Source organism: Streptomyces sp. NPDC046862, from assembly GCF_040704615.1.
Taxonomy (GTDB): Bacteria; Actinomycetota; Actinomycetes; order Streptomycetales; family Streptomycetaceae; genus Streptomyces.
Map to the genome: position 1 here is coordinate 112,551 of NZ_JBEYXP010000021.1, position 57,671 is coordinate 170,221.

At 70.4% G+C, this 57,671-nt stretch carries 46 protein-coding genes and 1 pseudogene (2 of these 47 cut by a window edge); 21 read left to right on the plus strand and 26 right to left on the minus strand.

From position 1 onward, the window contains the following. Together AB0959_RS23890 and AB0959_RS23895 are read left to right on the plus strand one after the other, a co-directional pair. Positions 1-159: the 3' end of a nucleoside deaminase gene (locus AB0959_RS23890; RefSeq protein ID WP_366828507.1), read on the plus strand. 333 nt of this gene lie to the left of the window's left edge; the window shows 159 of its 492 coding nt (coding positions 334-492); its start codon lies beyond the left edge, outside the window; its stop codon occupies positions 157-159. Positions 160-222: 63 nt separating this feature from the next. Next, positions 223-1,359: an acyltransferase family protein gene (locus AB0959_RS23895; protein ID WP_366828508.1), complete on the plus strand. Its 1,137-nt coding sequence runs from the start codon at positions 223-225 to the stop codon at positions 1,357-1,359. Positions 1,360-1,394: 35 nt separating this feature from the next. Here AB0959_RS23895 and AB0959_RS23900 read toward each other — a convergent pair whose 3' ends face one another. The 4 genes from AB0959_RS23900 to AB0959_RS23915 all read right to left on the minus strand — a co-directional run bounded on the left by AB0959_RS23900 (position 1,395) and on the right by AB0959_RS23915 (position 5,491). Beyond that, on the minus strand, positions 1,395-2,414 hold the full coding sequence (locus tag AB0959_RS23900; RefSeq protein WP_366828509.1) for a Gfo/Idh/MocA family oxidoreductase: 1,020 nt from the start codon (positions 2,412-2,414) through the stop codon (positions 1,395-1,397). A 65-nt stretch (positions 2,415-2,479) separates the two neighbouring features. Then, entirely contained in the window at positions 2,480-3,391 is a 912-nt protein-coding gene (locus tag AB0959_RS23905; RefSeq protein WP_366828510.1) for an ATP-binding cassette domain-containing protein, read from the minus strand. A gap of 7 nt (positions 3,392-3,398) precedes the next feature. After that, positions 3,399-4,475, minus strand: coding sequence for an ABC transporter permease (locus tag AB0959_RS23910; protein WP_366828511.1), 1,077 nt, complete (start codon positions 4,473-4,475; stop codon positions 3,399-3,401). Then, positions 4,475-5,491 carry a sugar ABC transporter substrate-binding protein gene (locus AB0959_RS23915; RefSeq protein ID WP_366828512.1) on the minus strand — a complete coding sequence of 339 codons (1,017 nt, stop codon included), beginning with the start codon at positions 5,489-5,491 and terminating at the stop codon, positions 4,475-4,477. The genes AB0959_RS23910 and AB0959_RS23915 overlap by 1 nt, the downstream gene beginning before the upstream one ends. Positions 5,492-5,822: 331 nt before the next feature. On the opposite strand from AB0959_RS23915, the gene iolC reads away from it, so the two are divergent. The 6 genes from iolC to AB0959_RS23945 all read left to right on the plus strand — a co-directional run bounded on the left by iolC (position 5,823) and on the right by AB0959_RS23945 (position 13,151). Continuing rightward, entirely contained in the window at positions 5,823-6,779 is a 957-nt protein-coding gene (iolC, locus tag AB0959_RS23920) for a 5-dehydro-2-deoxygluconokinase (protein WP_366828513.1), read from the plus strand. 32 nt (positions 6,780-6,811) lie between these two features. Beyond that, entirely contained in the window at positions 6,812-7,690 is an 879-nt protein-coding gene (locus tag AB0959_RS23925; protein ID WP_366828514.1) for a deoxyribose-phosphate aldolase, read from the plus strand. Positions 7,691-7,786: 96 nt separating this feature from the next. Continuing rightward, the gene (gene iolB, locus AB0959_RS23930; protein WP_366828515.1) at positions 7,787-8,692 is read left to right on the plus strand and encodes a 5-deoxy-glucuronate isomerase; all 906 of its coding nucleotides are present in this window, start codon (positions 7,787-7,789) and stop codon (positions 8,690-8,692) included. 64 nt (positions 8,693-8,756) lie between these two features. After that, on the plus strand, positions 8,757-10,649 hold the full coding sequence (iolD, locus tag AB0959_RS23935) for a 3D-(3,5/4)-trihydroxycyclohexane-1,2-dione acylhydrolase (decyclizing) (RefSeq protein ID WP_366828516.1): 1,893 nt from the start codon (positions 8,757-8,759) through the stop codon (positions 10,647-10,649). 58 nt (positions 10,650-10,707) lie between these two features. Continuing rightward, positions 10,708-12,201, plus strand: coding sequence for a CoA-acylating methylmalonate-semialdehyde dehydrogenase (locus tag AB0959_RS23940; RefSeq protein ID WP_366828517.1), 1,494 nt, complete (start codon positions 10,708-10,710; stop codon positions 12,199-12,201). Between the two features lie 194 nt (positions 12,202-12,395). Further along, positions 12,396-13,151 (plus strand): GntR family transcriptional regulator, encoded by a 756-nt coding sequence (locus AB0959_RS23945; RefSeq protein ID WP_366828519.1) that lies wholly within the window; start codon positions 12,396-12,398, stop codon positions 13,149-13,151. A 19-nt stretch (positions 13,152-13,170) separates the two neighbouring features. Here AB0959_RS23945 and AB0959_RS23950 read toward each other — a convergent pair whose 3' ends face one another. The 3 genes from AB0959_RS23950 to AB0959_RS23960 all read right to left on the minus strand — a co-directional run bounded on the left by AB0959_RS23950 (position 13,171) and on the right by AB0959_RS23960 (position 16,702). Next, positions 13,171-14,928, minus strand: a complete 1,758-nt coding sequence (locus tag AB0959_RS23950) for a caspase family protein (RefSeq protein WP_366828520.1) — start codon at positions 14,926-14,928, stop codon at positions 13,171-13,173. Then, the gene (locus tag AB0959_RS23955) at positions 14,904-15,455 is read right to left on the minus strand and encodes a hypothetical protein (RefSeq protein WP_366828521.1); all 552 of its coding nucleotides are present in this window, start codon (positions 15,453-15,455) and stop codon (positions 14,904-14,906) included. Before AB0959_RS23955 ends, AB0959_RS23950 begins: the two co-directional genes overlap by 25 nt. A gap of 92 nt (positions 15,456-15,547) precedes the next feature. Further along, on the minus strand, positions 15,548-16,702 hold the full coding sequence (locus AB0959_RS23960) for a Gfo/Idh/MocA family oxidoreductase (RefSeq protein ID WP_366828522.1): 1,155 nt from the start codon (positions 16,700-16,702) through the stop codon (positions 15,548-15,550). A 154-nt stretch (positions 16,703-16,856) separates the two neighbouring features. Between AB0959_RS23960 and AB0959_RS23965 the strand changes: the two genes are divergently transcribed. Continuing rightward, complete coding sequence (locus tag AB0959_RS23965; protein WP_366828523.1) at positions 16,857-17,873, plus strand: LacI family DNA-binding transcriptional regulator; 1,017 nt, start codon at positions 16,857-16,859, stop codon at positions 17,871-17,873. A 65-nt stretch (positions 17,874-17,938) separates the two neighbouring features. Further along, complete coding sequence (locus AB0959_RS23970; protein WP_366828524.1) at positions 17,939-18,313, plus strand: hypothetical protein; 375 nt, start codon at positions 17,939-17,941, stop codon at positions 18,311-18,313. Positions 18,314-18,317: 4 nt separating this feature from the next. Here AB0959_RS23970 and AB0959_RS23975 read toward each other — a convergent pair whose 3' ends face one another. Both AB0959_RS23975 and AB0959_RS23980 read right to left on the minus strand, forming a co-directional pair. Continuing rightward, on the minus strand, positions 18,318-19,367 hold the full coding sequence (locus tag AB0959_RS23975) for an LLM class flavin-dependent oxidoreductase (protein WP_366828525.1): 1,050 nt from the start codon (positions 19,365-19,367) through the stop codon (positions 18,318-18,320). Positions 19,368-19,446: 79 nt separating this feature from the next. Then, a complete protein-coding gene (locus AB0959_RS23980; protein ID WP_366828526.1) occupies positions 19,447-20,190 on the minus strand; it encodes a class I SAM-dependent methyltransferase in 744 nt (247 codons plus the stop codon). A gap of 143 nt (positions 20,191-20,333) precedes the next feature. Between AB0959_RS23980 and AB0959_RS23985 the strand changes: the two genes are divergently transcribed. The 3 genes from AB0959_RS23985 (at position 20,334) to AB0959_RS23995 (ending at position 23,839) form a co-directional block, all read left to right on the plus strand. Then, on the plus strand, positions 20,334-21,914 hold the full coding sequence (locus AB0959_RS23985) for an alpha/beta hydrolase (RefSeq protein ID WP_366828527.1): 1,581 nt from the start codon (positions 20,334-20,336) through the stop codon (positions 21,912-21,914). A gap of 138 nt (positions 21,915-22,052) precedes the next feature. Next, a complete protein-coding gene (locus AB0959_RS23990; RefSeq protein ID WP_366828529.1) occupies positions 22,053-22,586 on the plus strand; it encodes a DUF4232 domain-containing protein in 534 nt (177 codons plus the stop codon). Between the two features lie 152 nt (positions 22,587-22,738). Then, positions 22,739-23,839: a chemotaxis protein gene (locus AB0959_RS23995; protein WP_366828530.1), complete on the plus strand. Its 1,101-nt coding sequence runs from the start codon at positions 22,739-22,741 to the stop codon at positions 23,837-23,839. Positions 23,840-23,843: 4 nt separating this feature from the next. On the opposite strand, the gene AB0959_RS24000 is transcribed toward AB0959_RS23995, so the two are convergent. Next, entirely contained in the window at positions 23,844-24,257 is a 414-nt protein-coding gene (locus tag AB0959_RS24000) for an SsgA family sporulation/cell division regulator (protein ID WP_366828531.1), read from the minus strand. A gap of 438 nt (positions 24,258-24,695) precedes the next feature. Here AB0959_RS24000 and AB0959_RS24005 point away from each other — a divergent pair, with 438 nt between their 5' ends. Further along, positions 24,696-26,126: a SpoIIE family protein phosphatase gene (locus AB0959_RS24005; RefSeq protein ID WP_366828532.1), complete on the plus strand. Its 1,431-nt coding sequence runs from the start codon at positions 24,696-24,698 to the stop codon at positions 26,124-26,126. 112 nt (positions 26,127-26,238) lie between these two features. Here the strand turns inward: AB0959_RS24005 and AB0959_RS24010 are convergent, their stop codons facing one another. Continuing rightward, positions 26,239-27,738, minus strand: a complete 1,500-nt coding sequence (locus AB0959_RS24010; protein ID WP_366828533.1) for a hypothetical protein — start codon at positions 27,736-27,738, stop codon at positions 26,239-26,241. Positions 27,739-27,982: 244 nt separating this feature from the next. On the opposite strand from AB0959_RS24010, the gene AB0959_RS24015 reads away from it, so the two are divergent. From AB0959_RS24015 to AB0959_RS24025, 3 genes and pseudogenes are all read left to right on the plus strand, one after another. After that, positions 27,983-29,122 (plus strand): aminoglycoside phosphotransferase family protein, encoded by a 1,140-nt coding sequence (locus AB0959_RS24015; protein ID WP_366828534.1) that lies wholly within the window; start codon positions 27,983-27,985, stop codon positions 29,120-29,122. Positions 29,123-29,451: 329 nt separating this feature from the next. Further along, positions 29,452-31,431 (plus strand): N-acetylmuramoyl-L-alanine amidase, encoded by a 1,980-nt coding sequence (locus AB0959_RS24020; protein ID WP_366828535.1) that lies wholly within the window; start codon positions 29,452-29,454, stop codon positions 31,429-31,431. A 111-nt stretch (positions 31,432-31,542) separates the two neighbouring features. After that, positions 31,543-31,938: pseudogene (locus tag AB0959_RS24025) on the plus strand (glycoside hydrolase family 11 protein); the annotation flags it as partial. Here AB0959_RS24025 and AB0959_RS24030 read toward each other — a convergent pair. From AB0959_RS24030 to AB0959_RS24070, 9 genes are all read right to left on the minus strand, one after another. Beyond that, positions 31,938-33,107: an FAD-dependent monooxygenase gene (locus tag AB0959_RS24030; protein WP_366828571.1), complete on the minus strand. Its 1,170-nt coding sequence runs from the start codon at positions 33,105-33,107 to the stop codon at positions 31,938-31,940. The pseudogene AB0959_RS24025 and the gene AB0959_RS24030 sit on opposite strands and share 1 nt — an antisense overlap. Before the next feature lie 109 nt (positions 33,108-33,216). Next, entirely contained in the window at positions 33,217-35,583 is a 2,367-nt protein-coding gene (locus tag AB0959_RS24035; protein WP_366828536.1) for a glycoside hydrolase family 95 protein, read from the minus strand. Between the two features lie 94 nt (positions 35,584-35,677). Then, positions 35,678-36,175: a hypothetical protein gene (locus AB0959_RS24040; RefSeq protein ID WP_366828538.1), complete on the minus strand. Its 498-nt coding sequence runs from the start codon at positions 36,173-36,175 to the stop codon at positions 35,678-35,680. Between the two features lie 214 nt (positions 36,176-36,389). Further along, positions 36,390-37,259, minus strand: a complete 870-nt coding sequence (locus AB0959_RS24045; RefSeq protein ID WP_366828539.1) for a DUF4394 domain-containing protein — start codon at positions 37,257-37,259, stop codon at positions 36,390-36,392. Positions 37,260-37,662: 403 nt separating this feature from the next. Further along, positions 37,663-37,908 (minus strand): DUF397 domain-containing protein, encoded by a 246-nt coding sequence (locus AB0959_RS24050; protein ID WP_366828540.1) that lies wholly within the window; start codon positions 37,906-37,908, stop codon positions 37,663-37,665. 85 nt (positions 37,909-37,993) lie between these two features. Continuing rightward, the gene (locus tag AB0959_RS24055) at positions 37,994-39,157 is read right to left on the minus strand and encodes a thiolase domain-containing protein (RefSeq protein WP_366828541.1); all 1,164 of its coding nucleotides are present in this window, start codon (positions 39,155-39,157) and stop codon (positions 37,994-37,996) included. Positions 39,158-39,162: 5 nt separating this feature from the next. Continuing rightward, the gene (locus AB0959_RS24060; protein WP_366828542.1) at positions 39,163-40,206 is read right to left on the minus strand and encodes a thiolase domain-containing protein; all 1,044 of its coding nucleotides are present in this window, start codon (positions 40,204-40,206) and stop codon (positions 39,163-39,165) included. Then, positions 40,203-41,153, minus strand: coding sequence for an OB-fold domain-containing protein (locus AB0959_RS24065; RefSeq protein WP_366828543.1), 951 nt, complete (start codon positions 41,151-41,153; stop codon positions 40,203-40,205). The genes AB0959_RS24060 and AB0959_RS24065 overlap by 4 nt, the downstream gene beginning before the upstream one ends. A 164-nt stretch (positions 41,154-41,317) precedes the next feature. Further along, complete coding sequence (locus AB0959_RS24070) at positions 41,318-42,118, minus strand: crotonase/enoyl-CoA hydratase family protein (protein ID WP_366828544.1); 801 nt, start codon at positions 42,116-42,118, stop codon at positions 41,318-41,320. Positions 42,119-42,296: 178 nt separating this feature from the next. Here AB0959_RS24070 and AB0959_RS24075 point away from each other — a divergent pair, with 178 nt between their 5' ends. Next, positions 42,297-43,916: an acyl-CoA synthetase gene (locus AB0959_RS24075; RefSeq protein ID WP_366828545.1), complete on the plus strand. Its 1,620-nt coding sequence runs from the start codon at positions 42,297-42,299 to the stop codon at positions 43,914-43,916. 468 nt (positions 43,917-44,384) lie between these two features. Here the strand turns inward: AB0959_RS24075 and AB0959_RS24080 are convergent, their stop codons facing one another. After that, positions 44,385-44,981: a TetR/AcrR family transcriptional regulator gene (locus AB0959_RS24080; protein ID WP_366828572.1), complete on the minus strand. Its 597-nt coding sequence runs from the start codon at positions 44,979-44,981 to the stop codon at positions 44,385-44,387. A 140-nt stretch (positions 44,982-45,121) separates the two neighbouring features. Between AB0959_RS24080 and AB0959_RS24085 the strand changes: the two genes are divergently transcribed. Continuing rightward, positions 45,122-46,162 (plus strand): aldo/keto reductase, encoded by a 1,041-nt coding sequence (locus AB0959_RS24085; RefSeq protein ID WP_366828546.1) that lies wholly within the window; start codon positions 45,122-45,124, stop codon positions 46,160-46,162. Positions 46,163-46,947: 785 nt separating this feature from the next. Here the strand turns inward: AB0959_RS24085 and AB0959_RS24090 are convergent. After that, a complete protein-coding gene (locus AB0959_RS24090; protein WP_366828547.1) occupies positions 46,948-47,796 on the minus strand; it encodes an alpha/beta hydrolase in 849 nt (282 codons plus the stop codon). 225 nt (positions 47,797-48,021) lie between these two features. On the opposite strand from AB0959_RS24090, the gene paaK reads away from it, so the two are divergent. Continuing rightward, complete coding sequence (gene paaK, locus AB0959_RS24095) at positions 48,022-49,317, plus strand: phenylacetate--CoA ligase PaaK (RefSeq protein ID WP_366828548.1); 1,296 nt, start codon at positions 48,022-48,024, stop codon at positions 49,315-49,317. Between the two features lie 175 nt (positions 49,318-49,492). On the opposite strand, the gene AB0959_RS24100 is transcribed toward paaK, so the two are convergent. Both AB0959_RS24100 and AB0959_RS24105 read right to left on the minus strand, forming a co-directional pair. Further along, the gene (locus AB0959_RS24100; RefSeq protein WP_366828549.1) at positions 49,493-50,308 is read right to left on the minus strand and encodes an SAM-dependent methyltransferase; all 816 of its coding nucleotides are present in this window, start codon (positions 50,306-50,308) and stop codon (positions 49,493-49,495) included. Between the two features lie 195 nt (positions 50,309-50,503). After that, the gene (locus tag AB0959_RS24105) at positions 50,504-52,009 is read right to left on the minus strand and encodes an acyl-CoA synthetase (RefSeq protein ID WP_366828573.1); all 1,506 of its coding nucleotides are present in this window, start codon (positions 52,007-52,009) and stop codon (positions 50,504-50,506) included. Positions 52,010-52,217: 208 nt separating this feature from the next. Here AB0959_RS24105 and AB0959_RS24110 point away from each other — a divergent pair, with 208 nt between their 5' ends. Beyond that, on the plus strand, positions 52,218-54,662 hold the full coding sequence (locus tag AB0959_RS24110) for a penicillin acylase family protein (protein WP_366828550.1): 2,445 nt from the start codon (positions 52,218-52,220) through the stop codon (positions 54,660-54,662). A 50-nt stretch (positions 54,663-54,712) separates the two neighbouring features. Here AB0959_RS24110 and AB0959_RS24115 read toward each other — a convergent pair whose 3' ends face one another. Beyond that, positions 54,713-55,981: a DUF418 domain-containing protein gene (locus AB0959_RS24115; protein ID WP_366828551.1), complete on the minus strand. Its 1,269-nt coding sequence runs from the start codon at positions 55,979-55,981 to the stop codon at positions 54,713-54,715. A 150-nt stretch (positions 55,982-56,131) separates the two neighbouring features. Further along, positions 56,132-57,671: the 3' portion of an acyl-CoA synthetase gene (locus AB0959_RS24120; protein WP_366828552.1), read on the minus strand. 11 nt of this gene lie beyond the right edge of the window; 1,540 of the gene's 1,551 nt are visible here — the last part of the coding sequence; its start codon lies off the right edge, out of view; it ends in the stop codon at positions 56,132-56,134.

The following is a 57,671-nucleotide window of genomic DNA, read 5'->3' on the forward strand; positions in this document are numbered from 1 at the left end:
TGGCTGGGTGAGTTGGGGGTGCCCGCGCCTCCGGTGCGGACCCTGCCGGTCAACGAGGTCGCTCCCGGTGTGGCCGTCGAGGGCCCGGTGCCGGAGCTGGCCGAGCAGGTGCGTGCTCTGCACCGCCGGTTCCACCGGGGGAACGACCGGGAGGAGTGAGCCCCGCGGGACGGGGCAGGCGGTCGGGGTCCGTTCCTCGAGATACGGAGGATGTCCGCAAACGTGGCGCAGTACCCCCCGACCCTGACGGCGCCCCCTGCCCGAGGGGCGCCACCCACCCGCAGGCCCTCGTCCCGGGACCCGTACTTCGACAACGCGAAGTACCTGACGATCGTGCTGGTGGCGTGCGGACACGCCTGGGAACCGCTGACGTACGGCAGCCGGACGGCCACGGCCGTGTACCTGACCGTCTACGCCTTCCACATGCCCGCGTTCGCGCTGGTCTCCGGGTACTTCTCGCGGAGCTTCGACATGGCCCCGGGCCGGCTGCGGCGGCTGCTGACGGGGGTGGTCCTGCCGTACCTGGTCTTCGAGACGGCGTACACGCTGTTCTACCGGTGGGCGCAGGACGACTGGGCGTATCCGCTGAGCCTGCTGGATCCCTGGTACGTGATGTGGTTCCTGATGGCGCTGTTCATCTGGCGGATCACCACTCCGATATGGCTGGCGCTGCGGTACCCGCTGCCGGTCGCACTCGGTCTCGCCACGCTGGCCTCGGTGTCACCGGACCTCGGCGGCGACGTCTCGATCCAGCGGACCCTGCAGTTCCTGCCGTTCTTCGTGCTGGGGCTGACGCTTCGGGCCGAGCACTTCGAGTGGCTGCGCACCCGGCGGGTCAGGCTGTGCGCGCTGGCCGTGGGCGCGGTCGCGCTGGTGACGGCGTACTGGGTGGCGCCCTGGTTCGACGCGGCCTGGTTCTACCACCGGGGCGCCGTCACGGGGCAGGGCGTGTCGCCCTGGGTGGGGCTGGTCAGCACGCCGGCGCTGTTCTGTCTGGCGCTGCTGCTGACGGCGTGCTTCCTGGCGTGGGTGCCGAAGCGTCACACGTGGTTCACGGCGCTGGGTGCGGGGACGATGTACGGCTACCTGCTGCACGGCTTCGTCATCAAGTCGTCCCGTTTCTGGGAGTGGTACGCGCCCGCGTGGGTGCACACACCGCTCGGGGAACTCGCGGTGACGGCGATGGCGGTCGGCGGGATCACGCTGCTGTGCTCGCCGCCGGTGCGGGTCGTGTTCCGGTACGTGGTCGAGCCGCGGATGGAGTGGGCGTTCCGCTCCACCGGCACGAGTGCGTCCGAGGACCAGGACAAGGGTGACCAGGACAAGGGTGTGCCCCAGAAGGCCGCGCAGACGCGCTGACGGCCCTCTGGGGCACCGCAGGTCACTCAGAGGTCTCAGAGGTAGAAGGCGGGCCTCTCGATGAGCTCGACTGCGACCCGGCCGCCCTCGGACTGGGCGCGGACGCCCGCCTCGCAGACCGCAGCCGTGGCATAGCCGTCCCACACGCTGGGCCCCGTGACCTCGCCGCGCCGGGTGGCGTCCACCCAGGCCTGGACCTGGCGGTCGTAGGCGTCGGCGAACCGCTCCACGAAGTCCTGGGCGATGGTGCCGCCCCAGCGGCCGGCCATGTCGGTGACGAGCGACTGCTCCTCTCCGATGCGGGCGGTGCCGCGCTCGCAGACCGCCTCGGCCTTCACCTGGTAGCCGAAGCCGCAGTTGACGTTGATCTCGACGTCGACGATCGCGCCGCCGTCGGTCTCGAAGAGGACGAGTTGCGGGTCCCGCACGCCCTCGGGCGCGTTCCCCGAGGGTGTCGGGCGCAGCACGGTGACCGCCGTGATCTCCTGGTCGAGGAGCCAGCGGGTCACGTCCATCTCGTGCACCACCGAGTCGTTGATGAGCATCTCGGTGGTGAATCCGGGCGGGCTGGCGGCGTTGCGGTGCCGGTTGTGCAGCATCAGCGGCCGGCCCAGCTGCCCGCTGTCGAGCAGCGCCTTGAGCTTCATGTACTCGGCGTCGAAGCGCCGCATGAAGCCCACCTGGACCCGGCGTCGGCCCAGCCGCTGCTCGGCCTCCATCACGCGCAGTGCCGAGGCCGCGTCGGGGGTGAGCGGCTTCTCGCACAGCACCGGCAGGTCGTGCTCGAACGCCGTCAGCAGGGCCGCCTCGTGAGCGGGCCCCGGTGAGGCGATGAGCACGGCGTCCACGCCGTCCGCGGCCATGGCGGCGGACGGGTCGGTGTACGCGGTGCAGCCGTCGATACCGTCGGCCAGGTGCTTGGCCCGCTCGGCGTCGATGTCCACGACGGCGGACACGTGCGCCCCGCTGATCACCTGGTCGATACGGCGTACGTGATCGGCGCCCATGCGCCCGGTGCCGATGACGGCGACCCCGAGCGTTCCACGCTGCGTCATGTGGGTGGTGGTCCCTTCGAATGAATCACTTCGAGTGGCGTCAGCGCGCTCTCAGGCCTTTCCCTTCAGGACTTTCCTTCCGGAGCTGCCGCGACGGGTGCCGTGAGGTCCTTCTCCTCGGGGAGCTCCTCCACGTCGACTCCGCTGACCTGGGCCAGCTCGTGCTTGAGCGCGGCGAGTTCGGCGCCACCGGCCATGTGGTTGGTGAGCTCTTCGAGGCTGACGTCGCTGCGGGACGCGGACAGCTCCATGGTGCCCAGGCGCAGCACGCTGAAGTGGTCGCCGACCATGTAGGCGTGGTGCGGGTTGTGGGTGATGAAGATGACGCCCAGACCGCGGTCGCGCGCGGCGGCGATGTACTTGAGCACCACACCCGACTGCTTCACACCCAGGGCGGCCGTGGGCTCGTCCAGGATCAGGACGCGGGCGCCGAAGTAGACGGCACGGGCGATGGCCACGCACTGGCGCTGACCACCGGACAGGGTGCCGATGGGCTGCTCCAGGTCGTCGAGGACGATGCCCATGTTGCGCAGCTCTTCGTCGGCGGTCTTCTTCATCTTCTCGATGTCGAGACGGCGGATCGGCCAGGGGCCCTTCGTCATCTCCGAGCCGAGGAAGAAGTTGCGCCAGACCGGCATCAGCGGCACGGTCGCCAGGTCCTGGTAGACGGTGGCGATCCCCCGGTCCAGAGCCTGGCGGGGGGTGGTGAAGTGCACGGCTTCGCCGTCGACGAGGAACTCGCCCTCGGTGTGCTGGTGCAGCCCCGAGATGATTTTGATCAGGGTGGACTTGCCGGCGCCGTTGTCACCCAGCACACAGGTGACCTGGCCGGGATACACCCTCAGGTCCACGCCGTGCAGGGCGCGGATGTTGCCGTACGCCTTGCCCGCGGCCTTCAGCTCGACGACAGGGGCTTCGTCCTTGGACGGGGCGTCCTTCACGACGGCCCCCGCGGTCCCGGATTCGTTGGTAGCCATGGGTCACTCACCTCCGGGTCGCCGTGCGGCGGACCCACAGATTGATCAGGGTGGCGCCGAGGAGCATCACGCCGAGGAAGGCCTTGAACCAGTCCGGGTTCCAGCCCGCGTAGACGATGCCCTGATTCACCATGCCGAACATGAACGCGCCGAAGACCGGACCGATCGCGGAACCGTAGCCACCGGTCAGCAGACAGCCACCGATCACCGCCGCCGCGATGTAGATCAGCTCCTGGCCCACGCCCTCACCGGACTGAACGGTGCTGAAGGAGAACAGGTTGTGCATCCCGACGAACCAGGCACCGAACCCGACCAGCATGAACAGTGAGATCTTCGTGAACGTCACCGGCACACCCACCGCCCGGGCGCTCTGCTGATTCCCGCCTACGGCGAAGATCCAGTTGCCGTACTTCGTGCGCAGCAGCATCCACGTCGCCAGAGCGGCGAAGATCAGCCAGTACACCACCGTGATCTTGACCGTGACCCCGCCGACCTGGAACGTCGAGGCGAAGACCGCCTTGGCCTGGTCGAAGCCGTCCATGTCACTGATGTTGTCCGTGGCCACGTTCCCGGTGACCAGCTTCGTCACCGCCAGGTTCACACCCTGCAGGATCAGGAAGGTGCCGAGGGTGACCAGGAAGCTGGGCAGGCCGGTCTTGACCAGCATCCACCCGTTGAACGCGCCGATCGCCAAGGAGGCCACCAGCGCGACGATCACACCCACCCACACGTTCATCGTCAGCTGGTAGCTGACCATGCTCGCGGTCAGTGCCGAGGTGATCACCGCGACACCGGAGGACAGGTCGAACTCCCCGCCGATCATCAACAGCGCCACCGGCAGCGCCATCAGACCGATCGTCGAGGACTGGTACAGGATGTTGGCCATCGCGCTGGCCTCACGCACCGGCGGTGCCGCGACCAGGAAGAAGATGTACACCGCGACCGCGCCGAGGAAGACACCCACCTCGGGACGGGCCAGCAGCCGCAGCGCGAGCGGGCGCTGCGCGGTGCGCCCGTCGGTCTGCTTCGGGCCGGAGGCCGGCGGTGTGGTCACCGCCGGCGCAGCCTGTTGCGACATGCTCATCACCGAGTGCCCTTCGCGGCGAACGCGGCGACCTTCTCGACGTTGGACTTGTCCACGAACGCCGGACCGGTCAGCACCGGCTCCTCGCCGCCGCCCATGTAGTTGCCGTTGTTCTTGTACAGCCACAGCGAGTCGATCGACAGGTAACCCTGCAGGTAGGGCTGCTGGTCGACGGCGAACTCGATGTCACCGTCCTTGATCGCGCTGGTCAGGTCCTTGTTGAGGTCGAAGGTGGCGACCTTCGCCTTGCTGCCGGCCTCGTCCACGGACTGGGCCGCGGTCAGCGCGAACGGGGCGCCGAGCGCGACGACCTGGTCGATGGAGGAGTCCTGCTTGAGCTTGGCGGTGATCGTCGACTTCACCGACGGCATGTCGGTGCCGTTGACGTTGAGGTTCTCGGTCTTGCCCTCGAACGTCTTCTTCACGCCCGCGCAACGCTGCTCCAGGCCGACGTTGCCCTGCTCCTGGACGACACAGACGGCGTGCTTGGCGCCCTCCTCGTTGAGCTTCTTGCCCAGAGCCTCACCCGCCACGGTCTCGTCCTGACCGAAGAACTCCAGGAGGTTCAGCGACTTCCAGTCGCTCAGGCCCGAGTTGAGGCCGACGACCGGGATGCCCGCCTTCTCCGCCTTGCCCACGACGTCCTTCAGGGCGTCCGGCTTGGCGAGGGTGACCGCGATGCCGTCGACCTTCTGGTCGATCGCGTTCTGGACCAGGTTGGCCTGGTTGCCCGCGTTCGGGTCGGCCGAGTAGATGAGCTTGACGTTGTCCTTCGCGGCGGCGGCCTCGGCACCCTTGCGGACGATGTCCCAGAACGTGTCACCGGGAGCCTGGTGGGTCACCAGCGCGATCGTCATCCGGGGGGTGTTCGCCTTGCCGGCGGAGGCGTTGTCGCCGCCCTCCTCGGCCTTCTTGCCGCCCGAGCTGCTGGAGCAACCCGCTATGAGCAGCGCGGACGACGCGGCCAGGGCGACGAGCGGCGCGACTCGACGAGAGCGGGGGTGAAAACGAACCATCTTTCCTTGCACCTCACTGTGCGACCGGGGGGAAGGGAACGGGACGGCGTCGGGCGAGCGGCCCGTCGCGGGCCCTGGCATTGAAGCCGGGGTCATTGTGCCGGTGGAGCGGCGGTTTCGATTCGTTGGGACGGGATACAAGTGCCTGCCCTGCCCAGCTGTCAATACTTTGTTAAGACATTATTTCAGTTGCAGGTCCGAATGTCAGTACAAACCCTTGACAGGGGCTCGCCCGGGGACTTAAACCTGGTGTACGTCCGGGCCAGCGTGCCCGCTTCCCCCGCACTCCGGGCCCTCCACGGCCCGCATCCCCGCACGAGGAGTGACGCGCATGCCCGAGTCCGCCGAAACGTTCGACCTCATCACCATGGGCCGCATCGGGGTCGATCTGTACCCACTGCAGACCGGTGTGCCGCTTCCGCAAGTCGAATCCTTCGGCAAGTTCCTGGGGGGATCGGCGGCCAACGTGGCCGTGGCCGCCGCGCGCCTGGGTCACGCTACCGCTGTGATCACCCGGACGGGCAACGACCCCTTCGGTTCGTATCTCCACGACGCACTACGGGAGTTCGGCGTCGACGACCGCTTCGTCACCCCGGTCGACGCCTACCCGACTCCGATCACCTTCTGTGAGATCTTCCCGCCGGACGACTTCCCGCTGTACTTCTACCGCCGGCCGAAGGCTCCGGACCTGGAGATCAACACCGACGAGCTGGACTTCTTCGCCATCCGCGCGGCCCGCATCTTCTGGATCACGGGCACCGGTCTGAGCGAGGAGCCCAGCCGTTCGGCCACCCTCGCAGCTCTCAAGGCGCGCGACAAGTCGGGCATCACCGTCTTCGACCTGGACTGGCGCCCGATGTTCTGGAACGACCCCGATTCCGCCCGCCCGTACTACGCCGAGGCCCTGCGCCACGCCACCGTGGCCGTCGGCAACCTCGACGAGTGCGAGATCGCCACCGGCGTCCGCGAACCGCAGGCGTGCGCCGAGGCGCTGCTGGACGCCGGGGTGGAGCTGGCCGTCGTCAAGCAGGGCCCCAAGGGCGTGCTGGCCGTCCACCGTGACGGCACCACCGCCGAGGTCCCGCCGGTGCCCGTGGAGGTCGTCAACGGGCTCGGTGCCGGGGACGCCTTCGGCGGGTCGCTCTGCCACGGCCTGCTCAGCGGCTGGGAGCTGGAGAAGACCATGCGGCATGCCAACGCGGCCGGCGCGCTCGTCGCCTCCCGGCTCGCCTGCTCCTCCGCGATGCCCACCGAGTCCGAGGTCGACGACCTCCTCGCGCGCGGCTGACCCGACGCCGCCCCCCTCGAACGGAGCCTGACTTGAGCATCAGCATCCCCGACCTCGCCACGGTGCGCGCCCGGCACCCCGAGGCCATCGCCGAAGCCGCCGCCCGCCGCGTCCGCCGTCCGCTGATCGGCGACAGCGGCCGCCTCATGATCGTGGCCGCCGACCACCCGGCGCGCGGCGCCCTCGGTGTGGGCGGCCACCGCCTGGCCATGGCCAACCGGGCCGACCTGCTGGAGCGCCTGTGCCTCGCCCTGTCCAGGCCCGGCGTGGACGGGGTGCTCGCCACCGCGGACATCCTCGAAGATCTGCTGCTCCTTGGCGTCCTCGACGACAAGGTTGTCATGGGCTCCATGAACCGCGGGGGCCTGGCCGGGGCGTCCTTCGAGATGGACGACCGCTTCACCGGCCACCGCGCCGAGGACATCGAGCGGCTCCGCTTCGACGCCGGAAAGCTGCTGGTGCGCATCGACTACGACGACCCCGGCTCCCTGCGGACCCTGGAGACCACCGCCCGGGCCATCGACGACATGGCGGCGCGCCGGCTGCCGCTGTTCGTCGAGCCGTTCATATCGCGCCGCGTGGACGGCGCGGTCCGCAACGACCTGAGCGCCGAGGCCGTCACCCGCTCCATCGCGATCGCCTCGGGCCTCGGCGGCACCTCCGCGTACACCTGGCTGAAGCTGCCCGTCACCGAGGACCCCGACGACATGGCGGCGGCGCTGGAGGCGTCCACGCTGCCCGTCGTCCTGCTCGGCGGCGAGGTCGGCGGGGACCAGGAGGGCGCGTACGAGAAGTGGCGCAAGGCGCTCAGGCTGCCCACCGTGCAGGGCATGGTCGTCGGCCGTTCCCTGCTCTATCCCGCCGAAGGCAGCGTCGAAGCGGCGGTGGACACCGCGGTCGGCCTGCTCTGAGTCCGGGTAGGTCCTGACAGGCGGGTACGGCCCGCATCGCGGGTACGGCCCGAAAGACCCCCACACACGTCGCGGAACGAGCCGAGGAATCACACGATGACCACCACGCACCACCTTCCCGCGGGCAAGGCGACCGGCGACGCCTACGCCGTGAACATCACCCCCGAGTCGGCGGGCTGGGGCTACTCCAGCCTGCGGGTGCTCGAACTGCCGCCGGGCGGCTGGCACTCCTTCGACAGCGGCGACAGCGAGTGGATCGTGCTGCCGCTCGCGGGCTCCTGCACGGTCGCCGTCGACGGTGAGACGTTCCGGCTGGACGGACGCGAGAGCGTCTTCAGCGGGGTCAGCGACTTCGCGTACGTGCCGCGCGACGCGCAGGCCTCGATCGCGTCCCGCGACGGCGGGCGCTTCGCCCTCACCGGCGCCCGCTGCGAGCGGCGGCTGCCCGCCCGCTACGGCCCGGCGTCCTCCGTCCCGGTAGAGCTGCGCGGCACCGGGAACTGCTCGCGCCAGGTCAACAACTTCGGCGCGGCCGCCCCCGCCGGAGGCGGTGATGGATACGGTTTCGAGTGCGACAAGCTCATCGCCGTCGAGGTGATCACACCGGGCGGGAACTGGTCGTCCTTCCCGCCGCACAAGCACGACGAGCACCGGCCCGGCGAGGAGTCGGAGCTGGAGGAGATCTACTACTTCGAGTTCGACGGCCACGACGGCATCCCCGGACTCGGCTACCAGCGGGTCTCCCCCTCCGGCCAGGGCAGCAACACGGACGTGCTGGCCGAGGTGCGCGGCGGCGACGTCGTCCTCATCCCGGACGGCTGGCACGGGCCCTCCATGGCGGTCCCCGGCCACCACATGTACTACCTCAACGTCATGGCGGGCCCCGACCCCGACCGTGCCTGGCTGATCTGCGACCACCCGGAGCACACCTGGATCCGCGGCACGTGGCCTCAGCAGCCGGTCGACCCGCGCCTGCCCCTCTACACCGCCCCCGCCCAGTGAAGCCACCCGCAGCCCCCGCAGCTCCCGCAGCTCCCGCGAAAGCGTCCGTCCCAGTGAGGTCCCGATGAGCCAGCCGAATCAGTCGAACCAGTCGAGGGTCCGCCTGACCGTCGCCCAGGCGCTGGTCAAGTTCCTGTCCGCGCAGTACGCCGAGCGCGACGGTGTACGGCGCCGGCTGATCGCCGGCACCTGGGGGATCTTCGGCCACGGCAACGTCGCCGGGCTCGGCCAGGCGCTGCTGCAGGCCGGCGAGGACACGATGCCGTTCCACCAGGGGCGCAACGAGCAGGCCATGGTGCACGCCGCCGTGGGCTACGCCCGGCAGCTCAACCGGCTCTCCACTCAGGCGGTGACCACCTCCATCGGCCCCGGCGCCACCAACCTGGTCACGGGCGCCGCCCTGGCCACGATCAACCGTCTGCCGGTGCTGCTCCTGCCCGGCGACTACTTCGCCACGCGCCCCGCCGACCCGCTGCTGCAGCAGTTGGAGCACCCGACCGAGGCCGACGTGTCCGTGAACGACACCCTGCGCCCGGTCTCGCGCTACTTCGACCGCATCACCCGCCCGGAGATGCTGATCCCGTCCGCGCTGAACGCCATGCGGGTGCTGACCGACCCGGCCGAGACCGGCGCGGTCACCCTCGCCATGCCGCAGGACGTGCAGGCGGAGGCGTACGACTGGCCGGAGGAGTTCTTCGCCGAGCGTGTGTGGCACGTACGCCGTCCCGCGCCCGACCCGCTGGAGCTCGCCGAGGCAGTCCGCGCCATCCGTGCCGCCGAGCGGCCGCTGATCGTCGCGGGCGGCGGTGTCCATCACAGCGAGGCCGAGGACGCGCTCAAGGTGTTCGTGGACGCCACGGGCATCCCGGTCGCCTCCACCCAGGCGGGCAAGGGCTCCCTGCGCCACGACCACCCGGCCGACCTCGGCGGTATCGGCCACACCGGCACGGCGGTCTGTGACGACATCGCGCGCACCGCGGACCTGATCATCGGCGTCGGCACGCGCTACAGCGACTTCACGACCGCCTCCAACACGCTGTTCCAGAAGCCGGACGTCCGGTTCGTCAACCTCAACATCACCGCCTTCGACGCCCACAAGCTGGCCGCCCACACCTTGGTCGCGGACGCCCGCGCGGGTCTGGAGGCGCTCACGGACGAACTCGTCGGCCACCGCGTCTCCGAGGCGTACGAGGCCGAGTACCGCGCCGGCAAGGAGCGCTGGGAGCAGGTCGTGGACGCCGCCTACCGCGCGGACGACGAGCACGCGGTGCCCACCCAGACCCAAGTACTGGGCGCCCTCGACTCGGTCGTGGGCGACGACGACGTGGTGATCAACGCGGCCGGTTCGCTCCCCGGCGACCTGCACAAGCTGTGGCGGGCGCGAAGCCCTCGCCAGTACCACCTGGAGTACGGCTACTCCTGCATGGGCTACGAGATCCCGGCCGGGATCGGCGTCCAGCAGGCCACGCCTGACACGCCCGTGTGGTCGCTGGTCGGTGACGGCACGTACCTGATGATGCCGACCGAGATCGTCACCGCGGTCCAGGAGGGCCTGCCGGTCAACCTGGTCCTGATCCAGAACCACGGCTACGCGTCCATCGGCGGCCTCTCGGAGGAGACCGGCGGCGAGCGCTTCGGAACCGCCTACCGCTACCGCGTCGCCGACGGCACCTTCACCGGAGCCCCGCTGCCGGTGGACCTCGCCGCGAACGCCGCCAGCCTCGGCATGGACGTGATCCGTGCCAAGACCGTCCGCGAACTGCGGGACGCGCTCGCCTCCGCACGCGCCTCGGACCGGCCGACGTGCGTGTACGTCGAGACCGACCCGGCGCCCACCGCTCCCCCGGCCGAGGCCTGGTGGGACGTGCCCGTGGCCGAGGTCGCCTCCCGCGAGGCCGCCGTGGCCGCGCGCGAGCGGTACGACCACCACGTGGCCGGCCGGCGACGGCACCTCTGACCCCCGACTCCGCCCTCGACCCACCTCACCTCCCCGCTCAGGAAAGGCCCCTCGCACCATGAAGACCATCAGCCACTGGATCGGCGGCAAGCCCGTCGAGGGCACCTCCGGGCGTTTCAGCCCGATCTACAACCCGGCCACCGGCGACCAGGAGAAGCAGCTCACCCTCGCCACGGTCGACGAGGTCGACGCCGCCGTCGCGACCGCGAAGGCCGCCTTCGAGAGCTGGGGCCAGTCCTCGCTCGCCAAGCGCACGGCGATCCTGTTCAAGTTCCGTGAGCTGCTCGACGCGCACCGCGACGAGGTCGCCGAGCTGATCAGCGCCGAGCACGGCAAGGTCCACTCGGACGCGCTCGGCGAGGTCGCGCGCGGCATGGAGATCGTGGAACTGGCCTGCGGGATCAGCGTGCAGCTGAAGGGCGAGCTGTCGACGCAGGTCTCGACCCGGGTGGACGTCGCCTCGATCCGGCAGCCGATCGGTGTGGTCGCCGGCATCACGCCGTTCAACTTCCCGGCCATGGTGCCGATGTGGATGTTCCCGCTCGCGATCGCCTGCGGCAACACGTTCGTGCTGAAGCCCAGCGAGAAGGACCCGTCGGCCTCGTACCGACTCGCCGAGCTGCTGGCGGAGGCCGGTCTGCCGGACGGCGTCTTCAACATCGTGCAGGGTGACAAGGTGGCGGTGGACCGCCTGCTGGAGCACCCGGACGTCGCGGCGGTCTCCTTCGTGGGCTCCACGCCGATCGCCAAGTACATCCAGCTCAAGGCCGTCGAGCACGACAAGCGTGTGCAGGCCCTGGGCGGCGCCAAGAACCACATGCTGGTCCTGCCGGACGCCGACCTGGACTTCGCCGCCGACCAGGCGATCAACGCCGCGTACGGTTCGGCGGGCGAGCGCTGCATGGCGGTCTCCGTCGTGGTCGCGGTCGGCGACACGGGCGACGAGCTCGTCGGCAAGATCGCCGAGCGGGCGAAGAACCTGCGTATCGGCCCCGGAAACGACCCCGCCTCCGACATGGGTCCGCTGATCACCCGCGAGCACCGCGACAAGGTGGCGTCGTACGTGGCGAGCGCGGCCGAGCAGGGCGCCGAGGTCGTGGTCGACGGCACGGGATACACGGTCGAGGGCCACGAGAACGGCTTCTTCCTGGGCGTCTCGCTCCTGGACAAGGTGCCGGTGACGGCGGACGCGTACAAGGACGAGATCTTCGGTCCGGTGCTGTGCGTGGTGCGCGCCGACACGTACGAGGACGCGATCAAGCTGATCAACGGCTCCCGCTGGGGCAACGGCACCGCGATCTTCACGCGGGACGGCGGCGCCGCCCGGCGCTTCCAGTTGGAGGTCCAGGCGGGCATGGTCGGCGTCAACGTGCCGATCCCGGTCCCGGTCGGCTACCACTCGTTCGGTGGCTGGAAGGACTCGCTCTTCGGCGACCTGCACATCTACGGCAACGACGGCGTCGCCTTCTACACCCAAGGCAAGGTGATCACGACCCGCTGGCCCGACCCGGCCGACGGCGGGATCAACCTGGGCTTCCCCAGCAACTCCTGAGCCCCCGAGGTCGCTCAGGGGCGCGGCTGGTGCGGGAACGGATGCGTGACCGTCCCCGCACCAGCCGTTCACACGCCACAGGACGGCCCATGATTCAGGACGCTCCATAGGGAATCCCCTCTTTGCGAGGAGAATGTCAGGACAACACGATGACAAGGATTCCTGTCATCCGGACGGACGGATACGCTCACCCCGTGACCAGCACAGCTCCCGCACAGCTCGACTTCGCCCTCGACCGCAACAGCCCCGTGCCGCTGTACTACCAGCTCGCCCGGCAGCTGGAGTCCGCGATCGAGCACGGCGTGCTGGGCCCCGGCAGCCTGCTCGGCAACGAGATCGAGCTCGCCGGGCGGCTCGGCCTGTCCCGCCCCACGGTGCGCCAGGCCATCCAGTCCCTCGTGGACAAGGGTCTCCTCGTCCGGCGCCGCGGCGTGGGCACGCAGGTGGTGCACAGCCAGGTCAAGCGCCCGCTGGAGCTCAGCAGCCTGTACGACGACCTGGAGGCGGCCGGTCAGAGTCCCACGACCCGGGTGCTCGGCAACGAGGTGGTGCCCGCCTCCGCCGAGGTGGCGGCCGCCCTGGGGATCGCCGAGGGCGCCGCGGTGCGCCATGTGCAGCGACTCCGCCTCGCCCACGGCGAGCCGGTGGCGCACCTGTCCAACTACGTGCCCGAGGGCCTGCTGTCCCTCGACACCGAGAAGCTGGAGGCCAGCGGCCTCTACCGCATGATGCGGGCGGCCGGCATCACCCTGCACAGTGCCCGCCAGTCCGTCGGCGCCCGCCGCGCCACCGCCGAGGAGGCCGAGGGCCTGGGCGAGCCCGAGGGAGCCGCCCTCCTCACCATGCAGCGCACGGCGTACGACGACACGGGCCGCGCGGTCGAGTACGGCACCCACATCTACCGGGCCTCGCGTTACTCGTTCGAGTTCCAGCTCCTCGTGCGGGGCTGACGGGCGGGTCCTGTCGGTCTCAGTCCTCGATCCCGGTCCAGACGAGGAAGGCGACGCCCACGAGCGTGGCGAGGATCAGGGCCGGGACTGCCAGGAGCTTCGCCGCCGAGGTCAGGTGTCTCGCGGCCAACCTGTGCCGTGCCGTGTAGCTGTCGCTACGCGACGCCAGGTCGTGGCGGGCGAATGCACCGGAGATGAGCGCGGCCACCGCTGTGACCAGGCTAGTCACGAGTCGCGAGACCAGACCGGTCCCGTTGACGGCGTCTGCGACACAGCACCCCCAACCCACCCTGGTGTCCACCACGTCCACCGTGTCCGCGGCGGCCAGGACGACCATGACCGCCGAGACGACGGCCAGGGCCGCCGCGGCAGCGGCCGCCCAGAGTGCGCGTGGGGTCTTCGGCAGGGTCCGGCCCGCGACTCCCTCCGCCTTCTCCTTCCCCGGCTTTTCGCGCTCTGCCCGCTCCGTCTCCACTCGCTCCGCCCGTTTCTGCTCCACCCTCTCCCGCTCCGTCTCCGCCCTCTCCTGCGGCTGCACCTCGACCTCGACGTGCAGCACCGCCTCCCCGACGATCCCCTTCAGCACGATGTCACCCCTCCGACGCCCCGCCACCGAGGTGTCGACGTGGACGTCCAGGCCGTCGCCGGACTTCTCGGTCCGCAGCCAGTCGGCGTCGGCGTGCGGCTGGCAACTACGGGCCAGGGGTGGGCCGAGCAGGCGTACGGTCCGGTGCGGCGGGGGTGAGTGCTGGGTCACCGGGCCGAACTCCACACGGGTGGGGTGGGGATCGACGCGGACCTCGCTCACAGCCCGGCTCGCCTCCTCCGCGACGAATCGGATGTCGTGCCGTGCCAGGTCCGTCAACGCCTCACGCGCGCCCAGGGCAATGGAGAGATCGGGGTTCTCCATGCGGGAACGCAGTTCCGCGATGGCTCCGCGGCGCCTGTACGGGTCCGGGCTGCGCATCGCGTCGCGCACCTCGTCCGGGACGTCGGCGGGACGGACGGTGCGACGGTTGCTGTGTGCCAGGTACATGTCCCCTTGCAGATCCACGGACTTGCTCGGGGTCTGGTGGGGGGTCCGCTCCTGTACGTGGTCGAAGACGTAGTCGTACAGCTCGTTGATGGACACCCGTCCATCCTCGTCGCGATCCGCCTCCCCGGTCTCCAGGCCCTCCACCACCGCGTGGGTGAACAGCGACGGCCGTGCGTCGGAGCCCTCGGCGAGTTCGGAGTCCTCGAAGGCGAACTCCATGGCGTCGGAGGCCGTGATCACGGCCCGGCCCCGGCCGCCGCCGAGTTTTCCCGCCTCGAACGACTCGAGGACGTTCACGTCTCCGGAGGCACGGGCGCTCGCCCCCCGGGAGAAGGCGCCGCCGTAGCAGCAGTCGAGGAACAGCACGACGCCGCGTGCCCGGGTGGAGTACATGCACCGGCGCACGAGGTGGGCCGAGACGGCGGTGGTATCCAGTCTGCGGGGCAGGGTGTTCTTGGCGGCGAAGTAGAGTTCGCCGGATTCGTTCTTGAGGCCGTGGCAGGAGAAATGCAGGACCAGCGTGTCGCCGGGTCGGCGGTCGGAGAAGAATTCCTCGATGTGCATCGCGATGACGTGGGCCGGTTTGTTTCTCACCACTTCCACGTCGAAGTCGCCGATCCGGGGATTGCTCAGCACTCGGGCGAGGGCGACGGCGTCGTGCGCGGGCGCCCTCAACTTCTTGAGCCCTGGGTTCTCGTAGCTGTCGTTCGCGATGATCAAGGCGTGCCGGGATTCGGCCATGGCTCGGCCCCCACTGTGGAATGGCGGCTCGCGAAGAGATTGATGGCCTCTGTCACCTGCTCCGGCGTCGCGTCGGAGAGATCCAGGACATCTCCGTCCATGGTCAGGCGCAGTGACGGGTTCGTGTCCCGGCCGCGGCCCCACCAGTCACGTACCACGTGCAGCACCTGGTTCAGCGCGTTGGCGGAACTGCCCAGGCTCACGAGCAGGGAACCGATCGCAGCGACGTCCACGGCCCGCGCGCCGGACGGGACCTCTTCGCCGGGAACGGATGTCACGTCGTCCACGTCGAGTTGGAGCAGTTCCTCGCGCAGATATCCCGTCAGTTCGGCCACGCGCTCGGTTTCCGCTCCTTCCTCGGAGAGGAGGATCTGCAATTGCTTTTCCACCGGGTCAGCCCCTTCGGTCGTACTGGTCGGGGCGGCGCAGAGTCGGACCGTCGGTGGCTCCACGTCTTCGTTTACAGTCTCTGCCGTGCGCTGCGGAGAGGCAAATTCATCGACGCGGCAATGCAATTGACGGTTCAACCGGCTGGTGTCAGGTGTGACCGGCCGTCAGGACCCGTGACCGACAGGGTTCCGGTCTCCAAGGCGCGCCCGGTCGCACCAGGCACGCGGGCTCAGGTCACGTCCACCCACGCGCCCCGCTCCACGGACCGGCTCATCGCGTCCAGGGCGGTCGCGCTGTGCACGGCGTCCTCCAGGGTGGCGCCGTGCGGGGTGCCCTCGGCGATGGAGCGCAGGAAGTTGTGGGCCTCGATGACCTTGAGGTCGTCGTATCCCATGCTGTTGGCCGAGCCCGGCTGGAAGGCGGCGTACTCGCCGTGTTCCGGGCCGACGTAGAGCGTGGTGACGGACTGGTCCTGGTAGGCCGTGCCGCGGCTGACACCGAGTTCGCCCATGCGGCGGAAGTCCCAGAGGACCGCACCCTTGGTGCCGTGCACCTCGAAGCCGTAGTTGTTCTGCTCGCCGACGGAGACCCGGCAGGCCTCCAGGACTCCGCGGGCGCCGGAGGCGAAGCGGAGCAGGCAGTTCACGTAGTCCTCGTTCTCGACCGGGCCCAGCTCGCCGCCCGTGGCGCGGGGGTGGCCCGCGGTGGCACCGGTGGGGCGGGCCCGTTCGGGGATGAAGACGGCGGTGTCGGCGGTCAGCGAGGTGATGTCGCCGAGCAGGAAGCGGGCCAGGTCCACGCCGTGCGAGGCCAGGTCGCCCAGCACGCCGCTACCGCCGCGCTCCCGTTCGTACCGCCAGGTCAGGGCACCCTCGGGATGAGCCGCGTAGTCGCTGAACAGCCGGATGCGGACATGTGTGACGGTGCCGATTGCGCCCGAGGCGATGAGCTCGCGGGCGGCGGCGACGGCGGGCGCGTTGCGGTAGTTATAGCCGACGGTGCCCTGGACACCGGCCTTGGCCACGGCGTCGGCCACGGCCCGGGCGTCCTCCGCTGTGAGGCCGACCGGCTTCTCGATCCAGATGTGCTTGCCCGCCTCGGCCATCGCGACGCCGATCTCGCGATGCAGGAAGTTCGGGGCGGTGATGCTGACCGCCTGGACGCGGGGGTCGGCGGCCACCTCGCGCCAGTCGCGGGCCGTCGCGGTGAAGCCGAACCGTTCGGCGGCCTCCTCGGCCCGGCCCGGCACGTCCTCGGCGACGGTCACCAGCTCGGGGCGCAGAGCCGACTGCGGGAAGTGGTGCGGGACCCGCGCGTACGCCTGGGTGTGCACCCGTCCCATCCAGCCGAACCCCACGACGGCGACGCCGAGCGTACTCACCATTGACTGCCCCTCTGCTGCCCTGCTTCGACCTTCATGAACCTTCTTGGACAGGTTTTTGGACCGGTCCATAATGCTCTCACTTCACCCTGAGTGCCGTAACAGCACCTGTCAAGCCCTTTGACAAGCCTTCCCGCCGTATGGAACGGTCCAGAGCATGAGACCTCCGACGATCCGCGACGTCGCCGAACGAGCCGGCGTGTCGAAGTCGCTGGTCTCCCTGGTGCTGCGTGGCTCCGACCAGGTGCGCCCGGAGAAGCGGCAGGCGGTCCTCGCCGCGGTCGAGGAGCTCGGTTACCGCCCGAACGCCGCCGCGCGCAGCCTCAGCGAGCGCCGCACCCGCACGGTGGGCGTGCTGCTGAACGACATGCGCAACCCCTGGTTCGTCGAGCTGCTCGACGGCCTGGGCTCCCGTCTCCACGACAGCGGTCTGCACATGCTGCTCGCCGACGGCCGCCTCAACCGGCGCCTCGGCGAGGACCTCACCCACACGTTCACGGACCTCCGCGTCGACGGCCTCATCGCCGTAGGCACGCTGCCGCCCTCCGAGGCGCTCCGCACGGCGGCGGGGCAGATCCCGACCGTGGTCGCCGGCGCCCGCGAGCCCGTCCTGCCCCACGTGGACATCGTCGCGGGAGACGACGAGCACGGCGCACGGCTGGCCACCGAGCACCTCATCGGCCTCGGACACCGCCGCATCGCCCACATCGCCGGGCAGGGTGTCGTGGGCGAACTGCGCCGCCGCAGCTTCGAGACGGTCATGCGCGAGCACGGACTGGCGGACACGGCGATCGTCGAACAGGGCGATCTCACCGAGGAGGGCGGCTACCGCGCCACGGTCCGCCTCCTCAGCGCCGCCGGGCGCCCCACCGCCGTCTTCGCGTTCAACGACATCGCGTGCGTCGGCGCCCTCTCGGCCGCCGAGGAACTCGGCCTGAAGGTGCCGCGCGACCTGTCCCTCGTCGGGTACGACAACACGTACCTCTCCCGCCTGCGGCACCTGTGGCTCACCACCGTGGACAACGCCAGCCACGACGTCGGCCGCCGCGCCGCCCAGCGCCTCCTCGACCGCGTCGACAGCCCGAACCGCCCGTCCGAGACCGTCCTCGCGACACCGGCGTTGGAGGTGCGGGGGACGACGGCACCACCCGGAGCGGGCGGGCATCAGCCGTAAAAGCGTTCGCCGCGCCGCACGGCATCGTGCGAGCCTGTGCGGCATGAAGACGAACCGAAAGGTCCATGCCGCGTAAGCGGCCGAAGCGCGTTCGGGCCGCCCTTCGATCCCCGGACCGATCACACGGCACCAGGCCGGTCATCGACGGCCTGTCGGCACGCGTGCTGACCGAGATCGCCCTGCTCGAACGCAGCCGGAACCACCTCCAATCGGGAGACGTCGCCACGGCCGTGCGTCTGTGGCACGACTGCGTGCACCGCCCGGCGCGCGGGCAGTGGCACGAGTACGAGTTCGGCAACGATCACGCCTACTGCTGTGGTGACCCCCTGGAAGCCAGGGCCTTGCTCGACACCGTCCTCAACGCCCTGTCGCCACGTGGCGCCCGCGAGCTGCGGAAGGTCGTCGGCAGGCTCGACGCGCTCTGGATCCCGCCCTCGTGAACCTTCACCTGAAGGCGGGCATGACCCTGTCGTGGATGAGGCGGAGCTGGGTGTTCACATCGGCCACGTCCGGGAGGTCACGGCCAGTGAAGGCCTTGACCAGGGTGCGGTCGGTGAGGGCGCAGATCATGTGGTTGACACCGCTCGGAGCGATCTCCCGCTGGATCTTGTCCCGGCACTCCTCGGGGGTACCGGCGATGGAGAGGCGCTCGGCGATCTCGGGGGTGGTCAGCTCGATGCCGCGCGCGAGGTCACCGGCGGCGATGGCGTCGATGACCGGTTTGAGTTCGCCGGGGTCCACTCCGTTGCGACGAAGTTGCTCCTCGGGCATGGAGGAGGCGTAGATGCCGACCATGCTGCGGGCGGCGTCCTTGGCCGCCGCCGAGTCGGGTCCCGTGGCGAAGACGACCCAGGCGCCGATGTCGAGCGACCGCCAGTCCTTGCCGGCCCGCTCGGCCCCGGCCCGGATGTGCCGCACCGCGTAGTCGTACGCCTCGCGGGTGTAGCTCAGCGCGTGGTGGCAGCCGTCCGACAACTCCCCGGCAGCCTCGAACGACCTGGGGCCGCGCATCGCCCCCAGCTTCAGCGGGAGACGTTCCTGGACCGGCCGGGCGAAGGTGAACAGCCCCTGGTAGGAGAAGAACTCGCCGTCGTACGAGATCGCTCCCTCGTCGAGCAGGGTGCGCACCACATGGAGCGCCTCCTTGGTCCGGGACAGCGGACGCGTGCGGGCCCAGTCGATCCCGTACTGTGCCAGGAGGCCGAAGTTCCCGCTGGAGAGCACGCCCTCGGCCCGCCCGTCGGACAGTTCGTCGAGCGTGGCAAGTGCCTGGGCGATCAGGGTGGGCTCCCGCAGCGTGACCGGGGAGACGCTGGGCCCTAAGCGGATCCGGTGGGTCTGGCCGGCGGCCGCGGCGAAGAGCAGCCACATGTCCTTGTGCCAGGTCTCGTCGGCGGCGTAACAGGCGTGGAAGCCGAGTTCGTCGGCGAGTCGGATCGAGGCGAGTGACTCCTGGAGGGGGTAGTCGGGGAGCATCGCGTAGCTGAACTTCACCGGTGACACCTTCCGTTGAGGGACTGGTCCGTGGTGCGGGAGGGGTGTGCCCTGGCTTTCGAGGGTGTGCGGGCGGTCGTCAGCTGTCCAGAGGCCCTGCCGGCCGGCGGGCGACGAAGACGAACTCCTTGCCCGGCCGGTCGGGCGCGTCCCGCACCTCTTGCAGCGTGTAGCCCTGGGCGATCAGGTCGGCTTCGACTTCCTCCCGTTCGCGGAACCGCAGAGTGGAATCAGAGGTCAGGATGTGGCCGTCCGCGGCGAATACATACGTCCAGCGGAAGGTCACGAGCGGGCCGGTGACCTCGGTCAGGTCCACCCAGGTCTCCACGGAGCCGACGCCCGGGACGTCCGTGACGGCGTGTGAGGCCTCGCGATTCCAGGTCTCCCAGGCGCGCTCGGCCGGGTTCCGAATCTCGAACACCAGCCGCCCGCCCGGCCGGAGGGCCTCGAAGGCGCCCTTGAGCGTCCCCTGCCAGGCGTCCTCATCGACGATCTGCTGGGCGACGTTCGCGGTCATCGTCGCGAGGTCGACCCGCAGCGGGGGCAACGCCGTGGCGTCGCCGCGGATCCAGCGCACCCGCTCGGCACCCGGTTTGGCCCGGGCCACGTCGACGGACGCCCGCGCGGGATCCACTGCGACGACCTCGATGCCGCGGTCGGCCAGCAGGAGGGCGAACACTCCCGTGCCGCAGCCGATGTCCAGCACTCTCCGGGCACCGAATCGCTCGGCGAGGGCGAGGTAGGCGTCCAGGTCGCCGCGGTCGGGATCGAGAGGGTCGTAGATCGCGGCGAGGCGTGGATGCGTGAACCCTTCGTCAGCCATGCGTTCGACGGTAGTGCGACGAAGCCCGGCAGGATACGGCACGTCAAGCCGTCCTGCTCGCCCAGAGGCGCGGCGGGACCTGCCCGCTTATCGTGATCCAGGGGGTATCCCCGGCCCACGGCCGGGCGTCCCTGGAGGCATGCATGCGTTTCACGCACAGACGCTGCGCTGCCGGAGCCCCGGCCGTGGCATTGGTCCTGCTCGGGGCCTGCCTGCCGTCGATCGCGTCGGTGGCGTCGGTGAAGACCGACGAGCCCGACCTGTCCCGCTTCTACGAGCAGCGGGTCAAGTGGTCCAGGTGCGAGGGCATGGAGATGCCGAAGGATCTGCGGTGCGGGGAGGTGACCGTGCCGCTGGACTACGAGCGGCCCGAGAGGGGGACGCTCGAACTGGCGATGGCGCGTTACCGGGCCACGGGACAAGAGACGCGCGGGTCCGTCCTGCTGAACTTCGGTGGGCCCGGCGGGCCGGGCGTCCCTCAACTGGCCTACGGAGGCAAGGAATTCATGGGTCTCACGAACGGCTACGACTTGGTGACCTTCGATCCCCGCGGTGTCGGCCGCTCCTCCCCCGTCAGTTGCGGCGAGGGCACCGAAGAAGCCATGGCGGCGACGGACGACGGGGACGACGGAGATCCGGCTGCCGCGCTGCAGCAGTTGAAGCGGGCCGCCGCCGCGTGCGCCGAGCACTCCGGCCCCGTGCTGCCGCACATCGGCACGGTCAACGCCGCCAAGGACATGGACGTGATGCGTGCCGCGCTCGGCGACAAGAAGCTCAACTACCTCGGTTTCTCCTACGGAAGCCGGCTGGGTGCGGTGTACGCGGCCGAGTTTCCCGAGAAGGTCGGGCGGATGGCGCTCGACGGCGTGGACACGCTCACCGAACCCCTCGCCGAGCAGGGCCTGGTGGGAGCCGAGGGCCAGCAGACCGCGCTGGAGAACTACCTCGACGCGTGCGCCGAGCAGTGGACGTGCCCGTTCGGCCAGGACCGGCGTTCGGCGAGGGAGCAGGTCGTCGACCTGGTCGACTCACTGGACGAGGACCCCGTACGCACGCCCTTCGGGCAGGAGTTCACCGGCCAGAACCTCGTGGGCGCCATCGGCCAGGCGCTGTACAGCGAGCAGTTGTGGCCCGCGCTCACCCAGGCACTGACCTCGCTGCTCCAGAACGGGGATCCGCAGGCCCTCATGGAGCTCGCGAGCGGTGGTATCGCGGCACCCGACACACCGAGTCCCGACGACACCGGCGGTGGAGGCCTCGTGGACGCGGAGGACGTCCCGCTGGACAACCTCCCGGCCGCGCTGATGGCGATCAACTGCGCGGACGACCCCGATCGTCCCTCCGCAGCGGGCATGACCGAGCGCGTCACCCGGCTGCGCGCCCGGTACGAGGAGGCGTCGCCGGTCTTCGGGCGGTACAGGCTCACCCAGGTGTTGATGTGTTACGGCCGGCCCAAGGGCACTGGCTTCATTCGTGAGAAGGTGCGGGACGTCGACACCCCGAAGATGCTGCTCGTCGGCACCCGGGGAGACCCGGCCACCCCGTACCGCTGGACCGTGGAGACCGCCGAACGGCTCGGCTCCTCGGCCGTCGTCCTCGACAACAAGGGCGAGGGCCACACCGGGTACGGGTCCTCCAAGTGCGTGCACCAGAAGGTCGACGACTTCCTGCTGTACGGGTCGCTACCGGCGGACGGGAGTTCGTGCGGACCGGACGACGACTGAGAGCGGCCGCTCTCACGCCGATGGGCGTACGGGCGGGCCCGGCTACAACCCCTGGGGCATGCCACGCGTCACACAGGGCAGGTGTCGCTTTTCAGGAGCACCACACCCGTATGTGACCAATGCTGGGGGAAACAACCGATGCGTATCCGTTCCATCGTGACACTCTCGACCGCCGCCACCGCCCTGCTCCTCGCCGCGCCGCAGGTCTCGGCGGCCGTGCCACATGATGCTCAGCCCGCCGCGAAGACCGCCGCCTGCCCGAAGACGGCGCTCAAGGTGGGGGCCCGGCAGTCGGGCGACCCGACCGTGGTGCACATCAGCGTCACCAACAAGAGCGCCCGCGCCTGCACGGTCGACCGCATCCCGGTCGTCACGTTCGGTGACCTGGACGGCGCCGCCCTGCCGGTACCCATGGGCGAGAGCGGCCCGTACCGGGTCGCCGCCGGCAAGACGGTGTACGCGGCCGTCCGCACCATCGCCGACCCGTCCGACCCGGAGGCCCGGAGTGTGGACACGATCACCGTCTCGGCCAATCCGGCCTACTCCGGGCGCACGTTCACCGCGAAGCAGCTGGGGGCGGGGGACGAGGTCCTCGTCTGGGAGCCCGTGACGACGTGGTGGAAGCCGTCGGCGGCGGCCGCCGACAAGGCGCTGGAGGACGCGGTCGGCTGACGGCCGCAGCCGGCACACACCCGGCAGGCCGGCCGCCCCTCCGGCCGGCCTGCCGCTGCGCCGACCGAGCGCGGCCCCTGGCACCCACCCTCCCTCTTGATCCAAGAATTACCCCAAATGCCCGAGTCGCGAATCAGTCCTATGGTGCTGATATGGAGCACACCCTCAGTCCCGCGACCCTGACCGAGCTGCGCCGTCCGCGGCCGTATCCGGCGGTGTCCGTGCTGACGCCCACGCACCGCCGCGAACCCGACAACGCACAGGACCCGGTCCGGCTGCGCAATGTGCTGGCCGAGGCCAAGAGGCAGCTGGAGACCGATCCGGCGGTCACCCGGGAGCTGCGCAACGACGTCGCCGCACAGCTCGACCGGGCTCTGTCGGAGGTCGATCTGGCGCACGCCGAGGACGGTCTGGTGATCTTCGCGGCGCCCGGCGAGCACCAGGTGTGGTCGCTGGCCCGCACGGTGCCCGAGCGCGTGGTGCTCTCGGACACCTTCCTGACCCGCAATCTGGTGGCCGCGCAGGCGGCCGAGCGGCCGTTCTGGGTGCTCTCGGTCTCCGCCGACCGGGCGGCCCTGTGGAGCGGCGCCGGTGATCACGTCGTCGCGGAGCGCACCGGGGGCTTCCCGCTGACCCGCAGCCTCGTGGAGAACCCGGACACGGAGCGGCAGGAACGCATCGGCGACGTGCCCAGCACGTTCCGGGACGAGGGGACCCGCCACTTCCTGCGCGACGCCGACATGGCCGTGGCCGCCGTGCTCCGCGAGAACCCGCGGCCGCTGTACGTCACGGGCGAGCAGGCCGCGCTGTCCGCCCTGGACGAGGTCGGCACGGTCACCAGGGACGCCACGCACATTCCGCACGGCGGGCTCGCTCACGCCTCACACGAGGCCGTGTGGCAGGCCGTACGGCCGCTGATCGCCGCCGAGGACCACAGGAACGTCGACTCGGTGGGCCGCGAGCTCGAACTGGCCCGTGGCCGCAAGGAGTTCGCCGCGGGGGTCGACGAGGTCTGGCAGAACGCCGAGGAGGGCCGGGTCCGGCTCCTCGCCGTCGAGGAGAACTACCGTGTGACGGTCCGCGACGACCAGGGCGAGCACCTCGTCCCGGCCGAGAGCGGCGATCTCGACGCCCGCGAGGACATCGTGGACGAGATCGTCGAACAGTGCCTGGAGACCGGGGCGGAGGTCCGCTTCGTACCGGACGGCACCCTCGGGGACGCCCGGGGAATCGCGGGGGTACTGCGCTACTGACACCTCAGACCCCGTCGAAGAGGGTGCTCAGACCCCGGTCCAGGACCGGGCCCATGTCCTCTCCGCCCGCCTCGACGACGGCGTACGAACAGAGCAGGAAGCGGCGCAGGGCGGGGGTGTCGAACTGGACGAGGGCCAGGCCGTACGGGGAGTGGAACTCCACGACCGTGCGGGACCCTCCACACGGCCGTATGTGAACGTCGCCGGTTCCCACGGAGACGCACAGCCCCTCGTCCAGGAGTGAGCGGGCGAAGGTCCAGGTGACCGTTTCCCCTCCGAGCGCGACGTCGGCCGGGAAGTCGATGTGCACGGCCAGGGGGTCGCCGGAGGTGTAGCGCAGCGTGGCGGGCACCGGAAGTTCCCGGTCGTCGTCGGTGACCAGGCAGGCACGGGCGGGCTGCTCCAGGGTGATGTCCATGATCGTCCTCCGTTGACGATGGGGGGCCGGCTGTTCTGCCGACGTGCCTTCGCGACCTCGCGGAGGATTCGCGCGATGCGGCTTTTCCGGATGTCTCCTGATGCCCACTGTGACCCGCGTCACCCACTGTGGCGGTGCGGGAGACACTCCGCGAGAGCCGACCACAGGAGACTGAACAAACGGCCGTCGAACGCGAGCCCGAGAGCGGCCGCCCACGCACCCGACACCCCTTCAACTCGCGTACTCCGCCTACGCCTTGACCCTCTGGACGCGTACCGCAGTCATGCCACGTGACCTCTTCGTGAGGACTGAGGCATATGCCAGAAGCACCACCGTATCGTGTGTTGCCAAATCCCTTACAGTGAGTCGCAGGCTGTGCAAGAGTCGTAACGGTCCTTCCGTCAACTTGGTCGTACCGTCCCCGTATCGGAGTACGTCATGCCGCCCCACCTCTCTGCGGATCGCCCGGCCGCCCAGCCCCCCGGGCGTGGCACGGTCGAGGCACTCATCTCGCAGACGCGGCGGCTGCGGGGCGACATGGACGCGGTCCGGCGGGACGCGCAGGGCGAGGGTTCGGACGTCGAGGGACGCTGGCAGCGTGCGCTGTACAACCTGGCCATGCATCAACTCAACGATCTGGGCGAGCACTTGGCCCAGTTGCGGGACGGCCCTCCGCCGGTGTCCGTCGAGCCCGCCGCCGACCCGGTCCTGCCGGTCGCACCCCCCGCGCCCCGGCGCGACTCACTTCTCAGCCGGGTCGGCAGCGCCGAGTGGAACCTGCTGACGGACGAGGCGAGTTGGTCCGGTGAGCTGTACCAGATCCTCGGCCGTGACCCCGCCGCTCCGCCGCTCACCCTCGACGAACTGCCGTCCCTGGTCCTCGACGAGGACCGGCCCCGGCTGTCGGCGATGGTCACCGACTGTCTCGTCGACGCCAAGCGCATCGACGGGGAGTTCCGGATCGTCCTCGGGGACGGCGCTGTGCGCACCGTGCACATGATGGGCGAACCCGTGCTCGACGCCGACGGCAGCACCGCCTCGATGTGGGCCGTGCTGCGGGACGTCAGCGAACTGCGGCGCTGTCGGCGGACGGTCAGCGAGACCCGTGACTCGCTGCAGCGTCAGCGGCACATCGCCCAGACCGAGCACCGGCTCGCGGTCGAGTTGCAGGAAGCCGTGCTGCCGCCGTGGCGTGGCTCCCTGCGACTCCCGCACCAGGGCCCGCAGACGCTCGACCTGGCCGCCCGCTACCTGCCGTCGTCGACCAGCGCACTGATCGGCGGCGACTGGTACGACGCTCTCGAACTGCCCGACGGACAGACCCTGTTGAGTGTCGGCGACCTCACCGGGCACGGTGTCACCGTCACGTCGGGCATGGCGATGCTGATCGGCGCCCTGCGCGGCATGGCCGTGACGGGCACCGAGCCGGGCCACATCATGGCCTGGCTCAACCAGTTACTCGACGCCACCGTCCAGCCCGCCCTGGGCAGCGCCGTCTGCTGCCGCTATCAGCCTCAGACCCACATCCTCACCTGGGCACAGGCAGGCCACCCCGCCCCGCTGCTGTTCCGCGACGGGACGGGGAGCGTGCTTTCGGCCCCGGACGGCGTACTGCTCGGAGCCACCTCGGGGGCTGCCTACGGGCAGGCCGAAGTGACCCTCGAACAGGGCGACTTACTGCTTCTCCACACCGACGGACTGGTCCCACGGCACGGCGGAGCGGAAGGCGCCCGGAGGCTCCTCGCCCTGGCATCGCGCTTCGACGGGGCCCGCACGGCACAGGACTGTGTACGGACGGTGGTCGAGGAGTTCGGCGAGACCGAGCGCGAGGACGACGCCTGCGTGCTGGTGGCCAGGGTCGTCTCCTGAGAACGCCCCTCACCACGGCGGCTCGGGGCGGCTCGGAAGGCCACCGTCTGCTGTTCCGCTACTGTTCCGACGTACTGTTTCCGATGTGCTGTTACCGCGACACGGGCCCTTTCTACGCCCGCGCGCCGCTGCCGCTCACGGACTTCGGCGATCCCTTGGGGAGCGCCAGTTTGATCTCCTCCCGCAGGTCGTGGATCTTCGGATAGCTGGAGTACTGCCCGGTGAGCCGGTACATCTCGCGCAGCCGGTCCCATGTGCGGTGGGAGGAGTTCATCCCCATCGACGTCAGGGCCAGGCGGGCGTAGGTGTCCGCCTGTTCGGGGTCGTCGGCGATGAAGCAGGCCGACGCCAGCGAGATGTGGTCGAAGATCTTCGACCGGTCGTGGCCCTCCGAGCGCAGCTCGAGCGCCTGCTTGGCGTGGTGCTCCGCGATGGCCGCCGCACCCGGCTCGTGCTCGGCGAGCGTGCGGTACGCGAGGGCCTGCATGCCGTGCAGGTCCGCCTCGTCGAACATCTGCATCCAGCTCGGCGGCGGCACGTCACCCTTGTCGGAGACGAACAGCTCCTCCGCCTCGCCCAGGGTGCGCCGCATGGCCTGGCCCTTGCCCAGGGACGCCTGTGCCCAGGCCTCGATGGTGTAGAGCATGGCCCTTGTGCGCGGCAGCACCTGGTCGCCGGATCCGGACTTGGCGAGCTTCATGAGGTCGAGTGCGTCGTCGGGCCGGCCCAGGTGCACCATCTGGCGGGCCGCCCGGGAGAGCGCCTCGCCCGCGCGGGGCCGGTCACCGCCTTCTCTGGCCGCGTGGGCGGCGATGATGAAGTACTTCTGCGCCGTGGGTTCCAGACCGATGTCGTGGGACATCCAGCCCGCGAGGACGGCGAGGTTGGCGGCGACGCCCCACAGGCGCCGCTGGAGGTGTTCGGGGTGACGGTAGGAGAGCATGCCTCCCACCTCGTTGAGCTGTCCCACGACAGCCTTGCGCTGCAACCCGCCGCCGCGGGCCGCGTCCCAGGCCCGGAACACCTCGACCGAGCGCTCCAGTTCCTCGATCTCCTGCGACCCGATGGGGGCGGCCTCGTACCGGTCGAATCCGGCGGGGTCGGCGTGCAGGGGGTTGTCGGTCCGGGGAGCGTCGGCCGCGAGGGCCGGATCGGTGTGGAGCCAGTCGTGCATGGCGCTGTTGAGTGCGGATCCCGCGGCGAGCGCGGCACCCGCGCCCACCAAACCGCGTCGGTTGAGCATGAGGTCCATTCCCGTGAATTCGGTGAGGACCGCAGCAGTCCGTTCGGGCGCCCACGGCACTCCGTCGGGATGTTCCACACTCCCGCCGCCCTGCCGTCTTCCCGCACGCCCGTGCCGGACCAGACCGAGGTCCTCGATGGTCACGACACGGCCGAGACGCTCGGTGAACAGGGCCGCCATCACCCGTGGCACCGGATCGCGCGGGATCTCTCCCATGTCGATCCACCGCCGCACCCGCGAGGTGTCGGTCGCCAGCTGAGGGTGGCCCATGGCCGCCGCCTGCCGGTTGACCAGCCTCGCGAGCTCGCCCTTCGACCAGCCGGCCAGGCCGAACAGGTCCGCCAGACGGGTGTTGGGTTGTCCGCTCACGTCAAGCCCCCAGGTTCTCGGCTGACTTGACAGTAGCCCTCTGTCAGTTGCTGCGGGACTATTCGCCAGGGTTCGCCAGGGCACGCCAGATGGTGTGCCACGGGACATCTGGTGTCAGGTAGGAACGCGCCACCCCGACCCGGTCGCTGTTTCTTCAGACCGGTGCACTCCCCAGGGTGCACCGGTGCGGCCGGGCCGGGCGGCGCGACGAACTCGCAGGCACACGAAGGGATCTGTCTCCCCCATGTACGCAGCATCGTCCTCCGTGTCCGCCCCGCCCCGGTCGCTGCGTCCCCGCCCGGGGGGCAGCGGCCCCTACGTCGACCCCGCACGCCCGGCGCCTCCCGTACTCGGTGCCGGCAGGACGCGGCGCGTGCCGGGACTCGGCACCCAACCGCTCAGCGGGAGACTCGACTTGTCCGGCCCCCAGGGAGCGCAGCTGCGCACGGCGATCGCTTCGGTGCATCGCATCTGTCCGGAGTTCGCTCCGGTCCAGGTACTGCGCCGCAGCGGGCGCTCCGTACTCCTCGTCGGCACGACGGGGCGCAGCACGGCCGTCGCGAAGGTCTTACTGGACCACTCACCCATGTGGACCGAGCGCATCCGGCACGAGATAGCCACATACCGCTCGTTCGTGCGGCACCGTCCGCCGGTGCGGGCGCCGCGGCTGGTCGCGGCGGACCCGGACAACTGCACGCTGGTGGTCGAGAGGATGCCGGGTCGGGCGGCAGCGCTGCAGCGCCACCCGGTGGAGGCGCCGCCGCGGGCGGACATCCGGACGGTGCTGGGCGCGATCTGCCGGCTGAACGCGTGGCGGCCACCTGCGGGTACGTTCGAGGCGCCGATGGACTACGCGGAGCGGATCTCGCGCTTCCACGAGCTGGGTCTGCTCACGGACCGGGACATGGGTGATCTGCAGAAGCTGATGCACAGCATCGCGCAAGCGGCGGGCCGCCAGGGCCTCGGCCAGTTCTGTCACGGCGACTCCCTGCTGTCGAACATCCTGCTCTCACCGGCCGGTCCAGTGCTGGTGGACTGGGAGCACGCGGGCTGGTACCTGCCGGGCTACGACCTGGCGACGCTGTGGGCGGTGCTCGGGGACGCACCGGTCGCACGCCGCCAGATCAGCCAGATGGCGCAGTCCGCCGGCCAGGCGTCGCGCGACGCGTTCCTGGTCAACCTGATGCTCGTACTGACGCGTGAGATCCGTACGTACGAGACGGCCCTGCAGCGTTCGATGCACGGCGCGGCCCCGGCGGCCCCGGGACAGGCCCACCCGGGCGCCGCGTCGTCCGGCGAGGAACAGCGGCTGCTGCTGAGGCGGCTGCACGACGACTGCCAGCTCGCTCGCAGGGCGGTTCGAGCGGCGGTCGGCACTCGCTGACGGGGGGACGTCGGTCCGCGGGGCGCCTGGGACAGTGGCGCGCCGCGGACCGTCGTCATGTCCGGGGCGGGCCATGGCATCGGTATTCCGTCCCATCGGTCCACCCCATCAGTCCACCCCATCAGTCCGTCCATTGATCCATCCCATTGGTCCATCCCATTGACGCCCCGCAGGCCCGGACGTGGGCGCCACGAAACCGCTCGCTCCGCGACTGACATGGGAAATCATCTTTTCCTGGGCATGATTGACGGATCGTCGGACAGCCGATAGCACTGGTCCACACTCGGCGCCGCACGCCCCGTCACGCTCGACCGTCCCAGGAGGCTGCTTTGCGAGGATCCCCCACCGACCGCAGACCCGCCGTCGGGCGCAGACGCGTCCAGCGGACGGCGCTCGCCGCCGCCTCGGCGGCCCTGCTGCTGCCGCTGCTCGGCGCGGCCCCTCCCGACAGCGCGGTGCAGCCCTCGGCCACCCGGCTGCAGGACGCCTTCGCGTCCGCGGCCGCAGAGTACGACGTCCCGCAGAGCGTGCTGCTCGGCGTGTCGTACCTCCAGTCCCGTTGGGACGCGCACGGCGGGGCCCCCAGCGTCTCGGGCGGTTACGGGCCGATGCACCTCACCGACGCCCGGACGGCCCTTGCCGAGGCCCCGCACCACAGTGCCGGAACGGAGGACGCCCGCGGTGACGACTCCAGGGCGGCGTTGCGGCCCGAGACCGGTCTGCCGAAGGAGTCCGGGCTTCCGGCCCGCCTGCGGACCCTGACCAGGGCGGCCGGGCTGACCGGGATCCCGGCCGAGGAACTGCGCACCGACGCCGCGGCGAACGTCGCGGGCGGCGCCGCGCTCCTCTCGGCCGCGCAGCGCGACCTCGGCGAGCCGCTGAGCGATGACCCGGCCGACTGGTACGGGGCGGTGGCGAGGTTCTCCGGCGCGGACGACAGCGCCACGGCAGCGGCGTACGCGAACGACGTCTTCGAGGTGATCCGCGAGGGAGAGCAACGCGTCACGGACGCCGGCCAGCGGGTGGCCCTCACCGCCGAGCCGGGTCTGAGTCCCGACACCGGACAGCTGGCGCGGGCCGGGTTGCGCACCACCGCGGCCGACGGCACGGAGTGTCCGCGGACCGTGGCCTGCGAGTGGATCCCGGCGCCGTACGAGGAGTTCGGCGACGGTGACTACGGCAACCACGACCTGGCGGACCGTCCCGCGTCGCAGAGCATCAAGTACATCGTCATCCACGACACCGAGGCCACCTGGGACACCACGCTCAAGCTGGTCCAGGACCCGACGTACGTCTCATGGCACTACTCCCTGCGCTCGACCGACGGTCACATCGCCCAGCACGTGAAGACGAAGGACGTGGCCTGGCACGCGGGCAACTGGTACGTCAACGCCAAGTCGATCGGCCTGGAGCACGAGGGGTTCCTCGCCTCGCCGGACGCCTGGTACACGGAGGCGATGTACCGGACGTCGGCGCGCCTGGTGACGTACCTCGCCAAGAAGTACCGCATCCCGCTGGACCGGCAGCACATCCTCGGCCACGACACCGTGCCCGGCACGACCACCGCGACCATCCCGGGCATGCACACCGACCCGGGCCCGTACTGGGACTGGCAGCACTACTTCACCCTGCTGGGCCGGCCGTTCAAGGCGACGGCGAGCCCGAAGGGCGGCCTGGTGACCATCGCCCCCGACTTCGCGGAGAACCGGCCGGGGTTCACGGGGTGCGTCAAGAAGGGCGAGCCGTGCGCGGTGCACGGCTCCAGCGCCGTACGCCTCTACACGCGGGCCGACGAGAGCGCGCCCCTGGTCCAGGACATCGGTCTGCGGCCGGACGGCAGCCCCTCGACCATCGACGTGAACGACGTCGGCTCCCGCGTCTCCACCGGCCAGCAGTACGCCGTGGCGGACCGCAAGGGTGACTGGACTGCCATCTGGTACCTGGGCCAGAAGGCCTGGTTCAGGAACCCGAAGGCTCAGCCGACGGCCGTCAGTGCCTCCGGGCTGGTCGTGACCCCCAGGAAGGACCTCTCCGAGATCCCGGTGTACGGCCGCGCGTACCCGGAGGCCGGGGCCTATCCCGCGGGCGTACCGGTCCAGTCGGTGTCGCCTCTGCCGTACAAGCTGCTCAAGGGCCAGCGGTACGTGATCGGCGACAAGGTGCCCGGCGAGTACTTCTACGCGCCGACGTTCGACACGACTCCGCACCGGGTCGTGAACGGCAAGGACCAGTACTTCGAGATCCAGTTCGGTCACCGGGTGGCGTACGTGAGGGCCGCGAACGTGGCGGTGCTGCCGGCGGGCGCGTAAGGGAACCAGGAGTGCCGGGGTCCGGGCGTCGGCCCGGACCCCGGCGTAGCCGCGGACACTGCCGCTCAGGACCGCTCAGCCGCTTCAGGCTGCTCATGAGCAGCGTCTGCAACCTACTCGGGCACCTTCAAGCCGTCCGGCAACGCCTACCTGGCGCTCTAGGGGTGGACGTCGAACCCGCTCGTGGAGTACCACGTCGTCGACAACTGGGGCACCTACCGGCCCACGGGAACGTACAAGGGCACCGTCACCAGCGACGGCGGTACGTACGACATCTACAAGACGACGCGGTACAACGCCCCGTCCGTCGAGGGCACCCGGACCTTCGATCAGTACGGGAGTGTCCGGCAGTCGAAGCGAACGGGCGGCACCATCACCACTGGCAACCACGTCGACGCCTGGGCCCGCGCCGGAATGCCCCTCGGCACCTTCAAGTACTACATGATCCTCGCGACCGAGGGAGACCAGAGCAGCGGCAGCTCCAACATCACCGTGGGCGGCACCGTCTAGGGCGGTGGCACAGCATCCCTGCCCCATGCGGTCGCCTGGGGCAGGAACCGGTTCTCGGCCGCGTGGGCCGCCATGCGGGCGTCGCGCGCCTGGGCCTCGGGGCCGTCCGGCAGGTGGAAGTCCTCGCCCGCCCGAGCGGAACCGGCCTGCATGCCAGTGGCGGCCGCGAGCCGTCGGCGCACGTACCGGTCGAGCGCGTCGGGTACGTCGGCCGGCGCCGCGCCCACGAGGGCGTCACCGAGCACGGCCGCGTCCAGAATCGCCTGCGCCGCCCCCTGGGCCTGGAACGGAACCATCGCGTGGGCGCTGTCGCCCAGCAGGGTCGCCCGTCCGATGTTCCACCGGGCGAGCGGGGCACGCGTGTAGAGGCCGAAGCGCAACACCCGGCCCGCGCGTTCAAGGACACTGAGCACCCGGGAGTCCCACCCGTCGAACGCGCGCCGCTGTTCTCCCGGCTCCGCCCGGGCCGTCCACGACTCCCGCGCCGCCTCCGCCTGGACCACGGCCACGACGTTGAGCAGTTCCCCGCGACGCACCCAGTAGTGGACGAAGTGCCGGCCCGGTCCGAGCCAGACAGCGAGCTCCGGCAGATCCAGATCGGCCACCTCGCCGGCCGGAAGTAACGCCCGGTAGGCGGCGGTTCGTGAGAAGACCGCCTCGTCCGGCCCGAAGAGCCACGTGCGGGCCGCGGACCGTATCCCGTCCGCGGCCACGACCAGGTCCGCGCCCAGGCGCTCGCCGGTCGCCGTCGTCACATACGCCGCGCCGTCTTCCTGGTCGATTCCCACGACCTCGGTGTTCAGGCGTACCGACCGGTGCGGCACCGCCGCGGTCAGGGCCTCGTGCAGATCGGCGCGGTGGACCAGCAGATAGGGCGCCCCGAACTCGTCCTCGGCCTCCCGACCCAGCGTGTACCGGCAGATCTCCGACCCGTCGGACCAGGTGCGGAAGGTCACGTGGGACGGACGCGTGGACTGCGCGGCGACCGCGTCGAGCAGGCCCAGTCGCCGCAGTTCGCGTGTGGCGTTGGGCGCGAGCTGGATCCCGGCACCGACCTCGGTGAACCGCGCCGTCTGCTCGACGAGCGTGACCTCGTGCCCGGCACGGAACAGGCTCAGTGTCGCGGCCAGTCCCCCGATGCCCGCCCCCACGACGATCGCCCTCACGGCCACGCCCCCCATTCGACGGACTCGCACCCCCAGGTCCCCTGTCGGCAACCTGACCGAACACGAGGGCGCGGTCAACCCGCGTCGCCGAACACCCGACCGGAGATCGTCAGCCCTCGGCTCCCCACACGTACCGCCGCCCCGCGACCGCCTTGAAGGTGGCTTCCCCTTCTGGCAACAGTTCGCTGCGCAGCGTGAGTTGCCTCGTCCGGGACGCGGTGAGGGCGATGCGGGTGGCCTTGCCGTCGGCCCAGTCGATGTCGACCGTGGCGCCGCCCCGCGCCCGCAGGCCGCGGACCGAACCGTCGGACCAGGCGCCAGGGAGGGCGGGAAGGATCTCGATCACGTCGTACTGGCTCTGCAGGAGCATCTCGACGACTCCGGCGGTGGCACCGAAGTTGCCGTCGATCTGGAACGGCGGGTGGGTGTCCCAGAGGTTCGGCAGGGTCGAGGCCTTGAGTTGTTCTCCGAGCATCTTGTGGGCATGGTCGCCGTCGCGGAGCCGGGCCCAGAAGTTGATCTTCCACGCCTTGGACCAGCCGGTCCCGCCGTCGCCGCGCGCGGTGAGCGAGACCTTCGCGGCCTCGGCCCACCTGCTGCCCGGCTCGATCTGGCGGCCCGGGTGCAGGGCGAACAGGTGGGAGACGTGGCGGTGGTCGTCCTTCGGGTCGTCCAGGTCGGCCTTCCACTCCTGCAGTTGCCCCCAGGAGCCGATACGAAGGCCAGGGTCCAGCTTGTCGAGCGCGGCGGCGAGTTGCTCGCGGAAGGAGGCGGAGTCGCCCAGAATCCGGGCCGCCTCAAGGGTGTTGGTGAACAGGTCGTGCACGATCTGCTGCGACATGGCCGCGCCCGCGGTGAACTCCCCGTGCTCCGGCGAGTAGCTGGGCGTCACGACGAGGGTGCCGTCGCGCGGGTCGGTGCGCAGGTTGTCGAGCCAGAACTCGGCCGCTTCCTTCATCACGGGATAAGCGGTGGAGCGCAGATACGTCGTGGAGCCGCCGAACCGGTAGTGCTCGTACATCTGCTGGGTCACCCACGCGGCCGCCTCGGGGAACCAGAAAGCGGTCGCCCAGTCGTGCACACCGGTGAAGCCGTACGGGTTGGTCTCGTTGTGGACGACCCAGCCGCGCGAGCCGAACATCTCCTTCGCCGTACGGCGACCGGGGGCACGCAAGGTCTGGACGAAGCGGTCGTACGGAGCGGTGGTCTCGGTGAGGTTGGCGGCCTCGGCGGGCCAGTAGTTCATCTGGATGTTGATGTTGGTGTGGTAGTCCGCCGACCAGGGGGGTGTGGTGCTGTGGTTCCAGACGCCCTGGAGGTTGGCGGGCAGCGAGCCCGGGCGGGAGGAGGCGATGAGGAGGTAGCGGCCGTACTGGAAGTACAGGGCCTCCAGGGCACGGTCCGCCGCGGTCGTTCCGCCGGTGTAGGCCGCCAGCAGTTCGTTCGTGGGGACGTCCGGGGCTGCGGCGCGGATGTCGAGCGCGACCCGCTCGAAGAGGGCTCGGTGGTCGCGGACGTGGCGTGCCCGGAGCTTTTGGTACCCGTTGCGGAACGCCTCGTCGACGGCCTTGGTCACGGCTCCGTGCGGGTCGTCGCCCCGGTAGTCCGGGTAGGTGTCGGCGTAGTCGGTGCCCGCCGCGACGACGAACCACACACTGTCGGCGTCCGTGACGGTGAGCGTTCCGTCCGCGTTCGCGGTGCGGGCGCCGCCTTCCTGGTGGACGCGGATCTGCGCCTCGAACTTCAGGCCGTTGTCGGCGAGTTCACCGCGTACGGTGATCCGGTCACCGGCGGCCGTCGTCGTGAAGTCGGTGCGGGGCGAGGTGTAGCGCAGGGTGAGGGTGACGCCTCCGGTGAGGCGGCCGGCGATCACGTCGTCCGGATAGGAGGCGAAGAACTCCCTCGTGTGGCGTGTCTCTCGGTGCGTGTACGTCACGGTCGCCACCGCGTCACGCAGGTCGAGGGCCCGTCGGTAGTCGGCGGGAGTGTCCGTGGGTGCGCCGGGCAGGTCGAGGTGGAGGTCGCCGAACGTCTGGTGGGCGCCGTAGCCGACACGCGGCTGGCCGAGGCGGGCGGTGACGGAGTCGGGGTCGACCTCGGTCTCGGCGTCGATCCGCTCCTGGACGCCCTCGATCGCGCCGGGACGGGGTGCGGTCCAGTTGCCGTGGTTGTAGCCCTGAGCGGAGCCGGGGCCGCCGGTCCACAGGGTCTTCTCGTTGAGCTGCAGCCGCTCGGAGGCGAGGGTGCCGAACACCGTGGCGCCGTGCGCACCGCCTCCTATGGGCAGGGCCTCGCGCTCCCAGTCGGAGGCCGGAGCGGTGTACCACAGCTCCAAAGGACTCTTCCGCTCGGCGGATACATAGGATGAATCAGCGGCTTCTGCGGACTGCACGAGGGCTCCCCCACTCACCGTCAGGGCACCAGCACCGCCGAGCGCGCTCTTGAGGGTCGCTCTCCGGGACATCTCAGGTGACATGCCCCGGACCGTAATGGTCGGATGACTGAGGAACAAGAGTCATGACAAGAACGCCGGACGGCCGACGTCGTCACGTCCGCCGATCGTCCGGACGTCAGCCCTGCTGGAACAGCTCCGCGGGCAACGGCTTCAGGAGCGCGTAGAGGTCGTCCGTGATGGGGCGGTCCCAGGCGGCGATGGTCACCAGGACGTTGTCACTGCGGTCGAACTGGACGCAGGAGATGCGGCTCTCGGAGAGCTTGAGGCGGCGGACGATCAGGAGGTTGTCCCCCTGCATCACCGGCATGTCCTCGGAGCCGACGACGGTGACCTCCTCCTCGTTCTCCAGCGCCAGCAGCAGCTGCGCCACCTCGAAGGGGACCTCGTCCTCGGCGGTGTCCCGCGCCGGTGAGCCCTCCGGGAGGTTGCCGATGATCATGGCGGGCCCCCGGCCGCCGAACAGGTCGTAGCGCAGGAAAACACCCTGGCAGCTGCCGTCGGGGGCGGGCAGCAGGCCCGCGCCGAGGTTGCCCGGCCAGTCACCCGGGTCCATGGCCAGTACGTCGAAGTCGGGCCCGGCGGGGGTGGCGCTGCGGCGGCGGAGGAAGGACATGCCGCAATGGTACGTGCCCGGCGGCGAAACCGGCTCGGGGCCCGGGCCCGGAATCCGGAATCGCGGCTCGCCCGCCGCGAGCGTCTCACCTCGGCATCTGCCGACCGTGGCGGGCCCGCCCCGGGACGTGCGGTGGGGCGGGCTCACCGTCACCGGCCGGTCGGCCGGTCGTGGGTCAGGCGTGGGTCTGGCACGGGATCCCGAAGGCGGGATCTCAGGGGTTGGGGTCGAGTGCGACGGCCACCTCGGACACGGGGATCGGGAACGTGTCGATGTAGGTCGTCTCCCCGGTGAACAGGTTGACAGTGTTGAACGTCGCGGTGCTGCCGTCCGGTGAGAGCAGGGTGGCGAAGCCCGTCACCGAGATCGTCTTGCCGGCGGACAGGTCGCTGAAGATGTCGAAGCCCGAGTTGGGTCCCGCGTCCGCGCCCAGCGAACCGTTCGCGACCAGGAGGCCGTTGGCGGGCGGCGACTGGATCAGGAGCTGGTCCGTGTTCGTGTTGATGTCGTAAAGCGTGGTGTTGGTGGTGGGGTTCAGGTCGTTGTTCGTGTAGGCGACGGCACTGACGCCGTGTGTCGTCGCGCCGTCCGTGGTCAGTGGGGTGTTCGTGGCCGTCTGGCTGTTGGCGAGGTTGTGCGCCAGGTTCTGACCGGTGTCGCTGACGATGCGCAGACGGTCGGCCGCCGGGTTGAAGTCGACACCGAAGTTCGTGCCCTGCAGCGGAACGCTGAGCTGGGAGACCTTGGTGACCACCACGGTCGGAGTCGTCGGCGGGTACGTGATCGTGTAGACACCGCCCTTGTCGCCGACGCCGTACAGCAGGCCGTTCTGTACGCGGAAGTCGATTCCGATCAGGCTGGTGTCGCCGACGAGCCCGGTGACGGCCTTGACCCACTGGAGCGTGCCGGGCTGGTCGGTCAGGAACCCGGCCATCGTCTTGCCGTTGGGCAAGAGCGTGAACGCCTGGAGGCTGGGGATCGTCGCGGCGTTGCTGACGCCCGGGGTTCCTCCCACCACGAGCGCGGCGACGGCGGACACGGTCGCGATCGCCGCGGCCATTCTCTTTCTGAGCCCTGCGTTCATCGGTCATTCCTCCCGTTGAGCGTGTGGGGCGGGTAGGAGCGCGTGCGGCATGCTCCACCGCGCCGAACCCTTGGCTCGGCAGCCACAAGCTATGAGGGGGGACTGGACATCCACTGGACGCCGACTGAGCGCGTACGGGCGCGGCCCGTAAGGGGCGCGGGGAACCGCGCGACCAGCCACAACGAACCCGCGGTCGGCCACCGGACATGAAGGGGCAGACGCAGCCCACCCGGCCAGTCGGCCACAGGGTGCTCCTCAAGGGAGCGGCACAGGCCAGCGGGGCAGGGCTCGGACAGGGCATCGGAATGTGCACGCCCAGGCGGCGAGGTCGTCGGAGACTCGGCCGCGGGCGTCGTACCGGACGGCCGGGGCGAGGTCAGCCCCGCCCCGGGCGCGGTGTGCCTCAGGTCAGGTCGAACTCCCCCTCACGCGCGTCCGACATGAAGGCGCCCCACTCCGCGGGCGTGAAGATCAGGGAGGGGCTCTCGGGCCGTCCGCTGTTGCGCATCGCGATGAAGCCCTCGATGAAGGCGATCTGGACGTCGCCCCGCCCTCGGCTGCTGGACCGCCAGTCGGCGTTGCTGAGGTCCAGGTCCGGCTTGTGCCAGCCCGTGAGCGAGTGCTGCTGGATTGTGGTGGTCTCGGCCACGTCCGTGCTCCTCCCGGTTCGTCGTCCGCCCGCCAGACTAGCGATCGGTCCCCGTCGCCAACAGGCCACGTGAGGGGGAGGTTCCTCAGGCCGGCGGTTCGGCGCCCACCAGCCACATCGAGAAGAACTGCGATCCCCCGCCGTAGGCGTGCCCGAGCACCCGACGGGCCCTGTCCACCTGGTGTTCTCCCGCCTGTCCCCGTACCTGGAGCGCCGCCTCGGCGAACCGGATCATCCCGGAGGCGCCAATGGGGTTGGTGGACAGCACGCCGCCCGACATGTTGACCGGGAGATCGCCGTCGAGCTCGGTCACCCCCGACTCGGTGAGCTTCCAGCCCTCGCCCTCGTCAGCGAAGCCCAGGTTCTCCAGCCACATGGGCTCGTACCAGGAGAACGGCACGTACATCTCGACCGCGTCGATCTCGCGGCGCGGGTCGGCGATGCCCGCCTGCCGGTACACGTCGGCCGCGCAGTCCTTGCCGGCCTGCGGCGACACACAGTCCTTGCCGGCGAAGAGGGTGGGTTCGCTGCGCATGGCCCCACCGAGCATCCAGGCCGGCGGTTTCGGCGAACGGGCCGCGCCCGCACGGTCGGTGAGCACCATCGCGCAGGCACCGTCGGAGGAGGGGCAGGTCTCGGAGTAGCGGATCGGGTCCCAGAGCATGGGCGAGGCCTGGACCTTCTCCAGAGTGATGTCGTGCTCGTGGAGGTGCGCGTAGGGGTTCTTGAGGGCGTTGCGCCGGTCCTTGTACGCGACGAGCGAGCCGACCGTGTCGGGCGCGCCGGTGCGTCGCATGTACGCGCGCACGTGCGGGGCGAAGAAGCCGCCCGCACCCGCCAGCAGGGGCTGCTGGAACGGGATCGGCAGGGAGAGTCCCCACATCGCGTTCGACTCGGACTGCTTCTCGAAGGCGAGGGTCAGGACGGTGCCGTGGACGCGGGCGGCGACGAGGTTCGCGGCGACGAGCGCGGTCGACCCGCCGACCGAACCGGCCGTGTGCACCCGCAGCATGGGCTTGCCCACTGCCCCGAGCGCGTCGGCGAGGTACAGCTCGGGCATCATCACGCCCTCGAAGAAGTCGGGCGCCTTGCCGATGACGACGGCGTCGATGTCGGCCCACGTCAACTCGGCGTCGTCGAGGGCGCGTCGGGCCGCCTCGCGGACCAGTCCCGCGATCGACACGTCCCGGCGGGCCGCCACGTGCTTGGTCTGGCCGATCCCGACGACGGCCACGGGCTCCTTGCTCATGGCGCTCACTCCCCTTCCAGGACGGCGACCAGGTTCTGTTGCAGACAGGGGCCCGAGGTCGCGTGGGCGAGCGCCCGGTCGGATTCGCCCCGGTGGATGCGGGCGGCGGCCTCGCCGATGCGGATGAGCCCGGCGGCCATGATCGGATTGGCCGCGAGGGCGCCGCCGGACGGGTTGACGCGCACGGTGTCATCGAGGCCCAGGGCCTTGCGCAGGACGACCTCCTGCGAGGTGAAGGGCGCGTGCAACTCGGCTGAGTCGACGGGCCGTTCGAAGGCTCCGGCCCGTTCGGCGGCCAGGCGGGCGGACGGCGAGTCGGTCAGGTCGCGTACGCCGAGCCCGTGTGCCTCGATGCGGTGGTCGATGCCGCGGATCCAGGCGGGCCGCGTGCACAGCTCCCGGGCCCGCTCTCCCGCCGCGAGGATCACGGCGGCGGCTCCGTCACCGATGGGCGGGCAGTCACCGGTGCGCAGGGGCCGTACGAGATGGTCCCCCTGCGGCACCGAACCCCGCAGCTGGGCACGGGAGTTGGCGGAGGCGTCCGCGCGGCTGCGGGCGGCGACGGCGGCGAGCGCCGGCTCGTCCGTGTCCCCCGCGTCGATGAGCGCCTGCGCCTGCAGCGCGGCCAGGGCGACGGAGTCCGGCCACAGGGGTGCCACGTAGTACGGGTCGAGCTGCCTGGTCAGGACGTCGCGCACGGGCCCGGGCGAGGACTTGCCGTACGAGTAGACGAGCGCGGTGTCGGCGTCACCAGTGAGCAGCTTGGTCCATGCCTCGTACAGCGCCCACGCTCCGTCCATCTCGACGTGCGACTCCGAGATCGGCGGCCAGGCACCGACGCCGTCGAGGGCGAGGGTGAAGGAGAAGGCGCGGCCGGCGAGGTAATCGCTGGATCCGGAGCAGGTGAAGCCGATGTCGGCGGCCTTGAGGCCGGTCTGTTCGAGGACGTCGTGCAGGACCGGCATGAGCATCTCCACCTCGGACTGTTCCTCGGTGGTGCGCAGGGTGTCCGACTGTGCGAAGGCGACGACGGCGATCTCGCGGGTCACAGCAGCTCCTTGTACGTCTCGTAGTCGGCGTCCGGTTCCCCGGTCGGCCGGTAGTGGTCCGGGTACCGGCCGCCCTCGGTCCACACCGGTTCGACCCTGAGGCCCATGCGCACCTGGTCGTACGGGACGCCTCCGATGCGACCGTGCAGCGCGAGGTCGGCTCCGTCGAGGGCGATGTGGGCGTAGACGTACGGGACTTCGATGTCGAGGTTCTTCGCCTTGATGTTGACGATGCAGAAGGTGGTGACGGTGCCCGCGGGACCGACCTCGACCTGCTCGGACGTCGCGACGCCACAGGTCGGGCAGGCGCCCCTGGGCGGCACGTACACCTTGCGGCAGGAGGGGCAGCGTTCGCCGACGGTCCGCCGGCCGGAGAGCGCGGCGATGTAGGCGGACTGGGCGCGGCCCGGTGAGTAGGTGTAGTCGAGGCGGGCGTGGGCGACGATACCGGTGACCGCGTCCTCGAACTCGCCGGTGTGTCCCGCCGGTTCGGCCACTTCGGCCGCTTTGCCGTCGGCCGGCTCGAAGCAGGCGATGTCCGTGATGGCGCCGGAGCGTTCGGCGGCCCAGCGGACGCGGACGCGCATCCCGGTGTGCACGGCGTCGGGTCCCGGGGCGTCGAGGGCGTGCAGGAGGGCAGTGTCGGAGCCGTCGAGCTTCACCAGGACCCAGGCGAAGGGCGTGTCGAGGGGCTGGCCGCGGCGTGGGGCGTGGTTCCAGGCCCAGGTGGTGACGGTGCCGGTGGGGGCGACCTCGACAAGGTCGCGGATCTCCTCTGCGGTGACCGGGTCGTACTCGACGGGTGGGACGAGGACGCGACCGTCGCCGGTCCTCACACCGAGGACGACGCACTCGCGCAGTCCAGTGAGGAAGGCGCTCTGCACGGGTCCGAGGGAGCGGGTGAAGGGGAACTCGACGACGAGGGGGGCTTTGAGGACTTCGGGCACGGCATCTCCTCACGAAACAGGGGCCCGCGCCCTCAAGGGGCGCGAGGCTGTGACATCTGCGGCTCCGCCGCGATGGGGGTCCCCCCGCTCGAGCGAAGCCGAGAGTGGGGAAGCGACCAGCCACAACGAACCCGCGGACTGTGAACCGGCCTCAGGCGGAGCGCCTACGCGCGCTTGTAGACGGGTGGTCGCTTCTCCGTGAAGGCGCGGGAGCCCTCCTTGGCGTCGGCCGTGTCGAAGATCGGCCAGCCGCGCTTCAGTTCCGCGGCGAGTCCGTCGGTCTCGGTCAACTCGGCGGTCTCGTACACGGAGGCCTTGACCGCCTCGACGGCGAGCGGGCCGCAGGCGTTGATCTGCTCGGCGATCTCCAGGGCCCTGGCGAGCGCCGTCCCGTCGGGGACGACGTGCCCGACGAGCCCGATACCGGCGGCCTCCCGGGCGCTGTACGGGCGGCCGGTGAGCAGCATCTCCAGGGCGTGGGTGCGCGGGATCTGGCGCTGGAGGCGGACCGTTGAGCCGCCGATGGGGAACAGACCGCGCTTGACCTCGAAGAGGCCGAAGGTGGCGGACTCGCCCGCGACCCGGATGTCGGTGCCCTGGAGCATCTCCGTACCGCCGGCGACGCAGTGTCCCTCGACGGCGGCGATCACCGGCTTGCGGGGCCGGTGGTGGCGCAGCATCGCCTTCCAGTGGAGGTCGGGGTCCGCCTTGAGCCGGTCGCGGTACTGCTGTCCCTCCATGCCCTTCCCGGCGAGGGCCTTGAGGTCCATGCCCGCGCAGAACGTGCCGCCCGCGCCGGTGAACACGATCGAGCGGATCGAGTCGTCCGCGTCGGCCTCGATCCAGCCGTCGTACAGCCCGACGAGCATGGGCAACGAGAGCGCGTTCTTCGCTTCCGGCCTGTTGAGCGTGAGCACCAGTGTCGCGCCTTCGCGCCGCACGGTGAGGTGTTCCGTCCCACCCATCGCCGACCTCCCTGTGTCAGAACGAGAACAGGTTGCAGGAGGGGCCGAGCCACTTCAAGAGTTTTCTGACAGTCAGTCAGATTTCTTGTGCGCGGACCCTTCACAGTTGTGGCGGGCTTTGCTCTGATGACCGGCGAGTCAGTACGGCAGCCGTGGACGTTCGGGGTGAGGAGGAGCGGTGGAGTACAACCTTGCCGACCTGTTCGAGTCGGTCGTCGACGTGGTCCCCGACCGCGAGGCCCTCGTGTACATCGACCACCCCGGTACGGGTGCGGAGCGCCGCCTCACCTACGGGGAACTGGACGCGGCGGCGAACCGCGTCGGCCACCATCTGATCGACAGCGGGATACGTCCCGGTGAGCACGTCGGGCTCCACCTCTACAACGGCATCGAGTACCTTCAGGCCGCCCTGGGCTGTCTGAAGGCGCGTGTCGTGCCGGTCAACGTCAACTACCGGTACGTGGAGGAGGAACTGGTCTACCTCTACCGGGACGCGGACCTGGTGGGACTCGTCTTCGACGCGGAGTTCACGGATCGGGTGGCGGCGGCGCTGCCGCAGGCTCCGGCGTTGCGGCACCTCGTCCGGGTCGGGACGCCCGACCGGGACGCACCGGCCCTGGACGCGGTGGATTTCGCCCACGCCGAGGCCTCCGGCTCCCCGGAGCGGGGGTTCCCCGCGCGCTCGGCGGACGACCAGTTCATCATCTACACCGGTGGGACGACCGGCATGCCCAAGGGGGTGATGTGGCGTCAGGAGGATCTGTTCTTCTCGGGGTTGGGTGGCGGTGCGCCGACGGGTGAGCCGGTGAAGAAGCCGGAGGAGCTCGCCGAGCGGGTGGCGGCCGGCGGGGACGGGATCACCTTCTTTCCCACTCCCCCGCTCATGCACGGCACGTCGACGCTCACGGCGTTCATCGGGTTCAACTTCGGCCAGCGGGTCGTCCTGCACCGGAAGTTCGTCCCGGAGGAGGTCCTGCGGACGATCGAGAAGGAGAAGGTCACCAGCATGTCGCTGGTGGGCGACGCGATGCTCCGGCCACTGATCGACGCGCTGAGCGGGCCGATGAAGGGCACGGACTGCTCCTCGATGTTCAGCGTGTCGTCGTCCGGCGCGATCATGTCGGACACGGTACGGGAGCAGTTCCAGGCGCTCGTGCCGAACGTGATGCTGCTGAACAACTTCGGCTCCTCGGAGTCCGGCTTCAACGGCACGGCGACGGCGGACTCGGGCCCGGAACGCGGCTTCAGGGTCCGCGTCAACTCCCGTACGCAGGTGGTGGATCCGGCCACGTACGAGCCGGTCCCCGCGGGCGTACCGGGCCGCGTCGCCCAACGCGGACACGTACCGCTGGGCTACTACAACGACCCGAGGAAAACGGCCGAGACCTTCTTCGAGAAGGACGGCGAGCGCTGGGTCCTCCTCGGCGACATGGCGACCGTCGACGAGGAGGGAGTCGTCACCGTCCTCGGCCGTGGCTCGCAGTGCATCAACACCGGCGGCGAGAAGGTGTACCCGGAGGAGGTCGAACAGGCCCTCAAGGCCCATCCCGACGTGTACGACGCGCTGGTCGCCGGGGTGCCGGACGCGACGTGGGGCAACCATGTCGCGGCCGTGGTCCAACTGCGCGCGGGCGCACCTCTGTTGTCGCTGGAGGACATCCAGTCCCACTGCCGGGCCCGTCTCGCCGGCTACAAGATCCCCCGCCAGCTGGTCGTCACGGACACCATCCAGCGCTCGCCGAGTGGCAAGGCGGACTATCGGTGGGCGCGGTCGGTGGCGGTGGCGGCGGATCGCTGAACGTCCCGCGTCGGCGAGCGCGCAACTTCCGTGAGCCGACTACGCTTTGTAGTCGTTGATCTTCGGTCGAAGGTGCCGCAATGTCGCGTCAGCTGCAAGCAGCGCTGTTCCATTGATCTGCCCATTGCCGGCCAGCACGTCAGTGCTGGCCTTGCGCGTCCGGCGGTACGTCCGCACCGCACGGTCGTGTCCGTGCAGGACGTTCGTGGAGCAGGTGCAGGGGCCGGGCCGGAGCCCGGCTCGCCACGCTGTCGGGCGACAACCTTCACCGATCCCGCCTCTGCGTGGCACGATCATCGAGACCGGCACCGGCTCCTGCCGGCTCGCCGGCATCAGGCCCGCGCCGAAGAACCCGCCGAGGCCGGCTGGCGTCCCACCCCTCACGTTGAACGAACGGGACCCGTGGATGGTGTTCCGCCGAGTGGCGCAGGGGACCCTGACGCAACGGGCGCGGACGACTACGGGTAATCACATTCCGGCGAGCGCGGTCGAAGTCCCCACTCCGCGCAGCAGGGTGTCCACGACGCGGGTGGCGAGGGCGTCGGGGTCCGCGCCGGCCAGTCCTTCCTTGGCTGCTTCGTGGATGAGGGCGTAGTAGACGCGCCGGGTCCAGTCGAGGTCGATGTCGGGGCGGAGCACGCCCCCATCCTGGGCGCGGCGGAAGAGCCGGATACAGACGGCGCGGACGTCGGCGTGGATGCGGGCCGCCTCGGGGTGGTCGTCCTCGGCCGCGCGGTTCATGGCGAACGACCAGTCCGTCTTCACCCGCAGGACGTTTGCGGTGATCTGGTAGAGGGCGACGAGCGGCGGCGCGGCGTCCGGGCGAGCGGCGTCGACGGCGTCGGCGAACTGGCGGGCGGCCCAGCCGGTGAGTTCCTCCAGTAGCGCCTCACGGGTGGCGAACCGACGGTGGACGGTGGTCCGGGCCACGCCGGCGGCCCGGGCGAACTCCTCCATCGTCGCCGCCGGGTTGGCGGCCAGGACGCGCTCCGCCGCTTCCAGGATGGTCCGCACGGTCCGCTCGGTGTCGGCCCGGCGGGGCCGTTTCGTCTGCTGCTTCTGCACCGTCACATCAACACGCTACATCACTAGCCCCTCATAGCCGATACTTGCAACACCAATGTTGCATCTATTACCTTGGCAGCGTCTGAGGGGTAGCAACTCCGTATCTCGTCCCCGTGGGCAACGACATCAGGGAGGCAGTCATGCAGCAGCGGATTCTCGGCCGTACCGGTATCTCCGTCAGCAAGTTCGCCCTGGGCACCCTGCATCTGGGCGCCTGGGGCAACAGCGACCACGACGAGGCGATACGCCTGATCCACACAGCGCTGGACGGTGGCATCAACCTCATCGACACCGCCGACCAGTACTCCGGCGGCGAGGCGGAAGAGATCATCGGCAAGGCCCTGCGGGGCCGCCGCGACGACGTCGTGCTCGCAACCAAGGGCCACTTCCCGGTCCGGATGGGGGACCACGCCCCGAACCGGCGCGGCAATTCCCGGCGTTGGCTGACCCGGGCCGTCGAGGACAGCCTCCGGCGCCTGGACACCGACCGCATCGACCTCTACCAGGTGCACCGCCCTGACCCGGCCACCGACATCGACGAGACATTGTCGGTGCTGTCCGACCTGGTGCGCGCGGGAAAGATCATGGCCATCGGGACGTCGGACTTCCCAGCAGAGCAGATGGTCGAGGCCCAGTGGGTGGCCGACCGGCGCAACCACATCCCCTTCCGCACCGAGCAGCCGCCGTACTCACTGTTCGTACGCGGCATCGAGGCAGACGTACTACCCACCGCGCGCAAGTACGGTCTGGGCGTGCTGACCTGGAGTCCGCTCAACAGCGGCTGGCTGACCGGGCGCATTCGCCGCGGCGAGAAGATCGAACTCGACGCCTTCCGTCGGGTGGTGTCTCACAAATTCGACCTCGAACTACCCGGCAATCGGCGCAAGCTCGACGCCGTCGAGGAGCTGCTCGCCCTGGCACAGGACGCGGGTACCCCACTGACGCATCTGGCGCTGGCGTTCGCGGCGAACCATCCGGCCGTCACCTCGGTGATCCTCGGACCCCGCACGATTGACCAGCTGACCGATCAGTTCGCCGCTGCCGAGGTCCACCTCGACGGAGAGATCCTCGACCGCATCGACAAGATCGTCCCGCCTGGTGTCACCCTCAATCCCTCGGACATCGACTACCGCAGGCCCGCCCTGGCCGCCGAAGAACGGCGGCGCACGCTCTCCTCCTGAACGCGTTTCACCCACGGACGTCGGCGCCGGCACGGCCACGACGAGGCCGGCCAGGTCCGTCACGGTGGTGAACTTACGCTGTCCGACGGCCCATTCGGCCCATTCATGTGTTCCATGACGACGATGACGCCACCGGCCATGACACCACCGTGCCGGGTCTTCTGCTTCAGCCCGGCCCAACCGAGGCCGACTCGCCGAACGCGGACTGAGCCTCGACGGGCAGTGAGCCAGAACCTGGTTCACGGGGTCACGGAGGGGCTGTCTTTTGACGATCAGCACGTCGCCCGGCACCCGGTCCACGACGTCACGCAGCGCGCGCTCGCCGACCTCGGTGGAAATGGGGTTGTTGGGGCTGCGGACGAAGACGAGCCGGGTCCGCCTCGAAGGAACGCCGGCCGAAGACGGCCTCGTCGCCGGGGCCGACGACCGCGTGCAGCAGTTGCCCGCAGACCTCGGAGGAGCCCGCGCCGACGGCGATCCTCTCCGGGGCGGGTCGTGGTGTGCGGCGAGGGCCTGGACGAGCGAGGCGGCGCCCATGTCGGGGTACCGCGAGACGCCGCCGGCAAGTTCCGCGAGCCGTTCGGCGACGCCGGGCAGGAGCCCGTACGGCGACTCGTTGCCGGCCAGGACGGCCGCTCCGGCCAGTTTGGGGCCCAGGACGTAGGTGGAGAGCTGCGCCAGGGACGTACGCACACGCACCATGCTCGACTCGCTTCTTGAGCGGTGGGGCCCGAGGCCGCGCCTCGGGCACGGACGGCACGGGCCCGCCGGTCCGTGGCGACCGGTCAGCCTCGTGCGAAGAACTCCGCGACGCGCCCCACGAACCACTCGGGGTCGTCGAGCCACGGATAGTGGCCCGCACCGCGCTGGACAGCGAACTCGGCGCGAGGAAACAGGTCGGCGACACGACGGGCGAGTGCGGGGCGGGGGCCGCCGTCGAGTTCGGCGGCATACACGAGCACCGGCGCGCCGAGCCCGCCGAGAGCGGCCCGGGTCGCCGGTGGATCATAGGCGCCCTCGGAGCCGTACAGCTCGGAGGCCTCCTCGTTGACCTGGTGCTCGTCGGCAGCCATGTGGGCTCTGGCGGCGGCGTCCCACCGTCCGTAGAAGAAGGGCGCGTACGCCATCATGTCGTCATCCTGGGGGCCCTGTCCGGTCCAGGCCGCCTCGAACGCCGGGTAGGCGTCGGCGAACCACGGCTCGTCCTCGCGCAGCCTGGCCGCCTCCAGCCGGTCCTCGACGGTCGCCGGCATCCCGAGCGCCCAGGGTGTCGCCGTGATCAGGGCGAGTCGCGCCACCCGCTCCGGATAGCTGGCCGCGTACCTCATGGCGAGACTCCCGCCCGCCGAGTGCGCGAGCACGTCCATCCGTTCCAGGCCGAGCCGCACGCGCAGCGCCTCCACGTCGTCGACGAGCCGGTCGCACCGGTACGTCGTGGGGTCCCGGGGCACCGCCGACTGCCCGGTGCCGCGCAGATCGAGCAGTACGAGCTGCCGATGGCCGTCCAGGCCTCCCAGATCACCGAGGTACTCGGAAGCCCGCATCGGCCCACCCGGGAGGACGACGAGCGGCTCTCCGTGGCCCGTCAGGTGATAGGCGAGTTGGGTCCCGTCGGGCGCGGTGAAGGTCGGCATACCGAGGATCCTGACGGCCTCGGGGCGATCATCGCAACGGGGTTCTCCGGCCGGCCCGGGGCCTGCCGTCGCGTCCGCACCCGTGGTGCGGGGTGACGCGGGAAAAAGTACGGGCCCGTGTCTTGCCCGGGGCCCGGTGGCTGGGTTACTGATCATGTGCGGAACGACCGAATGATCGGTCGAGTGGTTGTGGCGTGGGGGTCGGCGAGGCGAGGGAGAGTGCCCATGGTGGATGCGGCGGGACTGCTGGACGCGGGGGAACGGCTGGACGGGCCGGAGCTGCGAGCCTTGCAGCTGGAGCGGCTGCGGGCGTCGCTCCGGCACGCCTACACGAACGTGGGCTTCTACCGGGAGGCGTTCGACAAGGCCGGGGTGCGCCCCGACGACTGCCGTACGCTCGCCGATCTGGTCCGCTTCCCCTTCACCACGAAGGCGGATCTGCGGGATCACTACCCGTACGGGATGTTCGCCGTGCCGCGGGAGCGGATCCGGCGTGTCCACGCGTCGAGCGGGACGACCGGGAAGCCCACCGTCGTCGGGTACACCGAGAACGATCTGTCCATGTGGTCCGACATGGTGGCCCGTTCGATCCGGGCGGCCGGGGGGCGGCCCGGTGACACGGTGCATGTGGCGTACGGGTACGGGCTGTTCACCGGCGGCCTCGGCGCGCACTACGGCGCCGAGCGGCTCGGGTGCACCGTCGTTCCGGCGTCCGGTGGCATGACGGCACGTCAGGTACAGCTGATCCAGGACCTGAAGCCCGGGATCATCATGGTCACGCCCTCCTACATGCTGACCCTGCTGGACGAGTTCGAGCGTCAGGGCATCGACGCGCGCGGCACGTCACTGCGGGTGGGGATCTTCGGGGCCGAGCCGTGGACCGAGGGGATGCGGCGGGAGATCGAGGAGCGGTTCGCGATCGACGCCGTCGACATATACGGGCTGTCGGAGGTGATCGGGCCCGGTGTAGCCCAGGAGTGCGTGGAGACGAAGGACGGGCTGCACGTGTGGGAGGACCACTTCCTCCCCGAGGTCGTCGATCCGATCACGGGTGAGGCGCTGCCCGACGGCGAGCGGGGTGAGCTCGTGTTCACCTCGCTCACCAAGGAGGCCATGCCCGTGGTCCGGTACCGGACCCGGGATCTGACGCGACTGCTGCCGGGCACCGCTCGTACGTTCCGCCGCATCGAGAAGGTCACCGGGCGCAGCGACGACATGGTGATCCTTCGCGGAGTGAACCTGTTCCCCACCCAGATCGAGGAGATCGTGCTCCGTACGCCGGGGGTGGCCCCGCACTTCCAGCTGCGGCTGACCCGTGAGGGGCGTCTCGACGCGCTCACCGTGCGGGCGGAGGCGCGGGCCGGGGCGGGGTCGGAGGTGCGGGAGGAGGCGGCACGGGTCATCTCCGCTGCGGTGAAGGACGGGATCGGGGTGTCGGTGTCGGTCGAGATCGTCGAGCCGGAGTCTTTGGAGCGGTCTGTAGGGAAGATCAAGCGGATCGTGGACCTGCGTCCGCGGTAGCTGGTTCCCTCACCCCCGCCGCCCCTACCCCTCCCATCCCCGGGGCTCCGCCCCGGACCCCGGTCCTCAGACGCCGGAGAGGCTTTTCTGCGGGGGTCTGGGGGGCCAGCCCCCAGGGACAGGATGGGACGGGCAGGGGCGGCGGGGGCGAGAAATCCCTGGCCGACTGGTGGGCTCAGGGCTTGCGGGCCAGGCCGCCGTGCTGGCCGATCGGCACCGGCGCGGGCTCACTCACCTCCGGCCGCCACAGCGGCACCGAGACGACCCCCGGCTCCACCAGTTCCAGACCGTCGAAGAAGGCCGTGATCTGCTCCACGGGCCGCAGGAAGTACGGCACCGCGCCGGTCTCGTTGTAGGCGTCCTGCGCCTGTTCGTAGTCCGGGTCGGTGCCCCGCGAACCCTCGTTGACGGACAGGTAGCTGCCGGATGGCAGGGCGTCCACGAGCCCGCTGACGATCGAGCGTGCCTTGTCGTAGTCACCGACGTGTCCCAGGATGCCGCTGAAGATCAGAGCGGTGGGACGGGAGAGATCCAGCGTCTCGGCGGCGGCCGCCAGGATGCGCTCCGGCTCGTACAGGCTGGCGTCCACGTACGCGGTCGCGCCCTCCGAGGAGGAGTAGAGCAGGGCACGCGCATGGGCGAGGACCAGCGGGTCGTTGTCGACGTAGACGATCCTGGATTCCGGGGCGAGCCGCTGGGCGACCTCGTGGGTGTTGTCCACGGTCGGCAGTCCGGTCCCGACGTCCAGGAACTGCCGGACGCCCGCCTCCTCGACCAGGTAGCGGATACTGCGGCCGAGGAAGGCCCGGCTGCTGCGGGCGATCGTGACGATACCGGGGAAGACGGCGGTGTACGCGTCGCCGGCCTCCTCGTCCACGGGGTAGTTGTCCTTGCCGCCGAGCCAGTAGTTCCAGATCCTCGCCGAGTGCGGGACCGAGGTGTCGATCTTCCGCTTCGCCATTGGTTCGGGCGTGGTCGCGTGGTCGGTCATGGGTTCCGTCTCCTCAGCCGAGGCATGAACTGGCGGGACAACCTGGAGGCCAAGGCCGGGAGCGCGCAGACGAGTTCGCGCATCGAACGCCGGTTGTCACGGGGTGATCCTATGCCCAGGCGGCCACCCGTGCCCGAACACTCGCCCGGCCCAATGGTCGCGAACGCGAGGAGCCGAGACCGCTCACAGGGCTTCTCAGGCCTCCGCGAACCGGTCCCGCAGTTCCCGCTTCAGGATCTTCCCACTGGCGTTGCGCGGCAGTTCGTCCACGAACAGGACCCTCTTGGGCGCCTTGAAGCCGGCGAGCCTCTCGCGGGCGTGGGCCAGCAGGTCGTCCTCCGTCACCTCGCCACGGGGGACGACCACGGCGGTCACGGCCTCGATCCACTTGGCGTCGGGGAGGCCGATCACGGCGACCTCGGCGACCTGCTCGTGCGTGTACAGCGCGTCCTCGACCTGACGTGAGGCGACCAGGACGCCACCGGAGTTGATGACGTCCTTCACCCGGTCGACGATCGTGAAGTACCCCTCGGTGTCCCGCACGGCCAGGTCCCCGGAGTGGAACCATCCGTCGCGGAAGGCGTCGGCCGTCTCGTCCGGCTTCTCCCAGTAGCCGTCGCACAGTTGCGGCGACTGGTAGACGATCTCGCCCTGCTCCCCGTCGGGCACGTCCTGGCCGGACTCGTCGACTACCCGCGCCTCGACGAACAGCACGGGACGCCCGCAGGAGTCCATGCGCCCCTTGTGCTCGTACGGCCCGAGGACCATGGACAGGGGGCCGATCTCGCTCTGTCCGAAGCAGTTGTAGAAGGCCAGCTTGGGCAGCCGCTCCTTCAGCCGCTCCAGGACGGGCACCGGCATGATCGACGCCCCGTAGTAGGCCTTGCGCAGTCCGCTCAGGTCACGGGTGGCGAAGTCGGGGCGGCCCGCCAGGCCGATCCACACGGTGGGCGGGGCGAACACGCTGTCCGCGCGGCCGGTCTCGATCATGTCGAGGAGCGTGTCGCCGTCGGGTGCGTCGAGGATGACGTTCTCGGCGCCCACCGCCAGGTACGGCAGCAGGAAGACGTGCATCTGCGCCGAGTGGTACAGCGGCAGCGCGTGCACGGGCCGGTCGCCCGCCTGGAGGTCGAGCGCGGCGATCGCGCTGAGGTACTCGTGCACGAGCGCCCGGTGCGTCATCATCGCGCCCTTGGGGAGCGCGGTGGTGCCGGAGGTGTACAGCAACTGCGTGAGGTCCTCGGGCCGCGGCTCCTCCCCGTCGTACGGGGAGGTGGTGGCGAGCCGTGCGAGCAGCGAGTCGTCGGTGTCGCGCAGCGCCAGCGTCCTTACGCCGTCCGGGAGATGACCGGTGAGCCCGGGGTCCGTCAGCACGAGGGCGCTGCCGGACTGGTCGAGGATGTACGTCAGGTCGTCGCCGGTCAGGTTGTGGTTGACGGGGACGTGGACCAGTCCGGCGCGGGCGCAGGCCAGGAAGGCGATCAGGTACGCGTCCGAGTTGTGGCCGTAGGCGCCGACACGGTCGCCGGGAGCGAGCCCGGTGTCGCGCAGCGCCCGGGCGGCGCGGGAGACGGCGTCCTCCAGTTCCGCGTACGTCCAGGACCGTTCGCCGTAGTGGACCGCGACGCGGGCGGGGGTCCGCCGGGCGCTGCGCCGCAGCACCCCGTCCACCGTCACGCTGCGACCGGCCGCCACCGTCATGCCCTGCTCCTTCGTCCCGCTGTCCTTGGCGTGATCCTCGTCGCGCCGCGTGAGCGGGGTCAAGCGCGGCGCGCACACCCCCCGAAGCCGGGCGACATGGCCTGAAGTGGATCAACCCTCCCGCGACTCGAACGTACGCACGGGCCGCAGGACTTACTGGTTGTTACGCTCAACCTCCCCTTCCCCCAGAGATGTTGGGAGGCTCGATTTGCGCACCCGCCTGAGACGACTCGCCGTGACGGCCGCCGTCCTGCTGACCGCCGCCGGGTCCCTGCCGGCCGCCGCGGCCGACGCACCGGACCGTCAGGCGCGTCAGGAACGCCAGGAACGCCAGGAACGCCCTTCGAACGGCGCTCTGTCCGCCGTCATCCGCTACACCGAGTACGGCATCCCCCACATCGTCGCGAAGAACCACGCCGGCATCGGCTTCGGCGAGGGCTGGGCGCAGGCCGCCGACGAGGTGTGCACGCTCGCGGACGGTTTCGTCACCCTGCGGGGCGAGCGTTCGCGGTACTTCGGGGCCGACACGGCCGCCGACGGCGCGCTCTCGGCGGCGCGTACGAACCTCACCAGCGATCTGTACTTCCGCGGCGTCCGCGAGACCCGCACGGTGGAGAAGCTGCTCGCGGAGCCCGATCCCGCGGGCCCGACCCGTGAGGCGCGCGCCATGATGCGCGGCTGGGCGGCGGGCTACAACGCCTGGCTGAAGCAGAACAAGATCACCGACCCGTCCTGCAAGGGCGCCTCCTGGGTGCGGCCGGTCACCGAGCTCGACGTGGCCGCCCGGGGCCTCGCCATCGCCGCGATCGCGGGCGAGGGACGCCTCGTGGACGCCATCACGACGGCCCAGCCCCCGACCGGCTCCGGCACCGGCTCCCCGGCCGCGCGCAAGCCCACGGCGAAAGCCGTCGCGAAGGCGGCGGACACCCTGTGGGGCACCGCCGACATGGGCTCGAACGCGGTCGCCTTCCGCGGCGACACGACGGCGAACGGGAGCGGACTGCTGCTCGGCAACCCGCACTACCCGTGGCAGGGCGGGCGCCGCTTCTGGCAGTCGCAGCAGACGATCCCCGGAGAGCTGAACGTCTCCGGCGGCTCACTGCTCGGCATGCCCGCGATATCCATCGGCTTCAACGCCCACGTGGCGTGGAGCCACACCGTCTCCACCGGCATTCCGGCCAACTTCCACCAGCTGACGCTCGATCCGGCCGACCCGACGACGTATCTGGTCGACGGCAGGCCGGAGAGGATGACGAAGCGGACCGTGACCGTGGCGGTCAAGGACGGCGCCCCGGTGACCCGCACCCAGTGGTGGACGCGCTACGGCCCGGTGGTCAACGCGATGGGCCCCCAGGCCCCGCTGCCATGGACCACCACCACGGCGTACGCCCTGTACGACCCCAACGCCGTGAACCTCCGCTTCGCCGACACCTCGCTCGGCTTCAGCAAGGCGCGGAGCACGGACGACGTCCTGAAGTCCCTCGCCGAGCACCAGGGCATCCCCTGGGTGAACACGATCGCCGCCGACCGGGCGGGACACTCCCTCTACACCCAGTCGCAGGTGGTCCCCCGCATAACCGACGAGTTGGCGGAGCGCTGCTCGACGGCGCTCGGGAAGACCACGTATCCGGCGTCCGGTATCGCGATCCTCGACGGCTCGCGCGGCGACTGCGCCCTCGGCAGTGACCGGGACGCCGTACAGCCGGGCATCTTCGGACCGGCGAGGATGCCGACGCTCAAGGACGCGCCGTACGTGGAGAACTCGAACGGCACCCCGTGGATGACCAACGCCGACCGGCCGATCACCGGGTACGAGCGGATCTTCGGCACGGTGGGCACCGACCTCGGCCTGCGTACCCGCGGCGGCATCGAGGACGTGGCGGCGATGGCCGAGCGGGGCGATCTGACCGTACGGGACCTGCAGCGGCAGCAGTTCGCCAACCGGGTGCCCGCGGGCGACCTCGCCGCCGAGGACCTGGCGCGGGCGTGTGCCGCGCTGCCCGGCGGCAGCGCGACCGGCAGTGACGGCAAGGCCGTTGACGTGTCGGAGGCGTGCGGCGTGCTGAAGGCGTGGGATCGCACCATGAACACCGGCAGCCGGGGAGCGCTGCTCTTCGACCGGTTCTGGCGGAAGGTGACCCAGACGGTGGCCCCGGGCCAGCTGTGGAAGGTGCCGTTCTCGGCGGCGGACCCGATCCGGACGCCCCGCACGCTCAACCCCGACGCGCCCGGTCTCGCCGCGGCCCTCGCCGACGCGGTGGCGGAACTGCGGTCCGCGGGCATCGCCCTGGACGCGAAGCTCGGCGAGCACCAGTTCGTCGTCCGTGGCGGCGAGCGCATCCCGGTACCGGGCGGCGCCGGGAGGCTCGGGGTGTGGAACGTGATCGAGCCGACGTGGGACGCGTCGGGCGGCGGCTACACGGAGGTGCCGATGGGCTCCAGCCACATCCAGGCGGTCGGCTGGGACGGCGGTCGCTGCCCGGTGGCGCGCACCCTCCTGACGTACTCCCAGTCGTCGAACCCGAAGTCGCCGCACTACAGCGACCAGACACGGCTGTTCTCCGGTGAGAAGTGGGTGACGTCGCGCTTCTGCGAGAAGGACATCCTGTCCTCGCCGAAGCTCAAGGTGGTCCGGGTGAGCGAACACCGCTGAGTCGTCGGACGCGCGGGAGTGTGGTGCCGCCCCCCGTGGCGGCACCACACTCATCCCCCGCTCCCGGACCTGGCCCCGTACATCAGCCGGCGGAGTACCGCTTCCGCGGGGCCTCGGCGGCCGGCGCGCTCCAGGGCGTGCGCCCCCGCCACGGTGACCAGCCACACGCCCACCGCGACGAGCGCCATCGTCGCGCTGCCCAGATGCTCGCCGAGGCCGAGTCCCCAGGCGGCCAGCAGCGGGGCGAAGATCAGCGAGTGGGCGAGGTAGCAGGACAGGGACCGCTTGCCGACCGCGGAGACCGCCGCCACGGCCGTGGCACCGCGCCGGGCCGGCCGACCGGTCCACCAGTGCGCGAAGAGGGCGACGGCGGCGACGTAACCGATGCCGGCGGCATTGCCGGTGACGTCCCGGAGGAGCGTGAGCGCGCCCGTCTCGCTCTGTGCGTCGTCCGGTACGTCGAGGGCCCCGACGTGGGCGAGCGCGGCGGGCAGTGCGCCGAGCCAGCCGACCGCGATGCCGATGACCGCGGTCCGGCGCAGCAGGGTCAGACGGCGCCCGGGGTCTTCCAGGATCCGGCGGCGTGCCGCCCAGAAGCCGAGCAGGAAGATCACGTACCCACCACTGATCAGGGACAGCGGGGCGGCCACGAAAGTGATGTACAGCCCGCTCTCCATCCGTACGCCCGCCGCGGCGAACCAGCTCTCCTCGTCCGCGCCGTACGCCTTGAAGCCGGGTTCCGCGCCGGCGTCACCGAGTGCGCCCAACTCGCCCCGGAGCAGTGCGGTGACGACGGGTTCGGCCGCGAGGAGCACGAGGAGGGCGACACCGATCCAGATCCACCACTTCAGGGCGCGTTCGCCGCGCCGGAGGAAGACCAGGCCGAGGACGAGGCTCAGCACGCCGTAGTAGCCGACGATGTCGCCCGCCATCAGCAGCGTGGAGTGCGCCAGACCGATGACGATCAGCCACAGGCTGCGCCGGCGCAGGATCCCCGCGGCGTCTCGCTCCGAGGTGCCGGCGGCGGTCTGCCGGAGGTAGAGCTGTGTCATGCCGTAGCCGAAGAGGAAGGCGAAGAGCGGGTAGGCCCGCAGGTCCAGCACGGTGATCATGGTGAACTGCACGGCGTGGTCGATCCACGAGCCGTCCACGGGCTGCCATCCGGAGGGCCCGCGCCGGGCCGCCCAGAGGTGGAAGGCGGTGTTGGACAGCACGATGAGCAGCAGCATGATGCCGCGTGCCAGATCGGGTGCGAGTGCCCGTTCCCCGGACCGCACGGCTCCGCGCCGCAGCGGTCCTTCCTTCGTCTGGATCGTCATGGCCTCACGCTAGGAAGCGCGTGACCAGGGACGACATCCGTCGAAGGTCGAGCGAGGGCCGACGAAAGGATGACGTCGGCCCTCGGGTCCGCGACAAAAGCCGCAGTACCCGGTGACCCCCGGTGAACCGCGTGCGGTCGTCCGGCCCGGTCAGACGGTCCTGGCCCGCCCCTCCCAGTACGGCTCGCGCAGCCGTCGTTTGTAGAGCTTGCCGTTGGGGTCGCGGGGCATCGCCTCGATGAAGTCGACGCTCTTGGGGCGCTTGTAGCCCGCGAGTTGGCGTGCGCAGTGGCTCAGGATCTCCTCGGCCAGCGTCGCACCGGGCAGGAAGCCCGGGGCGGGCTCGACGACGGCCTTGACCTCCTCGCCCCAGTCGTCGTGCGGGATGCCGAAGGCGGCCGCGTCGGCGACGGCGGGGTGCGTGAGCAGGGCTGCCTCGATCTCGGCGGGGTAGATATTGACGCCACCGGAGATGATCAGGTCGATCTTGCGGTCACGGAGGAAGAGGTAGCCGTCCTCGTCGAGGTAGCCGAGGTCGCCGACGGTGAAGAAGTCGCCGATGCGGTTCTTCTTCGTCTTGGTCTCGTCCTTGTGGTACGAGAATCCGCCGGTGCTCATCTTCATGTAGACGGTGCCGAGTTCACCGGGCCGCAGCCGGTTGCCGTCGTCGTCGAAGACCGCGAGCTCACTGATGGGCCAGGCCTTGCCGACGGTGCCGGGTTTCTTCAGCCAGTCCTCGGCGGTGGCGAAGGCGCCACCTCCCTCGCTGGCCGCGTAGTACTCCTCGACGCTGTGCCCCCACCACTCGATCATGGCCCGCTTCACATGGTCCGGGCAGGGGGCGGCACCGTGGATGGCGTGCCGCATGGACGACACGTCGTACGAGCGCCTGATGTGGTCCGGGAGGGCCAGCAGGCGGTGGAACTGTGTGGGGACCATATGGGTGTGCGTGCAGTTGTGGGTGTCGATGAGGCGGAGCATCTCCTCGGGCGTCCACTTGTCCATCAGCACCAGCCGGTGCCCGATGTGCAGGGACGCGCCCGCGAACTGCAGGACCGCCGTGTGGTAGAGCGGCGAGCACACCAGGTGCACGTTGTCGTCGTACGGCTGGATGCCGAAGATGGCGAGGAAGCCGCCGAGGTACGACTCCTCGGGGAGCTTGCCGGGCAGCGGGCGCCGGATGCCGCGGGGACGGCCGGTCGTGCCCGACGTGTAGTTCATGACCCAGCCGAGGGTGCGCTCGGAGGGTGCCGACTCGGGCTGTCCGACGAGGAGTTCGCCGTACGGGCTGAAGCCCTCGACGGTGCCGACGGCGTACCGGTGGCTGTCGGGCAGCTTGGCCTCGTCGGCGGCGTGGCGCGCGGCCTCGGCGAACCGCTCGTGTGCGATGAGTACCTTGGCGCCCGAGTCGGAGACGATCCAGGCGATCTCGGGGCCGACGAGGTGATGGTTGACGGGGACGAGGTAGAGGCCGGCCTGGGTGGCGGCCAGGTACGCGGTGAGGAACTCCACGCCGTTCGGGAGCACGACCGCGAAGGCGTCCCCGCGCCGCAGTCCGGCCGCGCGCAGCCCGTGGACGAGGCGGTTGGCGGCCGCGTGGAGGCGCCCGGCGGTCCACTCCTCGCCGTCCGGCGCGATGAGGACGGTGCGGTCCGGGTCCGCTGCGGCCTGGGCCCAGAAACCGTGGGGG

Coding starts and splice junctions, on each gene's coding strand:
- iolB (WP_366828515.1), top strand. CDS start 7,787: ATGACCACCACGCACCACCTTCCCGCGGGCAAGGCGACCGGCGACGCC.
- AB0959_RS23965 (WP_366828523.1), top strand. CDS start 16,857: ATGAGACCTCCGACGATCCGCGACGTCGCCGAACGAGCCGGCGTGTCG.
- AB0959_RS24035 (WP_366828536.1), bottom strand. CDS start 35,583: ATGTCACCTGAGATGTCCCGGAGAGCGACCCTCAAGAGCGCGCTCGGC.
- AB0959_RS23970 (WP_366828524.1), top strand. CDS start 17,939: ATGCCGCGTAAGCGGCCGAAGCGCGTTCGGGCCGCCCTTCGATCCCCG.
- AB0959_RS23950 (WP_366828520.1), bottom strand. CDS start 14,928: ATGGCCGAATCCCGGCACGCCTTGATCATCGCGAACGACAGCTACGAG.
- AB0959_RS24085 (WP_366828546.1), top strand. CDS start 45,122: ATGCAGCAGCGGATTCTCGGCCGTACCGGTATCTCCGTCAGCAAGTTC.
- AB0959_RS23910 (WP_366828511.1), bottom strand. CDS start 4,475: ATGAGCATGTCGCAACAGGCTGCGCCGGCGGTGACCACACCGCCGGCC.
- AB0959_RS24115 (WP_366828551.1), bottom strand. CDS start 55,981: ATGACGATCCAGACGAAGGAAGGACCGCTGCGGCGCGGAGCCGTGCGG.
- AB0959_RS23915 (WP_366828512.1), bottom strand. CDS start 5,491: ATGGTTCGTTTTCACCCCCGCTCTCGTCGAGTCGCGCCGCTCGTCGCC.
- AB0959_RS24005 (WP_366828532.1), top strand. CDS start 24,696: ATGCCGCCCCACCTCTCTGCGGATCGCCCGGCCGCCCAGCCCCCCGGG.
- AB0959_RS24040 (WP_366828538.1), bottom strand. CDS start 36,175: ATGTCCTTCCTCCGCCGCCGCAGCGCCACCCCCGCCGGGCCCGACTTC.
- AB0959_RS24000 (WP_366828531.1), bottom strand. CDS start 24,257: ATGGACATCACCCTGGAGCAGCCCGCCCGTGCCTGCCTGGTCACCGAC.
- iolC (WP_366828513.1), top strand. CDS start 5,823: ATGCCCGAGTCCGCCGAAACGTTCGACCTCATCACCATGGGCCGCATC.
- AB0959_RS24055 (WP_366828541.1), bottom strand. CDS start 39,157: ATGAGCAAGGAGCCCGTGGCCGTCGTCGGGATCGGCCAGACCAAGCAC.
- AB0959_RS23995 (WP_366828530.1), top strand. CDS start 22,739: ATGGAGCACACCCTCAGTCCCGCGACCCTGACCGAGCTGCGCCGTCCG.
- AB0959_RS24100 (WP_366828549.1), bottom strand. CDS start 50,308: ATGACCGACCACGCGACCACGCCCGAACCAATGGCGAAGCGGAAGATC.
- AB0959_RS23905 (WP_366828510.1), bottom strand. CDS start 3,391: ATGGCTACCAACGAATCCGGGACCGCGGGGGCCGTCGTGAAGGACGCC.
- AB0959_RS24015 (WP_366828534.1), top strand. CDS start 27,983: ATGTACGCAGCATCGTCCTCCGTGTCCGCCCCGCCCCGGTCGCTGCGT.
- paaK (WP_366828548.1), top strand. CDS start 48,022: ATGGTGGATGCGGCGGGACTGCTGGACGCGGGGGAACGGCTGGACGGG.
- AB0959_RS24070 (WP_366828544.1), bottom strand. CDS start 42,118: ATGGGTGGGACGGAACACCTCACCGTGCGGCGCGAAGGCGCGACACTG.
- AB0959_RS23940 (WP_366828517.1), top strand. CDS start 10,708: ATGAAGACCATCAGCCACTGGATCGGCGGCAAGCCCGTCGAGGGCACC.
- iolD (WP_366828516.1), top strand. CDS start 8,757: ATGAGCCAGCCGAATCAGTCGAACCAGTCGAGGGTCCGCCTGACCGTC.
- AB0959_RS24045 (WP_366828539.1), bottom strand. CDS start 37,259: ATGAACGCAGGGCTCAGAAAGAGAATGGCCGCGGCGATCGCGACCGTG.
- AB0959_RS23960 (WP_366828522.1), bottom strand. CDS start 16,702: ATGGTGAGTACGCTCGGCGTCGCCGTCGTGGGGTTCGGCTGGATGGGA.
- AB0959_RS23900 (WP_366828509.1), bottom strand. CDS start 2,414: ATGACGCAGCGTGGAACGCTCGGGGTCGCCGTCATCGGCACCGGGCGC.
- AB0959_RS24090 (WP_366828547.1), bottom strand. CDS start 47,796: ATGCCGACCTTCACCGCGCCCGACGGGACCCAACTCGCCTATCACCTG.
- AB0959_RS24105 (WP_366828573.1), bottom strand. CDS start 52,009: ATGACGGTGGCGGCCGGTCGCAGCGTGACGGTGGACGGGGTGCTGCGG.
- AB0959_RS23980 (WP_366828526.1), bottom strand. CDS start 20,190: ATGGCTGACGAAGGGTTCACGCATCCACGCCTCGCCGCGATCTACGAC.
- AB0959_RS23990 (WP_366828529.1), top strand. CDS start 22,053: ATGCGTATCCGTTCCATCGTGACACTCTCGACCGCCGCCACCGCCCTG.
- AB0959_RS23985 (WP_366828527.1), top strand. CDS start 20,334: ATGCGTTTCACGCACAGACGCTGCGCTGCCGGAGCCCCGGCCGTGGCA.